Source organism: Streptococcus infantis (assembly GCF_047464155.1).
GTDB lineage: Bacteria > Bacillota > Bacilli > Lactobacillales > Streptococcaceae > Streptococcus > Streptococcus infantis_U.
Map to the genome: position 1 here is coordinate 115,344 of NZ_JASHCL010000004.1, position 55,084 is coordinate 170,427.

Consider the following 55,084-nt stretch of genomic DNA (forward strand, 5'->3'; position numbering starts at 1 on the left):
TATTGCAGTCGATGTCAACCATGTCAATCCAACCATTGTAGGGAAAGATTGGTTTGATGGAACACCATGTGAACGATATGTCAACTGTGGAAATCCATTCTGTAACCGCCGTATCTTGGCATCAGAAGACAACGAAGATAAATATCTCCGTGGCTGCTCGCACGAGTGCCGTGTTCACCCACGTAATCGCTATGTTTTAGAACATGAATTGACGCAAGACCAAGTCATCGAGCGTTTAGCAGCGATTGGTGAGAACTTGGATCATTCTGAAGTTGTATAAAAGTCAGACAGTCCTTAGGGACTGTTTTTCTATGCTTTTGACCAAAAAATCTTAAATTTGTTTCTGCATCTTTCAGGAAAATGGTGTATACTATATGTAAACGATTTCAAAGGAGACCATTATGGTGAAGACATTTTTTATTCCAAATAAACAAAGTATTTTAGGACAACAGGAGATTCTTACGGCCAAATCAATTTTAGGCTTAGTAGAAGGCCTAGAGTCGCATAGTTATGATGCTGTCTACCTCCGTCAACCTCTCAATCGCCTTGAGTATATCGAGTGTGGAATCGTAGGTAAGTCTCAATTTCTCTTTAAAGTTCGATATCTAGATGCTCAAAAAGGCTATCAAGTCATCATTCCTGACTTGATTACAAGAGCTGATTGGGAGATTGTAGAAGGGCTCTTGCGGGCTTTGTCTAGCAAGGTTGGTGAAGCAGTTGAAGGCTTGGCAGACTTTGACTTGGAAAACTATTTCCAAGAAACTGTCAAGAGCTATCTAGCGGATAAGGCTGCTCGTATGGCCTTCTGCCAAGGGATTCTTTCACCTGTTTACTTTGATAAGAAGGATTTAGAGAGTTTCCTAGAAGAAGATGGATTGACACGTTTTGAAGAGTTAGTCAAGAAGGTTCAAGGTTCAGATGCTTACCCTGCCAGCGCAAAATTTTATCCAGATGGAGAAGGTAAGGTTCATGGTATCTACCACCTAGCTCAGGGAGTAAAAACTATCTTACCAAAAGAACCTGTGATTCCAGCACCTTACGTTGAACAGTTAGTAGGCAAGGAGCTTGTATGGGAGATTGACCTAGTGAAAATCTCTGGAGATGGTTCAAAACCAGAAGACTATGAAGCAGTAGCTAGACTGGATTATCAAGCGTTTTTAGAAGCTTTGCCAAAAGAACTTTATCAGGACTTAGATGCTAACCAAGTAGAAGTAGGCCCTGTTTTAGGGAAAGATTTTGAGAACTTAGTAAAAGGTAACTAGAGGCATAAATGAAAGATATTGGTTTTAAATAATGTGAAAAGGCAGATCGTTTGGTCTGCTTTTTGTGTACAAAAAATCCTGTCAAGAGCTGACAGGATTTTATATTACATAAAGGCTAGAATTCGGAGATAATCAAAAACCAGTGCCATTTCTGCTAGGAAAAAGAGAAATAGGATGCTTCCGTTGACTAGGAAGGCCAAGAGAAGGCGATAGAAGGGGTCGCTTTGACTATCTTTACTAGATTTTGAGATGATGTAGAGGTTGGCAAGAAGTACCAGACCAATGCTAATGAGGCAAAGTAGAGCTGCAAAACGTAGACTATTAAAGAAGGCAAAGAAACTCGCAATACCCGTGAGCAGGATAGGAAGGGCGAAGAGTCTGCTATACTCTTGCAAGGCTTTTTCCAGTGTCCAGTTACGGTCTTGGTCGACAAAGCGTTTGACTACGAATCCGCCCATGAGGATAGAAAAGAAGAAGAGACTTGTAGCTACCAAAATTGAGAAGATAGAAAAGAGATTTAGTGAAGGGAAATGTTGGAGAGCTTTAGAGTCGATGGCTGCCATATGGCCGTAGTAGGCTTGCTTGGCGTGATAAACTGTAAAGAGGAAACTTGTGGCAGAAAAGATAGTTAGGAGCGCAAAGGCGTTATAACTATGTTTTTTATCTGTATCAATGCTTGCTGTTGGCTCTTTAAGAGCACCTAGTAGCCAAGTCCAAAAATCAGCCAATTCTTCTTTGAAGATTGCAGTTTTTGTAGGTGTAGGGTCTGGTAAAAATGGGCTTTCCAAAGATTTGCTGGTTAAAGGTTTGCTTGTCTGAGAAACTTCTTTAACAGGTTCTTCTGACTTGTCTGTCTTTGTTACCAGTTCTTCTTCAGCTTCTTCAGTTTCTTCTTCTTCTTCAGCCTCTACTTTTTCTAGGTCAGTTTCCTGATTTTCAGGATTGGCTTGAGGATTTTCCTCAACTACTGGCGCCTCTTCTCCTGCCTCTGAATCTTCTTCAAGGAGAACTGAGTCGGATGGGCTATCTTTTTTATCATTGTTGGCTGTTTTTTCGAAATCAGCACTTTCAAACCATTCTTGAGTCATAATAGACCTCCCTTTTTTGATTAATTTTTGAGTAGTAACTACTAGTTGTTTTTATTCATGATTTCTATAAGAAAGCAAGCGATCTCATTTTGGGAAATAGATACGTTGATTCGCTTTTGCGACGAGGAGATCTTGCGTATCTTTTTTTTCTGTTTTGTATGGGTTAGCTAAAGTTTCACCTTTACTACCTCCCCTAGGACTGTCATGTCCGTCTCGGTGCCAACGATAGATTTCACCATGTTCAGTAGAAAAATCTACATTGATTCGGTCAAGTTCCTTTTGGGATAACTCGAGCGAGATAGTTGTTTTGGCCTCAAATTCCACCCTACCATGTACTTGGATATCGTCTGCCATGATATGTTCATGCTCTGCTTTGATGAGACTATCTGTTAGATTTGTTTCAAATACATTGACGATTCCAGCTGTGGTTAATTGGCTATTTTTGATGTCGCTACTAGTGATACGAAGATAGCCATTTGACTGAATCTTGGCATTACTAAGTTTTGCATTAGTGATCGAAAGATCTCCATGTTCGATCTGGGTGGTTAGATTTTTTAATTCTTTTCCTCTTGGTAATGAGAGCACGACTTCATCATTGCGGCTTGAGACTCTGCTTGCGATAAATAGGATACCCTCAATACTAGAACCTATAGAGCGACGCTTAGTTGACTCGGTGTCTGAAATATCAAGAGTTTTTTCTTTGATAGAATTTTGAAGATTTTCTTTTTCAGAGAAGGTTGGATGATACTGGATGTGAATCTTGTCATCGCTTGATTCAGTGATAACGAGCGAATGTTCTTTTAGAGAGATGTTTAGATTTTCAATGTCTTGGTCAAATACAAGTTCTTCCTTACGGCTTTCAAATACTGGTTTTTGAGACATTGCAAGGAGGCTTCTGACACCATCTGTTTGGATGCCGATGATCATCATGGAAAAACCAATGATACTAGTAACAACACCAAAGATAAGAAATCCTTTTGTCCATTTACGCATGTCTTTCACCTCTCTTTCCTCTATTAAGAATCCATTGGATAAGTCGAAGGACTAGTAATCCAAAGAAACGGGTCACATAAGAAGTTGCTAGTAAGACTAGAGACGAAGCCCCAATCGCTAATAAACCTCCTCCAAAAATCAGCACAAAAGCAGATGTCGATTCAGCCAGAACGTAGAAGCTTTCAAATAGGAGAACGCCTCCTAGGATTAGTCCAGCCACTGATACAGCAAAGAAGGCCATAAGTACGCTGACAGCAGCGATAAAAATCCCGATGATAGCCATGAGAAGACCAATCCCGACTGGAATCCCGATAGGTGCAGCCAGAAGTGCGATGATTGCGATTTGTAAAACCTGACGGTTGTTCTTATTGGAATTTTCTTCGTTGATTTTTTTATCAAGAAGTGTAGTCAGGACATCATGGGCAGCTTCTTTTGGACTTCCCAGGCTAGCGATAAGGTCCTCCTCACCTTCTGGACCAGCATCATCAAAGAGTTCTTTGAAGTAATCCATGGCTTCGATGCGATCAGCTTGAGGAAGCTTCATCAGATAGGCTTCAAGCTGATTCAAATATTCAGTTCTTGTCATGGCGAATGCTCCCTTCTATGATGCCGTTGATAGTGTCAGTGTAGAGTGTCCATTCTTCTCGAAGGACAAATAGTTGCTCCTCTCCAATTTCTGTCAAGGAGTAGTATTTGCGCATCCGACCTTGGTATTCGCGAGAGTATGTAGTCAGATAGCGGTTGGTCTCCAGTTTTTTCAAGATGGGGTAGAGAGTAGATTCCTTGATTTTGGCGATGAGTTTAATGGTTTGGCTAATTTCATAACCATAGGAATCCCCTTGTTCTAGAATGGCCAAGATGAGAAATTCAATCAAGGCCGATGATGTTGGAAAATACATGGGGCACCTCCTTTTTTAGTATGTAAAAATTTTATATATAATTATTCTACACATACATCATACATCTAAATGAAAGCCCTGTCAAGTAATATGTGTAAAATTTTTATATATAAAAATCTCCTAGTAAAAACTAGAAGATTGGAGGCTGTTTTGCATTACTTTGAGGCAATGCTTATCTGTAATCCTCATCATAAATGGGCGGAAGATAAAAATACTTGTCTTCAATCTTGATTCTAGCACAGAGGATGCCGTTTTGATAGACATATCCGTTAAATGGAGGATAGCTATCCAAGTTTTTTAGGATATTCTCAGGCAAAGAACTAAAATTGTAATCCCTCAGAGCCCCAGAACCAATCAATCTTTCAGTCCGATAAGCCTTGATTTCTTTTTCATATTTTTTGAGAAATGCTTCTCGTTTGCTTTCAAAGAGAGCCAAATCTCCATCATCTAACTGGTAATAGCGTTCATAACCAGCAATCCAAGAAATATAAACACACAGTAAAGATTTTTCTATCTCAGGAGAGTAGCCAATTGTAAAGTAATTTTCTTTGTCGACCTGCCGATTTTCGACTGTGATAGTTTGTATAAAGTTAGTCATGATAATCTCCGTTTCAGGAATGAACTAGAAAGGCTTCTCATTTAAAAATCCTTTAGCTCATCAAAGATTTCTATAAATTTTTCTTTGTCCATTCCTAAATCTTCAGGTAGTAAATCTAAGATCTCGACCAGGGCATCATAGATATCCTCTCTCTCGATTGTTTCAATAAAACAGTTACGCTTGTCCATTTTATTGAAACCTTGAGTATATTCTCTTATGAGAACTTCTACGTTTGTCATAGTGTTCTCATTGGGGTTTTCTAGAAGCTTTATAAGGCTTGCTCTAGTCTTTCTATATAGAGAGGCTGCTTTTTTTGCGTTTGCGGTTGAAATATTTTCTTGTCCATCCCATGAGCGAAATGGATTATCTAGGTTTTGGGCTAGCCATTCAGCTTTCCTCGGTTTTGTTATCCAAAGATTCAGTCCCTTGTCCTGCAGTTTTTTATAATATTTTTTGGCTACTTTAGCTGCATCTTCTGGTAAGCTACTCATCCAAAACATGCTTAATTGAGGTAAATCTTCTGGTTTTGGGATATCCTCTGCAGTAAAGCCAAACAAATCAACAGTTGAAAAATTGACTAACTCTTTGAACTCTGATAATTTATGGAAATTGAGAATATGACCAGGTTTCCCCCACAATCTTAATTCCCTAAGCCTTGGATAGTTATTCAAGATTTGTGCAAAGTCTATTTCAAGGATGTTCGAACAATGGATGGCTCCTAAATCTTTTAATCCCAGTACCTTAGGTAGAGAACGATCAAGTTGTAATCGTAAGCTGGCTCCATGGTCCTTTACAAGTATCTGACAATTGTCGCTCATGTCTCCTAATAAGACTAGCTCCTCCAAATCATCATTCAATCTAAGTTCCTCTACGCCTGTCAAATCAATGGAAAGTCGATGTATGGATGTCTTAGAAAAATCCAGTTTTGTTTGTCCATGATTTTCAAGAACTAGTTCAGTAATAAAAGGAGTCGACTGCAAATACTCATATATATTTTTGTGCCATTTAGTTAATGCTAACTTAGATAAGCAAGGAAAGACTTTTAATTCTAATGCGTCTTCAAAAGGCGTCCACTCGTCATTGATATTGTGTTTAGAAATACGATACTCATTTCCTGCAAATGAAACCTTTTCCTTGCTTTTATCTGCTTTCTTAAATAAATCTCTTTTTTCTTTTGGGATTTCTTGCCATTTCAGTTGCCTATAAATATCGTAACCATTCCCCCAAAACATAGCATATGTGTTTGTGCTTTCTGTGGTTAATGGTCTTGTATTCCCAATAAAAATATAATTTGATGGTACATGAATATCAACATTACACAGATGAAAGCCTCTATCCCAGTACATAAAATCAATGTACAGTGGCTTTAAGAAAGATAGTTCTTCTTCTGTAAGAGGTTGTTCTCCTGACCAGTCTAATGACAGTAGGACAGCCTGAGGCTTTTTCTCCCCCTCTTCGATCTTGGTTATCTGACAAGCGATGTATTTTTTTAGATGGGTATTGTAAACACAATAGACGTCCCCTGCTTTTGCTAGCATAAAAATTTCTCCTTAAATGTTACTACATTTTCAATAGTCTTTTTAGACTTTTAAACAAATACTTGTTTGTAATTGAGTTAAAACAAGTAAAGCTCTTTAAGATTTTATTTTAGATAGATTTCTGGTTTCTCAATGACTGAGCCATCCTTCAATTTTGGGAATTGAAGGATTTTATGATGCAAAAGGTTAACCTCCTTGGAAGGTTTGATTGTTAGATATTCTAGCTTTATCAGATTAATGATTGAAGTTGCGTCCTTACTTTTTAGGATACCAGTAAAAAAGTTGAAATAGCGTAACTATGGTATATCATTTAAAAAGATAGAGGAATCTACATGGATGTTTTTAGGGGCAAAACAATCCCCTTCAATTGAGAGAGTTTCGACTTCTTTGAGAGATAAATTGTATAGTTATTTCCATCATGGTCTTCTTTATCAAATTTAAACGATAAATCTTCCTAGGTATATTATAGCATGTTTTAGCTTAACGAAAGTCTTGTGAGGAGGCCTTTCAAACCTTTTTAAAAGAAAAAAACCAGACTCAGTCTGGCTTGAAAAGTGTATTTATTTGTGGCCAATTCTAAAATTTTTTAAAGGATTTTATCCGCTCGATCCACCATAAAGAGGGCGATTGTCATGATAATATCAATTACTAGAAGAATCAGTACCGCTGGAACCCAAGACTGGAACATGTTAAAACTGTAACCAAAGAGAGTTGGTCCAAAGGCCGCTAGAATGTAACCACCGGTCTGGGCAAGTCCAGATAATTGAGCCGTTTTTTCAGGCGAGCTTGTTTTAATAGAAAAGCAAACCATGAGATAGGGGAAAAGTGCGCTACAGGCCGTGCCAATTAAGAGGTGAGCCATCAGCCAATAAAAGAAATTACTACTTGGGTATAAAAGCATAGCAATTCCTAACATACCAGCCAGAGAGATGACTGATAACATGATTTGACGGTAGCGATTTGATAAACGCGTCGTTAAACTTGGAATGGTCATGGAGAAGGGAATGCTAATTAGTGAAAAGATAGAAGCCAGAAGTCCGGCATCTGTATGAGCTAGCCCTGCACTGATGGCCATGGTTGGTAACCAGGTCATGCTGGTATAGAAGAGTAGGGACTGAAGTCCACCGAAGACAATAATAGCCCAAACTTGCTTGCTTTTTAGGATATTCTCTTTTTCTTTTTTCTCTTCATGCCCTTCTAGAAAATGATTGTGGCCATGGTTGGGGAACCAGACCAATAAGGTTAGCAGGCAGACCATGGACAGGCAGAGAATCAGCCCCTTCCAAGATGTTGCCTGAGTAATGGGTACAGAGAGGTAGGAAGCTAGTGCTGTCGCGATTCCCATAGTCGTCACATAAACCGTTGTTAGGAAGCTAATCTTTTGTGGGTAGTTTGCCTGAATCATACTAGGAAGAAGTACGTTAAAAATAGCGACACTTGCTCCGATGAGTAAGGTTCCTAGATAGAGAAGGGGAAGATTGAAGATACGAATCACTGAACCGACAGTTAAGACGAGGAGACTATAGGTGAAAAGATGCTCAAGTCCAATCTTTTGAGCCAAATGGGTCGCAAAAGAGGAGAAGAGGGCGAACATCAAGAGAGGGAGACTGGTCAAAACACCAAGTGAGCTAACTTCCACTCCTAAACCTTGGGCAATATCTCCCAAAACAGTTGGCAAAGCTGTGAAAGGAGCTCTTAAGACCGCTCCAATTAAGATAATTCCTAGAATAAAAAAGAGTGATCGTTTTTTCATGTGGACCTCAATAAGCTGATTTTGATAACAGCTTATTTTAAGGCTTTTTCCAATAGATGTCAAGATAGGGTGAGGGAATCCGCTAACTAGCTGATTGAAATCATGGGTAAAAAAGTTTGATAGATTTACTAGTTTTTTTCTTGTATTCAAATAAAAATAGGAAAGTCAGGAAATTTGTGATAAAATAGTGAAAGAAAATCTATAAATTGGAGAAGTACTGTGTCTGAAAATCGTAAATTTAGCGTATTGATGTCAGTCTATGTTAAAGAAAATCCAGCCTTTCTAGAAGAGGCAGTAGAGAGTATCTTACATCAAACGCTCAAACCTAGCGAAGTGGTAATCGTCGAAGATGGTCCACTGACACCTGAACTGTATCAAGTTTTGGAAAAATTGGAAGCACAGTCAAGTATTCCAATCAAACGTTGTCCGCTTGTTCAAAATCGTGGTCTAGGGTTGGCGCTTCAGTTTGGTGTCTTACAGTGCCAATATGACGTTATTGCCCGTATGGATACAGATGACATTGCTGTCGAAGACCGTTTCGAACAACAGTTTGAATTGATGGAAAAAGAAAACTTGGACCTGCTAGGTGGTCATATCGCAGAGTTTATCGACCAACCAGATGAGATTGTGTCTTACCGTCGTGTGCCGATTAAGCATGAGGATATCGTTGCCTACCAACGTATGAGAAGTGCCTTTAATCATATGACTGTTATGTTCAAAAGAAATATGGTTCTAAAGGCTGGCAACTACGAAGACGGTCTCTATATGGAAGATGATCTCCTTTGGCTCAATATGATTAGTGCAGGAGCTCGAACTGGGAATGTGGATCAGATTCTATGTAAGGTTCGAGTGGGAGCAGGGATGTTTGAACGTCGTGGCGGCCTTCGCTATCTCAAATTCTATCGCCAAGCACGAAAGAGAATGCACGAGCGTGGACAGATTTCTTATGGTGAATATCTGAAAAGTGTCTTAATCCAAGTTGTTGTTGCACTCTGCCCAGGCTTTATACGACAGTTTATATTTTTAAAACTTCTAAGAAAAAGCAAGTAATTGTAGCCAATTGGATTTTAAAAATTTATCTGAAGATTACTAGAAAATGTGATTTTGTGTAGGAGGATACCATTCACATGAATAAAAAATTAACAGATTACGTAATTGATCTGGTTGAAGTATTAAATAAACAACAGAAACAAATATTTTGGGGATTTTTTGATATTGCCAGTATGGTCTTATCAATTATTGTTTCCTATATTCTATTTTATGGCTTGATTAATCCAGCCCCGGTAGACTATGTCATTTACACAGGCCTAACCTTCCTTTTCTACCAGCTTATGATTGGATTTTGGGGGCTGAATGCTAGTATTAGTAGATATAGCAAAATCACAGATTTTATGAAGATTTTCTTCGGAGTGACTATCAGTAGTATCTTCTCTTATGTGATCTGCTATGCTTTCTTGCCACTCTTTTCTGTCCGCTTTATCGTACTCTTTATCCTATTAACAACTTTCTTGATTCTACTTCCTCGTATCACTTGGCAGTTGATTTACTCAAGACGTAGAAAGGGAAATGGCGAAGGAGAACACCGTCGTACCTTCTTGATTGGTGCAGGCGATGGTGGTGCGCTCTTTATGGACAGCTACCAACATCCTACTAGTGACCTTGAACTGGTTGGGATTTTGGATAATGATGAAAAGAAAAAAGGACAAAAGCTTGGGAAAATCCCAGTTTTGGGTTCTTATGATGATCTACCAGAATTGGCTAAACGCTATAGAGTTGAAAAAGTTATCGTTGCGATTCCGTCACTAGATCCATCTGAATATGAGCGAATCCTGCAAATGTGTAACCATATCGGTGTAAAATGCTATAAGATGCCGATGATTGAGTCAGTTGTGCAAGGCATCCAACCTCAAGCAGGTAGTTTCCAGAAGATTGATATCACAGACCTTTTAGGACGTAAGGAGATTCAGCTTGATGAATCACGTCTGGGTTCTGAAATCACTGGCAAAACCATCTTGGTGACCGGTGCCGGAGGATCAATCGGTTCAGAAATCTGTCGTCAGGTTAGTCGTTTCAATCCTGAACGTGTCATTCTGCTCGGTCATGGAGAAAACTCTATTTATCTTATTTACCATGAATTGATTCGCAAGTTCCAGGAAATTGATTTTGTTCCTGTCATTGCTGATATTCAAGATTACGATCGTTTGCTTCAAGTTTTTGAGCAGTACGAACCAGCTATTGTTTACCATGCTGCAGCCCATAAACATGTTCCGATGATGGAGCGTAATCCAAAAGAAGCCTTCAAGAATAACATCCTTGGAACTTATAATGTTGCTAAGGCAGTTGACGCTGCTCGAGTTCCAAAAATGGTCATGATTTCGACAGATAAGGCCGTTAATCCACCAAACGTAATGGGAGCAACTAAACGTGTGGCTGAGTTGATTGTTACAGGTTTTAACCAACGTAGCCAATCAACCTATTGTGCGGTGCGTTTCGGTAACGTACTCGGTAGTCGTGGTAGTGTGATTCCTGTTTTTGAACGTCAGATTGCTGAAGGTGGGCCTGTAACGGTGACGGACTTCCGGATGACTCGTTACTTTATGACTATTCCAGAAGCTAGTCGTTTGGTGATTCATGCAGGAGCTTATGCCAAGGATGGAGAAGTCTTTATCCTTGATATGGGTAAACCAGTACGCATTTACGACTTGGCTAAGAAAATGGTTCTACTCAGTGGCCATACTGAAAATGAAATTCCAATCGTAGAAGTAGGTATTCGCCCAGGTGAAAAACTATATGAAGAGTTACTTGTATCAACTGAATTAGTTGACAATCAAGTAATGGACAAAATCTTTGTTGGTAAGGTAAATGTGATGCCTCTTGAAATAATCAATCAGAAGATTGAAGAGTTCCGTACTATGCAGGGTTCTGAGTTGAAGAGAGCTATTATTAGCTTTGCTAACGAAACAACACATGTTGACTAAATATAGATGAGATATTATCCGCGACTTCTTTTATAGAAGGAGCAGATAATATCTTTTTTCTAGATTTCGAGAGACTTTCAGAGTTTTTTTGAACAAACTTGTTATTATTGAACAGATATGGTAAACTATAGTAAATAAAAAATTAGGGAGTAACTTATGATTAACGCTTATAAGAATTTTTTTAAAGGATATGTAGATTTTGCAGGTCGTTCAACACGTTCCGACTATTGGTGGGTTTGGCTTGGAAATATTATTCTTTATATTCCTTTCTTCTTAACATACGGAAATGCTCTGGCTAATTCGCGAAACGAGGGTGCTCTTATATCTTTGGGCTTTATCGCTATTATCTATTTTATTTTTGGCCTAGCACTTTTATTGCCGTCACTTGCTTTGATGGTCCGTCGCCTTCGTGATGCTGGTTTCCACTGGGCATTGATCTTTATTTTATTCGTTCCACTAGGTAGTATTGTTCTTCTAGTACTTTTCGCTATGCCAACAAAGGAAACACTATAAGATTAACTATCTGAAGAATGCTACAAGGACTAAGAAGTTTCAATCTTGCATAGGACTTCTTGAATATTATTGAACAATTTGCTAACACTCCCAGGTCTTTTACTAGATTTGGGAGTGTTCTATAACTGTACAGTATCTACTAGTAAAATAAAAAATGGGAGTATCCTATGATTAACGCGTATAAAAAATTTTTTAAGAATTATGCAGAGTTCACTGGGCGTTCGACGCGTCCAGATTTCTGGTGGGTTTGGTTAGGAAACTTCATCCTTTCTATTCCTTTCTGGATAATATATTTCTACGTTCTATATTTTAGTACTGTGATGGTTTCAGTGAGCGATTCAGCCAGTGAAGCTGCTTTCATGGTTTTAGGTTTAGTTGTCATTATTTATGCAGTTTTCTACCTGGCAATTTTAGTGCCAACAATAGCTTTGTCAGTTCGCCGTTTGCGTGATGCTGGTTTTCACTGGGCATTTATTTTCCTTCGCTTCGTCCCAATGGGGGGTCTTGCTTTGTTGATTCTACTCGCTATGCCAACAAAAGAGATTGAAGTGGTAAACTACAGTGAACCTCAGGCAGTTAATGTCGAAGAAGTCATCGAGGTGACACCATTCGAAGAATCAGATAAGAACTAAGAGATTCTTGTTTTACGATTGAGTCTTGTTTGGTAGTACTTTTCCTTGTTTAAGATCTAATACGGAGTATCCTATGATTAACGCTTATAAAAATTTTTTTAAAGGATTTGCAGATTTTTCAGGGCGTTCAACACGTCCAGATTTTTGGTGGGTTTGGTTAATGAACAGTATCTTATCCATTCCTCTTTACATTACCTATTTTCAGGCTGTTTTCACTGAAGAAGAAGTAGCAGACCCTGTCGCAAGTATTGGACTTCTGAGTTTTTATATCATTTTTTATTTAGTGATATTCATACCGAGTATCGCTCTAAGAGTTCGTCGTTTACGCGACGCTGGCTTTCATTGGGCCTTCATTTTTCTCGCTTTCGCTCCAATGGGAGGCTTTATTCTTTTAGCCCTGTTTGCAATGCCAACTAAGGAAGTGTCTGGCTAATAAATGACGGGCCGAAGTAATCACAAGTTAAAAACACTCCAATAAAATTGGAGTGTTTTTTTAAAATCTTCTATTGTAGTTGACGTAAAATATCTCTTGGTTGATGAGCAACCCATTCAGGTTGATAGGTCATGAGCTCCTTTTCGTCGCCAAATCCCCAAGTAACCGCTAGTTTTTTAATACCAGTTTCTTGGGCACCAATCATATCAAACTTAGTATCGCCGATAAGGACCACTTTTTCTGGATCCAGGTTATGAGTTGCCAAAGCTTGACGAATGACATCTGCCTTGTGCATTGCTTGAGGGCTTGAACCATAGATGCCATCAAAGAAATGATCGATTTCAAAGTTTCTTGTCATATGGACTGCTGTCGGGGTATTTTTTGTGGTCGTGATATAGAGAGGATATTGTTGAGCTAGTTCAGCGAGTAGGTCCTTGATTTGTGGAAAGAGCTGGGCTTCATAAACTCCTTTTTCCTTATAGTAAGAACGATAAAGCTGGATAGCTGACTCAATCTGATCTTCTGGGAGGCAACTAGCGAAACTAGTTTCCAAAGGAGGTCCCATAAAACCACGGATGGTTTTTGCGTCTGGACTAGGGACTCCCAGCTGTTCAAAAGTATAGGTGAAGCCATTGTGAATACCGATATAGCTGTCCACAAGGGTTCCATCTAAGTCGAAAAAGATGGCTGATAGGGATGACATTGATTCTCCTAGTAATCTTGAAATTATTCGCCGAAGATTTCTTTTTGAAGGCGACGGCCTGTCGGTGTGGCAGCGAGACCACCTTCGGCAGTTTCACGAAAGGCAGTTGGGAGGCTAGAGCCTACTTGGTACATGGCATCAATGACTTCATCAACTGGGATTTTTGATTCGATACCAGCTAAAGCCATATCAGCTGCGATGAAGGCGAAGCTTGCTCCCATAGCATTACGCTTAACACAAGGAACTTCAACCAAGCCTGCAACGGGGTCACAGATAAGACCGAGCATGTTTTTGATAACGAAGGCGATAGCCTGACTCGCTTGATAAGGAGTTCCACCTGCAGCTAGAGTTAGGGCGGCGGCACTCATGGCAGAAGCTGACCCCACTTCCGCTTGGCAACCTCCTTCGGCTCCCGAGATAGAAGCGTTATTAGCAATGACGAGCCCAAAAGCACCAGCAGCAAAGAGAAAATCTAGTTGTTGTTCATGCGTTAAATCTAACTTTTGAATAGCAGATGTGAGAACTGCAGGAAGACAGCCTGCGCTACCTGCGGTTGGTGTCGCACACACAAGGCCCATTTTGGCATTGTGCTCATTAACGGCAATGGCGTTACGGGCAGCAGATAAGACAGTGAAGTCTGACAGCGTCTTTCCTTTTTTGATGTAGTGGTCGAGCTTGGCAGCATCACCACCTGTCAAACCGCTACGAGATTTATTCTCATTAAGCCCGAGCTCGACAGAAGCCTTCATGACTTCAAGATTGCGTTCCATGAGGAGGAGAACTTCTTCGCGCTCGCGACCAGTTAGCTCATATTCAGTAGTAATCATGAGCTCAGCAACATTACCTTGAAAATCTAGTTCAGCTTGTTCAACTAATTCTTTGATAGAGTAAAACATATTTTCTCCTATTGAAAGAAATTGACATTGTGTAAATGAGGAATTTTACGAATCTCTTCGATAGATTCTTCACAGTTTCGACTATCAACTTCTATAATCATGATGGCTTTCTCCCCGGCCTTTTCTCGGGTCACATTCATTTGGGCGATGTTAATGTCAAAGCGAGAAAGTGCTTCTGTCACATGAGCAATCATACCTGGGACATCTTGATGAACGATGATAATAGTAGGGGTGTTCATGTTGAGAGATACGGCAAAACCATTGAGTTCTGTCACCTGGATATTTCCACCACCGATTGAAATTCCTGTTACGCTGATAGTCTTACGATTGTTCTTAACAGTGATTTTCGTAGTATTTGGGTGGGGAGCATTACTATCCTTTTGGATGGTCCATACGATTTTAATGCCACGCTTATGAGCAATTTCCAGACTGTTAGGAATTTCTGGATCATCTGTATCCATGCCCAAAATCCCAGCGACGAGGGCAAGGTCTGTCCCGTGTCCACGATAGGTTTTTGCAAAAGAATTAAAAAGCTGGAATTCTACTTCGGTTGGAGTATCATCAAAGATAGATGAAACGATTTTACCGATACGAACAGCTCCTGCCGTGTGACTACTAGATGGCCCAATCATAACTGGTCCAATGATATCAAAGACAGATTGAAAACGAAGTGATTGCATCTGTTTCCCCTTAAAAAGATTCTTACTTCTATTATAGCAAAGATTAGATGTAAGTGCTTAATTACTTTCTGAAATATACAAAAAGATTAAAATGCTTTTATAACAAGGGTTTTGTAACAAAAAAAGCTGTTTTTAAGTAAATAAATCACAGTTTTGTAACATTTCTACACAAATTCGTTAACAAATAGTAACATTAGAAAGGTATCATGGTAGTATAAGAAAAAAGGAGAACTTTTTTAAATGAAATTAAACATTAAGACTAAACTTGCAGGATTTGCAGTTGTACTTGCTTTCCTTGCACCATCACTTACTTTTGCACAAGAAACAAAAACTTATACAGTTAAACCTGGAGATACTCTTTCAGAAATTGCTGAAACTTACAACACAACAGTTGAAAAACTAGCTAAATTGAACAACATTAAAAATGTTGACCTTATCTTTATTGACCAAGTATTGGTTATCGATGGGGCAGCTCCAGTTGCTGAAACTACAACAACAGAAGCTCCTGTAGCAGAAGTTGAAGAAACTCCAGCAGTTGCTGAAACTGTTGTAGAAGAAACTACATATGAAGCTACTTACGAAGCTCCAGCACCTGCAGCGACAGAAAGCTACTCAGCCCCAGCTGCTACTGTGAGCGGATCAGAAGCAGAAGCTAAAGAGTGGATTGCTCAAAAAGAATCAGGCGGTAGCTACACAGCTACAAACGGACGTTACATCGGTCGTTACCAATTGACAGATTCTTACTTGAACGGTGACTACTCAGCTGAAAACCAAGAACGTGTGGCGGACGCTTATGTTGCAGGACGTTACGGTTCATGGACAGCTGCTAAGAACTTCTGGCTTAACAACGGTTGGTATTAAGAACTAACTAGCAGAATAAAAGATAAAAACCGAGGTTATCCTCGGTTTTTTGTATGTCCATTCAAATACTTCCTGTCGTCTTCCTTGTCTTCTCTAACCAAGCATGTTATAATGAAAACTGCTCAAGCGACCTTCAATCGTTGAAGCACACACGACCTTCAATCGTGAATAAACGAATAGATGGGAGACTTACCATGAGTGATAACTCTAAAACACGTGTTGTCGTGGGGATGAGTGGTGGTGTTGATTCGTCGGTGACGGCTCTCTTGCTCAAGGAGCAGGGCTACGATGTGATCGGCATCTTCATGAAGAACTGGGATGACACAGATGAAAACGGCGTCTGTACAGCGACCGAGGATTACAAGGATGTGGCTGCGGTGGCAGATCAACTTGGCATTCCTTACTACTCTGTCAATTTTGAAAAAGAGTACTGGGACCGCGTTTTTGAGTATTTCCTAGCGGAATACCGTGCAGGACGCACGCCAAATCCAGACGTTATGTGTAACAAGGAAATTAAGTTCAAGGCCTTTTTGGACTATGCCATGACCTTGGGTGCAGACTATGTAGCGACGGGGCATTATGCTCGAGTAGCGCGTGATGAGGATGGCACTGTTCACATGCTTCGTGGCGTGGACAATGGCAAGGACCAGACCTATTTCCTCAGCCAACTTTCGCAAGAACAACTCCAAAAAACCATGTTCCCACTGGGACATTTGGAAAAATCTGAAGTACGAAAAATAGCTGAAGAAGCAGGACTTGCGACTGCTAAGAAGAAAGACTCGACAGGGATTTGCTTTATCGGAGAAAAGAACTTTAAAGAATTTCTCAGCAACTACCTACCAGCCCAGCCTGGTCGCATGATGACTGTAGATGGTCGCGATATGGGCGAGCATGCAGGACTGATGTATTATACGATCGGTCAGCGTGGAGGACTTGGTATCGGTGGTCAACACGGTGGGGATAATGCCCCTTGGTTCGTTGTTGGAAAGGACTTGAGCCAAAATATCCTCTATGTAGGACAAGGTTTCTATCATGAAGCGCTCATGTCAACCAGTTTAGAGGCTAGTCAAGTCCACTTTACTCGTGACATGCCAGAGGAATTTACGCTCGAATGTACGGCTAAATTCCGCTACCGTCAGCCAGACTCGAAGGTGACTGTACATGTCAAAGGAGACAAGGCAGAGGTCATTTTTGCAGAACCACAACGCGCCATTACACCAGGACAGGCAGTTGTCTTTTACGATGGTGAAGAATGTCTCGGTGGTGGTTTGATTGACAATGCCTACCGTGATGGCAAGGTTTGTCAGTACATTTAGATTGACAAATTTTCTCAATTTGCTACAATAATAAAAGCAATAGAAATGATGGTCAAAGCTCATGGATGTTGCAGGCTTTTTTGTCCTGCACTTCTTACGAGTTTTGACTGTTTTTGTGTCGTTTAAAGGAAAGGACAAAAATGACTCAACAAGACTTTCGGACAAAGGTGGGAAACACTGTTTTTGGTGTTCGGGCAACAGCCTTGATTCTCCAAAATCATAAGCTCCTAGTCACCAAAGATAAGGACCAGTATTACACCATCGGCGGTGCTATTCAAGTCAACGAAAGAACGGAAGATGCGGTAGTCCGTGAGGTGAGGGAAGAACTGGGTGTCAAAGCTCAAGCTGGACAACTAGCTTTCGTGGTTGAAAATCGTTTTGAGGAAGACGGTGTTCACTATCACAATATCGAGTTTCATTATTTAGTAGACTTGCTTGAAGATGCTCCATTGACTATGCAGGAAGACGAAAAAACGCAGCCTTGTGAGTGGATTGACTTGGACAAGCTTGAGGATATTCGGCTGGTTCCAGCCTTTTTAAAGACAGCCCTGCCTGATTGGAACGGACAACTAAGACACATTCATCTTGAGGAATAGGAGAGAAAATGACTTATAATTTTACAGAAGAATACGATATTATTGTAATTGGTGCGGGACATGCTGGGGTAGAAGCCTCTCTAGCTGCTAGCCGTATGGGTTGTAAGGTCTTGCTTGCGACTATCAACATCGAAATGTTGGCTTTCATGCCTTGTAATCCTTCTATCGGTGGCTCTGCCAAGGGAATTGTTGTGCGTGAGGTAGATGCCCTGGGCGGCGAAATGGCCAAGACTATTGATAAAAGCTATATCCAGATGAAGATGCTCAACACTGGGAAAGGACCTGCTGTTCGTGCTCTTCGTGCGCAGGCTGACAAGGAACTTTACTCTAAGGAAATGCGCAAAACGGTTGAAAATCAAGAAAATCTCACCCTTCGTCAAACCATGATTGATGAGATTTTGGTGGAAGATGGTAAGGTTGTCGGTGTTCGTACAGCGACCCATCAAGAGTATGCTGCAAAGGCTGTTATTGTGACTACAGGGACAGCCCTCCGTGGGGAAATCATCATCGGAGACCTCAAGTACTCGTCAGGTCCAAACCACAGCTTAGCTTCGATTAACCTAGCTGACAATCTCAAGGAATTGGGCCTCGAGATCGGTCGTTTCAAGACAGGAACACCTCCACGTGTCAAGGCTTCCTCTATCAACTATGATGTGACAGAAATCCAGCCAGGAGATGAAACACCAAATCACTTTTCTTATACTTCACGTGATGAGGATTATGTTAAAGACCAAGTACCGTGCTGGTTGACCTATACCAATGGTACCAGTCATGAGATTATCCAAAACAATCTCCATCGTGCGCCTATGTTTACAGGTGTGGTTAAGGGAGTGGGGCCTCGTTACTGTCCGTCGATTGAGGATAAAATTGTACGTTTTGCGGACAAGGAACGTCACCAGCTTTTCCTTGAACCAGAAGGACGCAATACAGAAGAAGTCTATGTTCAAGGGCTTTCAACCAGCCTTCCTGAGGATGTGCAACGTGACTTGGTACATTCCATCAAAGGTTTGGAAAATGCAGAGATGATGCGAACGGGTTATGCTATCGAGTATGATATGGTCTTGCCTCACCAATTGCGTGCAACTCTTGAAACCAAGAAAATATCAGGTCTCTTCACTGCTGGTCAGACAAATGGAACGTCAGGTTACGAAGAAGCTGCTGGACAAGGGATCATAGCGGGTATCAATGCGGCTCTGAAAATCCAAGGCAAGCCTGAGTTGATTTTGAAGCGCAGTGACGGTTATATCGGTGTGATGATTGACGACTTGGTAACTAAGGGAACTGTTGAACCCTACCGTCTCTTGACCAGTCGTGCGGAATATCGTCTCATTCTTCGCCATGACAATGCTGATATGCGTTTGACTGAGATGGGGCGTGAGGTTGGTCTAGTTGATGATGAACGTTGGGCTCGCTTTGAGATCAAGAAAAATCAATTTGAAAATGAAATGAAGCGTTTAGACAGCATCAAACTCAAGCCAGTCAAGGAAACAAACGCTAAGGTTGAAGCAATGGGCTTCAAACCATTGACTGATGCAGTCACTGCCAAGGAGTTTCTCCGTCGTCCAGAAGTCTCTTACCAAGACGTGGTGGCCTTTATTGGACCTGCTGCCGAAGAATTGGATGACAAGATTATCGAATTGATTGAAACAGAAATCAAGTACGAAGGTTACATCTCAAAAGCTATGGATCAGGTTGCCAAGATGAAACGCATGGAAGAAAAACGTATTCCAGCCAATATTGATTGGGATGATATTGATTCTATCGCGACAGAAGCCCGTCAGAAGTTTAAACTCATCAATCCAGAAACCATCGGCCAAGCCAGCCGTATTTCTGGAGTAAACCCAGCAGATATTTCTATTTTGATGGTGTATCTGGAAGGTAAAAATCGAAGCATTTCAAAAAATTTAGAAAAAAAAGTTGATTAAAAACAAAATGCTGAATCCTCTATTTGGGGATTCAGCATTTTTAGATTTTTCCTCTTTTTTCGAATTAAGAGAAAAGGAGGAGAGATGATAACAGTAGAAGAAAAAATTTTTTTAGAAGCCTATAAAAAAGCGTCTTATCATCGTTTTTATGAGATTGAATACTTCGCTAATCTCTGTAAAAAGCTGAACAAATGCCCTCGGCAGGCTGACAAGAATTAGACTTTTTGATATACTAGAACAAATTGAAATATAGGAGAGAGCGAATGAACGTATATGGCAGATTAGAAGACGAACCAATCCCAACTTGGACTGGAAATCAAGATAATTCAGGTGGGGGAGAGGTGCGAGAAGAGTTTGAAACACGACAATCTGCTCGCTTACCATTATTCAAAATCCTAATTTGGAGCACTTTAGCGGTACTTGTGTCTGTAGTTCTTCCTTTTGTGCTAGGATTGACTAGTCCAGAGCAGGCTCAAGATTTCTATATTGGATGGGCTATGCATCAGAGTGGGGATGTCTACGCAGATTATTTTGGGACTAGTGGCCTCCTCTATTACTTTTTACAGTATTTAACCAAGGGCAGTATTTTGTTTGCCGTCTTTAATTGGTTAGCCTTAGTAGGTGCCGGATTCTTTCTTTTCCGTTCTGCTTTCAATCTGACTGGACAAGATAAGCAATCGCAACAAGTATTGACAGTCTTTTATGTCCTGGCTAGTGCTCTTAGTTTTGGTGGAGGCTATGCAACTATTCTTGCACTCCCATTCTTGTTTTATGCCTTAAGTTTAGTAACATCTTATTTGGCAGAACCAAGCCTTGACAAAGGATTTATCCGTATTGGAGCTAGCTTAGCTCTAGCATTTTTCTTTGCACCTTTGGTCACAACTTTGTACGCCTTTGTCTTGTTTTTTGCTGTAACAGCTTTTAATGTTGGTCGCAATAATTTAGCTCATGGTGTTTATCATTTTTTTGCAGCGGGCCTTGGTTTTTCAATCTTCTTTTATCCAATCGGATATTATACAGCTTATAAAGGCAGTTTCGGAAATGCCATTAGTCAAATCCTCTATCCATTAGATAGTTTAAACTTTACGTCTAACTCAGGATTATTCGACAATATCCTCTTCTATGGATTGTTGTCGATAGGTCTCGGAGTATTGACATTGGCATTGACAGGTCTCTTCAAATATAAACCATTGAAGCAATCGGTCTTATCAATCTCTGCTGCAATAGCTGTCATTTTAGTATTAGTTTTAGAAATTTTTTCTACAGATCTTATCAATGGTAGTCGTATGGTTGAGTTCCTTCCTTTCTTGTCGCTTCTTTTGCTGACACGAATTTCAACAGAGAAGCCAGAAGGAGCGAATCGCCGTAGACGATCTAGAGAAGAAACTTCGGTATGGGGAGCTTTTCTAAAAGGAAATGCCTATCTGCCAATTTTAGCTCTGGCTTACCTATTTTTAGCACCTGTAGTATCACGATATTTGCTCCATGCGGAACAATATCAAGAACGTACAAGCATTGAATCTAAGGTCAAAGGGGAAACTCAAGCTACAGATCGTATCTATGTTTGGGATAATCTGACAAGTAGCTATAAAGCTAGCGAACGCTTGTCAGCTAGTCAGTTGCTATCGCCTAGATTGCATACAGGACTTGATGCAAATCGTACTAAGCTTGTAAATGATCTACGAGATAATCAACCAAAGATGATTGTAGTAAATACAAAAACAACTCTTTGGACAGAAGTTGAGCAGCTTTTAGCTGAAAATTATCAAGCGGTTCAAAGTGAATTCAAAGATTTTAAACTCTATAAATTAAAATAAAAACTATCAATATCTTGTGTAATTTTAAAAAAATTTTATTTTTTGACACAAGATATTGATTTTTATTTTTTTAGTGATATAATACTTTTTAGAATCAATATTATATTTAAGAAAAGGGTATGGATATGATTGTATTGGAAGAGAAGGCTGTCCCTGATCCGACTTTATTCGTCGAAAAGCGTGACGGCAGACGTGTAATTTTTGATGTAGACAAGATTGACAAAGCGCTTCATAAGGCTGCTGAAAAGGTTATGGATGTAACCCCTTTGGTTGAAAAACGACTTAGTACTCTAGTTGAACGTATCGTCGAAGAGATTCATAGCCGTTTCCCACAAGGTGTAAAAATCTATGAAATCCAAAATATCGTAGAACACGAGTTGTTGGAAGCAAAAGAATACGCCTTGGCTGAGGAGTATATCACCTATCGGACTCAAAGGGATTTTGAGCGCTCAAAAGCGACAGATATCAACTTTAGTATTCATAAACTTCTCAGTAAAGATCAGGCAGTTGTCAATGAAAATGCCAATAAGGATAGCGATGTTTTTAATACCCAGCGTGATTTGACTGCAGGGATTGTTGGAAAATCCATCGGACTTCAAATGCTTCCTAAACATGTGGCTAATGCCCATCAAAAAGGTGAGATTCATTATCATGATTTGGATTATAGCCCCTACACACCAATGACCAACTGTTGTTTGATTGATTTCAAGGGCATGTTGGAAAATGGTTTTAAGATTGGAAATGCGGAGGTAGAGAGCCCCAAATCTATCCAAACTGCGACAGCACAGATTTCACAAATCATCGCAAACGTTGCTTCTAGCCAGTATGGAGGCTGTTCAGCTGACCGTATCGATGAAGTCTTGGCTCCTTATGCAGAGAAAAATTACCAAAAGCACCTCAAGGATGCGGAGGAATGGGTTCTGCCTGACAAGCGCCAAGAATATGCCTGGAAGAAAACCCAAAAAGACATCTACGATGCCATGCAATCTCTAGAGTACGAGATTAATACCCTCTTTACATCAAATGGGCAAACGCCATTTACCTCTCTTGGTTTCGGTTTAGGGACCAGTCGTTTTGAACGTGAAATTCAAAAGGCAATCCTGAACATTCGTATCAAGGGGCTTGGTTCAGAACATCGTACAGCCATCTTCCCTAAACTCATCTTTACTCTTAAAAGAGGTCTTAACTTAGAGGAAGGCTCACCTAACTACGACATCAAGCAGTTGGCTCTTGAGTGTGCAACTAAGCGCATGTACCCAGATGTCTTGTCTTATGATAAGATTGTCGAGTTGACAGGTTCTTTCAAGGTTCCGATGGGATGCCGTTCTTTCCTCCAAGGTTGGAAGGATGAAAATGGAGTAGAAGTCAATTCTGGTCGTATGAACCTAGGTGTGGTAACAGTCAATCTTCCTCGTATCGCCCTCGAGTCTGAAGGCGACATGAACAAGTTCTGGGAAATCTTTAATGAGCGGATGAATATCGCAGAAGATGCACTGGTCTATCGTGTAGAGCGGACCAAGGAAGCCACTCCAGCTAATGCACCAATTCTTTATCAATACGGAGCCTTCGGACGCCGCCTTGGTAAGGAAGAAAGTGTTGACGAACTCTTTAAGAATCGCCGTGCTACTGTTTCGCTTGGCTATATCGGGCTCTATGAAGTGGCGACAGTCTTCTTTGGCAACAATTGGGAAACCAATCCAGAAGCTAAAGAATTCACCCTTGATATCATTCGAGACATGAAACATCGAGTAGAAGAGTGGTCAGACCAATATGGCTATCACTTCTCTATCTACTCTACACCGTCTGAAAGTTTGACGGACCGATTCTGTCGTTTGGATACAGAGAAATTTGGCTCTATTCCAGACATTACTGATAAAGAATACTACACAAATTCCTTCCATTATGATGTCCGCAAAAATCCAACACCTTTTGAAAAATTGGACTTTGAGAAAGTCTACCCAGAAGCGGGTGCATCTGGTGGCTTTATCCACTACTGCGAGTACCCAGTTCTCCAACAAAATCCAAAGGCCTTGGAAGCTGTGTGGGACTATGCATATGACCGTGTAGGTTATCTCGGAACTAATACTCCGATCGACCGCTGTTACAAGTGTGATTTTGAAGGAGATTTTGAACCAACTGAGAGAGGATTTGCTTGTCCTAACTGTGGCAATAGTGACCCTAAAACAGTAGATGTTGTTAAACGAACTTGTGGTTATTTAGGGAATCCTCAAGCACGTCCGATGGTGAATGGTCGTCACAAGGAAATTGCTGCGCGTGTCAAACACATGAACGGTTCTACTATCAAAACAGCAGGGCATGAAGTAAGAAATTAGAAAGAGATAGCATGGGAAAATATCAATTAGACGATAAGGGTAAGGCCTTGGTTCAACGATTCCACGAAAAGCATTCAAAGGGTGGAGTCAATAAAAAAGATCGAGTAGCCAGCCTTAGAGAACAATTTTTGAATAAGAACAAGAAAAAGTGAGAGTCCCCTCTCACTTTTCTCATAGCGGGAGGAATACATGGAATTACGCAGACCAACATTAGCAGATAAAGAAACCATTCTAAACATGATGGCAGAGTTTGAACAGACTCAATCAGCCCACGATGGTGGATTTTGGGATGCTGAGAACTTTGATTATGAGGAGTGGCTAGAAACTAACCTTAATAAAGAAATGGGAATAAAATTGCCTAAAAATCGTGTTCCATCAATTCAGTTCGTATTGTTTGATAAATCAGATCATGCTTTAGGTTTTTTAAATTTACGGCTGAGACTAAATGAGGGATTGCTGAATCATGCTGGCCATATTGGCTACTCCATCCGTCCCTCTGAAAGGGGCAAAGGCTACGCCAAAGAATCCCTCCGACAAGGTCTACAAATTGCCAAGGAAAAGAATATCAAACGAGCGCTTGTGACATGTAGCACGGAAAATCAGGCCAGCAGAGCTGTTATCTTAGCCAATGGAGGCCAATTGGAGGATGTTCGAAATGGAACGGAGCGCTATTGGATAGACTTGGAGTAGAAAGTATGACATGGAATACACCAAAACCAGGCGAGTGGAAGAGTGAGGAGCTGAGCCAAGGTCGAATCATCGATTATAAGGCTTTTAACTTTGTGGATGGCGAGGGGGTGCGCAATTCGCTTTATGTAGCAGGATGTATGTTTCACTGTGAAGGTTGCTACAATGTAGCGACCTGGTCATTTAATGCCGGGATTCCTTATACACTAGAGTTGGAAGAACAGATTATGGCAGATCTTGCCCAGCCTTATGTTCAAGGTTTGACCCTACTCGGTGGAGAGCCATTCCTGAATACTGGAATTCTTTTGCCTCTCATTAAACGCATTCGGAAAGAGTTACCAGAAAAAGATATCTGGTCTTGGACGGGCTACACTTGGGAAGAGATGATGTTGGAGACACCTGATAAACGGGAGCTCTTGTCAATGATTGATATCTTGGTTGATGGACGGTATGATAAAAGCAAGCGTAATCTCATGCTTCAATTCCGTGGCTCTTCCAATCAACGAATTATCGATGTACAAAAATCCCTCAAAAGTGGGCAAGTGGTGATTTGGGACAAGCTTAACGATGGAAAAGAAAGCTATGAACAGGTGAAGAGAGAATGAAGAAAAAAGACTTAATAGAACAACTGGTCTCAGAGATAGAAACTGGAAAAGTAAGAACACTGGGTATCTACGGCCACGGCGCTTCAGGAAAATCAACTTTTGCTCAAGAATTGTACCAATCATTGGATGCTGAAAAGGTAAATTTACTAGAGACAGATCCCTATATTACTTCGGGACGACATTTGGTAGTGCCTAAAGAGACACCGAACCAAAAGGTGACAGCATGTTTACCAGTGGCACATGAATTGGCGAGTTTACAGAGAGATATTCTAGCCTTGCAAGCGGGTATGGATGTCTTGACTATCGAAGAACCTTGGAAGGCTAGTGAGGTCTTATCGGGAGCAAAACCAATTCTGATAGTCGAAGGGATGTCTGTGGGATTTCTACCAAAGGAACTCTTTGACAAAACCATTTGTTTCTACACGGATGAAGAGACAGAATTAAAGAGGCGTCTAGCTCGAGATATGGCTGTGAGAAATGGCGACGCATCCTTTATATTGGCTAGTCAGCAAATGAGACGAGAACAGTATCTGCAATATTATAAAGAAACCGAGTCAAAAACAGATATCTTGATAAATCAATCGAATGATAAATTTCAGATCGAAACGAATATTATGAATATTATATAGAAGAAAAAATAAAAATTTGCTCTTCATTTATGCCTTTTTGAGATAAGGGACAATAAGAAAACAGTTTCATCTAAAAAATTTAAAAAATCCTGTCAAATCCCTTGCAATCGCAGGGGCTTTGTGTTATTCTATTATGGTGCTGTAAATTACAGCCTTAGCTTTGATGCAAGAGGTTGCGACACGCTCGGTTGCATTGCCACGCAACGCGCGTCGGTTTTCTTGTGGAGCTAGCCTATTATCTTAAATAGACGAAAAGGAGAAAAAGATGGCAAACAAAAAAATCCGTATCCGTTTGAAAGCTTACGAACACCGTACGCTTGACACAGCGGCTGCAAAAATCGTAGAATCAGCTACTCGTACAGGTGCACAAGTTGCGGGTCCAATCCCACTTCCAACTGAGCGTAGCCTCTACACAATCATTCGTGCGACTCACAAATATAAAGATTCTCGCGAACAATTCGAAATGCGTACACACAAACGTTTGATCGATATCATCAACCCAACTCAAAAAACAGTTGACGCTTTGATGAAATTGGATCTTCCAAGTGGTGTAAACGTAGAAATCAAACTTTAATTTAAAGCTTGATACCTTGAGCATAAAAAACGCTCGTTAAAAACTTTTTGAATAAAAAATATAGAAAAGGAACTATTTTCTCATGACAAAAGGAATCTTAGGGAAAAAAGTGGGAATGACTCAAATCTTCACTGAAGCTGGCGAATTGATCCCTGTAACAGTTATCGAAGCAACTCCAAACGTTGTTCTTCAAGTTAAAACTGTTGAAACAGATGGTTACAACGCTATCCAAGTTGGTTTCGATGACAAACGCGAAGTATTGAGCAACAAACCTGCTAAAGGACATGTAGCAAAAGCTAACACGGCTCCTAAGCGCTTCATTCGTGAATTCAAAAACGTTGAAGGCTTGGAAGTTGGTGCTGAAATCACAGTTGAAACTTTCGCAGCTGGAGACATTGTTGATGTAACTGGTACATCTAAAGGTAAAGGTTTCCAAGGTGTTATCAAACGCCACGGGCAATCACGTGGACCTATGGCTCACGGTTCTCGTTACCACCGTCGTCCAGGTTCTATGGGACCTGTTGCACCTAACCGCGTATTCAAAGGTAAAAACCTTGCAGGACGTATGGGTGGCGACCGCGTAACAATTCAAAACCTTGAAGTTGTACAAGTTGTTCCAGAAAAGAACGTTATCCTTATCAAAGGTAACGTACCAGGTGCTAAGAAATCTCTTATCACTATCAAGTCAGCAGTTAAAGCTGGTAAATAATAAGGAAAGGGGAATACAGTCAAAATGGCAAATGTAACATTATTCGACCAAACTGGTAAACAAGCGGGCGAAGTTGTTCTTAACGATGCAATCTTTGGTATCGAACCAAACCAATCTGTTGTGTTTGATGTGATCATCAGCCAACGTGCTAGCCTTCGTCAAGGGACTCACGCAGTTAAAAACCGCTCAGCTGTTTCAGGTGGCGGACGCAAACCATGGCGTCAAAAAGGAACTGGACGTGCTCGTCAAGGTTCTATCCGCTCTCCACAATGGCGTGGTGGTGGAATCGTCTTCGGACCAACTCCACGTAGCTATGCGTACAAACTTCCTCAAAAAGTTCGTCGCCTTGCGCTTAAATCTGTTTACTCAGAAAAAGTTGCTGAAAACAAATTTGTAGCCGTTGATTCTCTTGAATTTACAGCTCCAAAAACTGCTGAATTTGCAAAAGTTCTTGCAGCTTTGAGCATCGATTCTAAAGTCCTTGTTATTCTTGAAGAAGGAAACGAATTCGCAGCTCTCTCAGCTCGTAACCTTCCAAACGTGAAAGTTGCGACTGCTACAACTGCAAGTGTTCTTGACATCGCAAATAGTGACAAACTTCTTGTTACTCAAGCAGCTATCTCTAAAATCGAGGAGGTTCTTGCATAATGAATTTGTATGATGTTATCAAAAAACCTGTAATCACTGAAAGCTCAATGGCTCAACTTGAAGCAGGGAAATATGTATTTGAAGTTGACACTCGCGCACACAAACTTTTGATTAAGCAAGCTGTTGAAGCTGCTTTCGAAGGTGTTAAAGTTGCAAATGTTAACACAATCAACGTAAAACCAAAAGCTAAACGCGTTGGACGTTACACTGGTTTTACAAACAAAACTAAAAAAGCTATCATCACTCTTACAGCTGATTCAAAAGCAATCGAGTTGTTTGCAGCTGAAGCTGAATAATCTAAGGAGGAAATATCGTGGGAATTCGTGTTTATAAACCAACAACAAACGGTCGCCGTAATATGACTTCTTTGGATTTCGCTGAAATCACAACAAGCACACCAGAAAAAACTTTGCTTGTTGCTTTGAAGAACAAGGCTGGTCGTAACAACAACGGTCGTATCACTGTTCGTCACCAAGGTGGTGGACACAAACGTTTCTACCGTTTGGTTGACTTCAAACGTAACAAAGACAACGTTGAAGCAGTTGTTAAAACTATCGAGTACGATCCAAACCGTTCTGCAAACATCGCTTTGGTACACTACACTGACGGTGTGAAAGCTTACATCATTGCTCCAAAAGGTCTTGAAGTTGGTCAACGTATCGTTTCAGGTCCTGAAGCAGATATCAAAGTCGGAAACGCACTTCCGCTTGCTAACATCCCAGTTGGTACTTTGATTCACAACATCGAATTGAAACCAGGTCGTGGTGGAGAATTGGTACGTGCTGCTGGAGCTTCTGCTCAAGTTTTGGGTCAAGAAGGTAAATACGTTCTTGTTCGTCTTCAATCAGGTGAAGTTCGTATGATTCTTGGAACTTGTCGTGCAACAGTTGGTGTTGTCGGAAACGAACAACATGGACTTGTAAACCTTGGTAAAGCAGGACGTAGCCGTTGGAAAGGTATCCGCCCAACAGTTCGTGGTTCTGTAATGAACCCTAACGATCACCCACACGGTGGTGGTGAAGGTAAAGCACCAGTTGGTCGTAAAGCGCCATCTACTCCATGGGGCAAACCTGCTCTTGGTCTTAAAACTCGTAACAAAAAAGCGAAATCTGACAAACTTATCGTTCGTCGTCGCAACGAGAAATAATTTTAAACTAGTCGCTTAAGTGCTAGATAATCCGCCAGCTCGGTAGCGCTCCTCGTGAGCGCAAGCCGCTGTGGTACTATATTTAAAGGAGAAAATATTAAAATGGGACGCAGTCTTAAAAAAGGACCTTTCGTCGATGAGCATTTGATGAAAAAAGTTGAAGCTCAAGCTAACGACGAAAAGAAAAAAGTTATCAAAACTTGGTCACGTCGTTCAACGATTTTCCCAAGTTTCATTGGTTACACTATCGCAGTTTATGATGGACGTAAACACGTACCTGTTTACATCCAAGAAGACATGGTAGGTCACAAGCTTGGTGAATTTGCACCAACTCGTACTTACAAAGGTCACGCCGCAGACGACAAGAAGACACGTAGAAAATAAGGAGAACATAAATGGCAGAAATTACTTCAGCTAAAGCAATGGCTCGCACAGTACGTGTTTCACCTCGTAAATCACGTCTTGTTCTTGACAACATCCGTGGTAAAAGCGTAGCCGATGCAATCGCAATTTTGACATTCACTCCAAACAAAGCTGCTGAAATCATCTTGAAAGTTTTGAACTCAGCTGTAGCTAACGCTGAAAACAACTTTGGTTTGGATAAAGCTAACTTGGTAGTATCTGAAGCATTCGCAAACGAAGGACCAACTATGAAACGTTTCCGTCCACGTGCGAAAGGTTCAGCTTCACCAATCAACAAACGTACAGCTCACATCACTGTAGCTGTTGCAGAAAAATAAGGAGGTAAAATCGTGGGTCAAAAAGTACATCCAATTGGTATGCGTGTCGGCATCATCCGTGATTGGGATGCCAAATGGTATGCTGAAAAAGAATACGCGGATTACCTTCATGAAGATCTTGCAATCCGTAAATTCGTTCAAAAAGAACTTGCTGACGCAGCGGTTTCAACTATCGAAATCGAACGCGCAGTAAACAAAGTTAACGTTTCACTTCACACTGCTAAACCAGGTATGGTTATCGGTAAAGGTGGTGCTAACGTTGATGCACTCCGTGCAAAACTTAACAAATTGACTGGTAAACAAGTACACATCAACATCATCGAAATCAAACAACCTGATTTGGATGCTCACCTTGTTGGTGAAGGAATTGCTCGTCAATTGGAGCAACGTGTTGCTTTCCGTCGTGCACAAAAACAAGCAATCCAACGTGCAATGCGTGCTGGAGCTAAAGGAATTAAAACTCAAGTATCAGGTCGTTTGAACGGTGCAGATATTGCCCGTGCTGAAGGATACTCTGAAGGAACAGTTCCGCTTCACACACTTCGCGCAGATATCGATTACGCTTGGGAAGAAGCAGATACTACATACGGTAAACTTGGTGTTAAAGTATGGATCTACCGTGGTGAAGTTCTTCCAGCTCGTAAAAACACTAAAGGAGGTAAATAACCAATGTTAGTACCTAAACGTGTTAAACACCGTCGTGAATTCCGTGGTAAAATGCGCGGTGAAGCTAAAGGTGGGAAAGAAGTAGCATTCGGTGAATACGGTCTTCAAGCTACAACTAGCCACTGGATCACTAACCGCCAAATCGAAGCTGCTCGTATCGCCATGACTCGTTACATGAAACGTGGTGGTAAAGTTTGGATTAAAATCTTCCCACACAAATCTTACACAGCTAAAGCTATCGGGGTTCGTATGGGATCTGGTAAAGGGGCACCTGAAGGTTGGGTAGCACCAGTTAAACGTGGTAAAGTAATGTTTGAAGTTGCTGGTGTATCTGAAGAGGTCGCTCGCGAAGCGCTTCGTCTTGCAAGCCACAAATTGCCAGTTAAATGTAAATTCGTAAAACGTGAAGCAGAATAAGGAGAAGGCATGAAACTTAATGAAGTAAAAGAATTTGTTAAAGAACTTCGTGGTCTTTCTCAAGAAGAACTCGCGAAGCGCGAAAACGAATTGAAAAAAGAATTGTTTGAACTTCGCTTCCAAGCTGCTACTGGTCAATTAGAACAAACAGCTCGCTTGAAAGAAGTTAAAAAACAAATCGCTCGTATCAAAACAGTTCAATCTGAAGCGAAATAATAGACTAGGGAAGGAGAAATTTCAATGGAACGCAATAATCGTAAAGTTCTTGTTGGACGTGTTGTATCTGACAAAATGGACAAGACAATCACAGTTGTAGTTGAAACAAAACGTAACCACCCAGTCTATGGTAAACGTATTAACTACTCTAAAAAATACAAAGCACATGATGAAAACAATGTTGCCAAAGAAGGCGATATCGTACGTATCATGGAAACTCGCCCGCTTTCAGCTACAAAACGTTTCCGTCTTGTAGAAGTTGTTGAAGAAGCGGTTATCATCTAATCAAGCCTGAAAGGAGAAAACTGAAATGATTCAAACAGAAACTCGTTTGAAAGTCGCAGACAACAGCGGTGCACGCGAAATCTTGACTATCAAAGTTCTTGGTGGTTCTAAACGTAAATTTGCAAACATCGGTGATGTTATTGTGGCATCTGTAAAACAAGCTACTCCTGGTGGTGCGGTTAAAAAAGGTGACGTTGTTAAAGCAGTTATCGTTCGTACTAAATCAGGTGCTCGTCGTGCTGATGGTTCATACATCAAATTTGACGAAAACGCAGCAGTTATCATCCGTGACGACAAAACTCCTCGCGGAACACGTATCTTTGGCCCAGTTGCACGTGAATTGCGTGAAGGTGGCTTCATGAAGATCGTGTCACTTGCTCCAGAAGTACTTTAATCAATAAAAACAAACACAGTCCCCTGGCTTAGCCAGGGTGCCCGTTGGGCGTAAGAATAAAAGGAGAAAAAAATGTTTGTAAAAAAAGGCGACAAAGTTCGCGTAATCGCTGGTAAAGATAAGGGAACAGAAGCTGTTGTCCTTACTGCCCTTCCAAAAGTAAACAAAGTTATCGTTGAAGGTGTTAACATCGTTAAGAAACACCAACGTCCAACTAACGAACTTCCTCAAGGTGGTATCATCGAGAAGGAAGCAGCTATCCACGTATCAAACGTTCAAGTTTTGGACAAAAATGGTGTAGCTGGTCGTGTTGGTTACAAATTTGTAGACGGTAAAAAAGTTCGTTACAACAAAAAATCAGGCGAAGTGCTTGATTAATCACGAAGGAAAGGAGAAGTATAATGGCAAATCGTTTAAAAGAAAAATATCTTAATGAAGTAGTTCCTGCTTTGACAGAACAATTTAACTACTCATCAGTGATGGCTGTTCCTAAAGTGGATAAGATCGTTTTGAACATGGGTGTTGGTGAAGCTGTATCAAACGCTAAAAGCCTTGAAAAAGCTGCTGAAGAATTAGCACTTATCTCAGGTCAAAAACCACTTATCACTAAAGCTAAAAAATCTATCGCCGGCTTCCGTCTTCGTGAAGGTGTTGCGATCGGTGCAAAAGTTACCCTTCGTGGTGAACGTATGTACGAATTCTTGGATAAATTGGTTTCAGTATCACTTCCACGTGTACGTGACTTCCACGGTGTTCCAACAAAATCATTTGACGGACGCGGAAACTACACACTTGGTGTGAAAGAGCAATTGATCTTCCCAGAAATCAACTTTGATGACGTTGACAAAACTCGTGGTCTTGACATCGTTATCGTAACTACTGCTAACACAGACGAAGAGTCACGTGCATTGCTTACAGGCCTTGGAATGCCTTTTGCAAAATAATATAGGAGGTATAACTAATGGCTAAAAAATCTATGATTGCTAAGAACAAACGCCCAGCGAAGTTCTCTACTCAAGCATACACTCGCTGTGAACGTTGTGGACGTCCACACTCAGTTTACCGCAAGTTTAAACTTTGCCGTGTTTGCTTCCGTGAATTGGCATATAAAGGTCAAATCCCTGGTGTAACAAAAGCATCTTGGTAATAACATGATACAAAGAGCGTAACAACCCCAGCAAAAATAGGAGATTTGGTGCAGGAGCAATGCTCCAAGACAAATCTATCTTTTTTGCCCAGGTTGTAGCTCGTGTTCAAATGAGATTATCTTGTTTGAATGTGTCAATACTATCTGAGCACAGCTCAATCATTAACTAGCAAGTGCAACTTGCAAACTACTAGTAAGAGGAGAAAAATAAAATGGTTATGACTGACCCAATCGCAGACTTCCTAACTCGTATTCGTAACGCTAACCAAGCAAAACACGAAGTACTTGAAGTACCTGCATCAAACATCAAAAAAGGGATTGCTGAAATCCTTAAACGCGAAGGTTTTGTTAAGAACGTAGAAATCATCGAAGATGACAAACAAGGCATCATCCGTGTATTCCTTAAATACGGAGCAAACGGTGAACGAGTTATCACTAACTTGAAACGTGTTTCTAAACCAGGACTTCGTGTCTACAAAAAACGTGAAGATCTTCCAAAAGTACTTAACGGTCTTGGAATTGCTATCCTTTCAACTTCTGAAGGTTTGCTTACTGATAAAGAAGCTCGCCAAAAGAATGTTGGTGGAGAAGTTATCGCTTACGTTTGGTAAAATCAAGATACAAAGCTCGTAAAGAACAAAGCAAAATTAGGAAGTTGGAGCAGGTTGTTTACAAACAAGCCAACTTATCTATTTTGCACAGTTCTTAGAGTGTGTTCAGTTCAGATCTTGAACTAAATAAGTATCTTTAACCCCGTGAAAACTGGCCGTCATGGCCTGACAATTTAACAGGAGAATAAAAACATGTCACGTATTGGTAATAAAGTTATCGTGTTGCCTGCTGGTGTTGAACTCACTAACAATGACAACGTTGTAACTGTAAAAGGACCTAAAGGAGAACTTACTCGTGAGTTCTCAAAAGATATTGAAATCCGTGTGGAAGGTACTGAAGTAACTCTTCACCGTCCAAACGATTCAAAAGAAATGAAAACTATCCACGGAACTACTCGTGCACTTTTGAACAACATGGTTATTGGTGTTTCAGAAGGATTCAAGAAAGAACTTGAAATGCGTGGGGTTGGTTACCGTGCACAACTTCAAGGAAACAAACTTGTTTTGGCTGTTGGTAAATCACATCCAGACGAAGTTGAAGCTCCAGAAGGAATTACTTTTGAACTTCCAAACCCAACAACAATCGTTGTTAGCGGAATTTCAAAAGAAGTAGTTGGTCAAACAGCTGCTTACGTACGTAGCCTTCGTTCACCAGAACCATACAAAGGTAAAGGTATCCGTTACGTTGGCGAATATGTTCGTCTTAAAGAAGGTAAAACTGGTAAATAATGTTGAGTGGTTGATTTTCAACCACCAACCCCATTACCAACTTTGTGCATAGCACACGATTTAAAATTAAAGAGGTGAAAACTGTGATTTCTAAACCAGATAAAAACAAACTCCGCCAAAAACGCCACCGTCGCGTACGCGGAAAACTCTCTGGAACTGCTGATCGCCCACGTTTGAACGTATTCCGTTCTAATACAGGCATCTACGCTCAAGTGATTGATGACGTAGCGGGTGTAACGCTCGCAAGTGCTTCAACTCTTGACAAAGAAGTTTCAAAAGGAACTAAAACTGAACAAGCCGTTGCTGTCGGTAAACTCGTTGCAGAACGTGCAAGTGCTAAAGGTATTTCAGAAGTGGTGTTCGACCGCGGTGGATATCTATATCACGGACGTGTGAAAGCTTTGGCTGATGCAGCTCGTGAAAACGGATTGAAATTCTAATAGGAGGACACTAGAAAATGGCATTTAAAGACAATGCAGTAGAACTTGAAGAACGCGTAGTTGCTGTTAACCGTGTTACAAAAGTTGTTAAAGGTGGACGTCGTCTTCGTTTCGCAGCTCTTGTAGTTGTTGGTGACCGCAATGGTCGTGTAGGATTTGGTACTGGTAAAGCTCAAGAAGTTCCAGAAGCAATCCGCAAAGCAGTAGAAGATGCTAAGAAAAACTTGATTGAAGTTCCTATGGTCGGAACAACAATTCCACATGAAGTTCTTTCAGAATTCGGTGGAGCTAAAGTATTGTTGAAACCTGCTGTAGAAGGTTCTGGAGTTGCCGCAGGTGGTGCAGTTCGTGCCGTTGTGGAATTGGCAGGTGTGGCAGATATTACATCTAAATCACTTGGTTCTAACACTCCAATCAACATTGTTCGCGCAACTGTTGAAGGTTTGAAACAATTGAAACGCGCTGAAGAAGTTGCTGCCCTTCGTGGTATTTCAGTTTCTGATTTGGCATAAGAAAGGGGATAAAATGGCTCAAATTAAAATTACTTTGACTAAGTCTCCAATCGGACGCATTCCATCACAACGTAAAACTGTTGTAGCACTTGGACTTGGCAAATTGAACAGCTCTGTTATTAAAGAAGATAACGCTGCAATCCGTGGTATGATCACTGCAGTATCTCACTTGGTAACAGTTGAAGAAGTAAACTAATGATTATTTAGGGGATGTGCATATGACCATCCCCTAAAACTAGATATAGTCATCTTAGATGACACAGTATAGGCGAGTTGATAAAGGAGACAACCTTTTCTCCTTTATCGGCGCTAGCATTTTACAAAAGAGGAGAAAAATAAATGAAACTTCATGAATTGAAACCTGCAGAAGGTTCTCGTAAGTCACGTAACCGTGTTGGACGTGGTACTTCATCAGGTAACGGTAAGACATCAGGCCGTGGTCAAAAAGGTCAAAAAGCTCGTAGCGGAGGCGGTGTACGTCTTGGTTTTGAAGGTGGACAAACTCCATTGTTCCGTCGTCTTCCAAAACGTGGATTTACTAACATCAACGCTAAAGAATATGCTATTGTAAACCTTGATCAATTGAACGCCTTTGATGACGGTGCTGAAGTAACTCCAGTGGTACTTGTAGAATCAGGAATTGTTAAATCTGAAAAATCAGGTATCAAAGTTCTTGGTAACGGTGAGTTGACTAAGAAATTGACTGTTAAAGCAGCTAAATTCTCTAAATCAGCTGAAGAAGCTATCACTGCTAAAGGTGGTTCTGTTGAAGTCATCTAAGTGAGGTGACCTATGTTTTTTAAATTATTGAGAGAAGCATTCAAAGTTAAACAAGTTCGATCAAAAATTCTATTTACAATTTTTATCGTATTTGTATTCCGTATCGGTACAAGCATTACTGTACCATGGGTAAATGCAAATAGCTTGAACGCTTTGAGTGGACTATCCTTCTTGAATATGTTGAGCTTGGTGTCAGGGAATGCCATGAAAAACTTCTCAGTTTTTGCACTTGGTGTTAGTCCTTACATCACAGCCTCAATCGTCGTCCAACTCTTGCAAATGGATTTATTGCCAAAATTTGTAGAGTGGGGCAAACAAGGGGAAGTAGGTCGTAGAAAGTTAAATCAAGCGACTCGATACATTGCCCTTGTGCTTGCATTTGTTCAATCAGTCGGGATTACTGCTGGTTTTAACGCTCTGTCTGGAGCTAAACTTTTGACTGTACCACTTACACCACAAGTATTCCTTGTAATTGGTGGAATTTTAACCGCAGGAAGCATGATTGTAACCTGGTTGGGAGAGCAAATCACAGATAAGGGATATGGAAATGGTGTTTCAATGATTATCTTTGCAGGGATTGTTGCTTCAATTCCTGATATGATTAAGGGCATCTATGTAGATTACTTTGTCAATGTACCAAGCAGTCGTTTGACATCGTCTCTCATTTTCGTTGCCATCTTAATCATTGCTGTTTTGTTAATTGTTTACTTTACAACTTACGTTGAACAAGCTAAATACAAGATTCCAATTCAGTATACAAAGGTAGCTCAAGGTGCGCCGTCAAGCTCCTATCTTCCATTGAAGATTAACCCTGCTGGGGTTATCCCGGTTATCTTTGCTAGCTCTATTACAGCAGCACCGGCAGCAATTTTACAATTCGTAAGTGCGTCTGGTCTTAATTGGGAATGGGTAAAAACAGCTCAAGAGTTGGTATCTACTTCAACCCCAACAGGTGTTGCTTTGTATGCTCTGTTGATTATTCTCTTTACATTCTTCTATACATTTGTACAGATCAATCCAGAGAAAGCAGCAGAAAATTTACAAAAGAGTGGAGCTTATATCCATGGTGTCCGTCCTGGTAAAGGGACAGAAGAATATATGTCAAAACTTCTTCGTCGTCTCGCAACAGTCGGATCAATCTTCCTAGGTGTGATTTCTATCCTACCTATTGTAGCTAAAGATTTATTTGGTCTTTCAGAAGTTGTCGCTTTTGGGGGAACAAGTTTGCTAATCATTATCTCTACAGGTATCGAAGGAATTAAACAATTGGAAGGTTATCTATTGAAACGTAAGTATGTTGGTTTCTTAGATACAACAGAATAATTGTAATAGAAAATAAAATTCACTATTGCTCAGAGAGTGGAGTGTAAAAATCAAAGACATTGTCAGATTTTTATCTCCTCTCTTCTATTTTGTTTTTAAATAGGAGTTGAAATGAATTTTTGCTTCTATTTAAATACAAAAAAGGAGTTTGAATCATGAATCTTTTGATTATGGGTTTACCTGGTGCAGGTAAAGGGACACAAGCAGCGAAAATTGTTGAACAGTTTCACGTTGCCCACATCTCAACAGGTGACATGTTCCGTGCAGCAATGGCTAACCAAACTGAAATGGGTGTATTAGCTAAGTCTTATATTGATAAAGGCGAATTGGTTCCAGATGAAGTTACAAATGGAATTGTTAAAGAACGTCTTTCTCAAGATGATATTAAAGAAACTGGTTTCTTGTTGGATGGATATCCACGTACAATTGAGCAAGCTCATGCCTTAGACAAAACATTGGCTGAACTTGGAATTGAACTTGAAGGTGTTATTAACATCGAAGTAGATCCATCATGCCTACTTGAACGTTTGAGTGGTCGTATCATTCACCGTGAAACTGGTGAAACTTTCCATAAAGTATTCAACCCACCAGTTGATTACAAAGAGGAAGATTACTACCAACGTGAGGATGATAAACCTGAGACAGTTAAACGTCGTTTGGATGTCAATATTGCTCAAGGTGAGCCAATCATTGCTCACTATCGTGCTAAAGGTCTAGTACATGATATCGAAGGCAACCAAGATATCAATGATGTCTTTAAAGATATCGAAAAGGTATTGACAAATTTGAAATAAAAGCGTTTTTCAGGCTTGCAAAATGTCTTGACAAATGTTATACTGAGTTAGTCTGACTTATAATTGTTGTCTCTGTGTCTAGAGGCATCAAATCGAAATTTAGGGAGGTACTTTTGCGTGGCAAAAGACGATGTGATTGAAGTTGAAGGCAAAGTAGTCGATACGATGCCGAATGCAATGTTTACGGTTGAACTTGAAAATGGACATCAGATTTTAGCAACAGTTTCTGGTAAAATTCGTAAAAACTATATTCGTATTTTAGCGGGAGATCGTGTTACTGTTGAAATGAGTCCATATGACTTGACACGTGGACGTATCACTTACCGCTTTAAATAATCGAAAAACTTGGAGGGATAAGAAATGAAAGTAAGACCATCGGTCAAACCAATTTGCGAATACTGTAAAGTAATTCGTCGTAATGGTCGTGTTATGGTAATTTGCCCAGCAAATCCAAAACACAAACAACGTCAAGGATAAGATAGAAAGGAGAAAACATGGCTCGTATTGCTGGAGTTGATATTCCAAATGACAAACGCGTAGTTATCTCATTGACTTATGTCTACGGTATCGGACTTGCAACATCTCAAAAGATTTTGGCAGCTGCTGGAGTTTCAGAAGATATTCGTGTTCGTGACCTTACATCAGATCAAGAAGATGCTATCCGTCGTGAAGTGGATGCAATTAAAGTTGAAGGTGACCTTCGTCGTGAAGTGAACTTGAACATCAAACGTTTGATGGAAATCGGTTCATACCGTGGTATCCGTCACCGTCGTGGACTTCCTGTCCGTGGACAAAACACTAAAAACAACGCTCGCACTCGTAAAGGTAAAGCTGTTGCGATTGCTGGTAAGAAAAAATAATATAGGAGGTAAAAGTCTTGGCTAAACCAACACGTAAACGTCGTGTGAAAAAGAATATCGAATCTGGTATTGCTCATATTCACGCTACATTTAATAACACTATTGTTATGATTACTGATGTGCATGGTAATGCAATCGCTTGGTCATCAGCTGGTGCTCTTGGTTTCAAAGGTTCTCGTAAATCTACACCATTTGCTGCTCAAATGGCTTCAGAAGCTGCTGCTAAATCTGCACAAGAACACGGTCTTAAATCAGTTGAAGTTACTGTAAAAGGTCCAGGTTCTGGTCGTGAGTCAGCTATTCGTGCTCTTGCTGCCGCTGGTCTTGAAGTAACAGCAATTCGTGATGTGACTCCAGTGCCACACAATGGTGCTCGTCCTCCAAAACGTCGCCGTGTATAATCATTACCTTTACACTGCTTTTCGTTTAAGAGGGAGTAACTAAATGATCGAGTTTGAAAAACCAAATATAACAAAAATTGATGAAAATAAAGATTATGGCAAGTTTGTAATCGAACCACTAGAACGTGGATACGGTACAACACTTGGTAACTCTCTTCGTCGTGTACTTCTTGCTTCTCTTCCAGGAGCAGCTGTTACATCTATCGATATCGATGGAGTATTACATGAATTTGATACAATTCCTGGTGTTCGCGAAGACGTGATGCAAATCATTCTGAACATTAAAGGTATTGCAGTTAAATCATATGTAAAAGACGAAAAGACTATTGAACTTGATGTTGAAGGTCCTGCTGAAGTGACAGCCGGAGATATTTTAACTGATAGTGATATTGAAATCGTAAATCCAGATCATTATCTTTTCACAATCGGAGAAGGTGCTTCATTCAAAGCAACTATGACTGTAAACACTGGTCGCGGCTATGTACCTGCAGATGAAAATAAAAAAGATAATGCCCCAGTTGGAACACTTGCTGTAGATTCTATTTATACACCAGTTACAAAAGTTAACTATCAAGTTGAACCTGCTCGTGTAGGAAGCAATGATGGTTTCGACAAATTAACCCTTGAAATCTTGACAAATGGAACTATTATTCCAGAAGATGCTTTAGGGCTTTCAGCACGTATTTTGACAGAACATCTTGATTTGTTTACAAATCTTACAGAGATTGCAAAATCTGCAGAAGTGATGAAAGAAGCTGATACTGAATCGGACGACCGTATTTTGGAACGTACGATTGAGGAACTTGACTTGTCTGTACGCTCATATAACTGTTTGAAACGTGCTGGTATCAATACTGTGCATGATTTGACAGAAAAATCTGAAGCAGAGATGATGAAAGTAAGAAATCTTGGACGCAAGAGTTTGGAAGAAGTGAAACTCAAACTCATTGATTTGGGTCTTGGATTAAAAGATAAATAAAGGAGGAATACATGGCTTACCGTAAACTAGGACGCACTAGCTCACAACGTAAAGCAATGCTTCGCGATTTGACAACTGACCTTTTGATCAACGAATCAATCGTGACAACTGAAGCTCGTGCTAAAGAAATCCGTAAAACTGTTGAAAAAATGATTACTCTAGGTAAACGTGGTGATTTGCATGCACGTCGTCAAGCTGCTGCTTTCGTACGTAATGAAATCGCATCTGAAAACTATGATGAAGCAACTGATAAGTACACTTCTACTACAGCACTTCAAAAATTGTTCTCAGAAATCGCACCTCGTTACGCAGACCGTAACGGTGGATACACTCGTATCCTTAAAACTGAACCACGTCGTGGTGATGCAGCGCCAATGGCGATCATCGAATTAGTATAAAATCATCAATTTTGTTGAGTGTTATGATGATGGAGCCCTGTGCTCTTAGTCTAGCTCTGGTCTACCGCTAGGACTTTTGTCCTAGCGGGAACACTCATCATAAGATGGTAGGGTAGACGCTTGTTTACGAAATTGTTTTTCTTTTAAGAACAATTTCGTAAGCAGGCGTTTTTTAGTTTTTTTGAAATAAATGTGCTATACTGAGAAAAAAGAAAAATTTAGATATGGTTATTTTTCTATGATTTCAAAGATGGAGGACCGATATGAAAGCTATTATAACTGTGGTTGGAAAAGATAAGGGTGGTATTGTTGCAGGTGTTGCGACTAAGATTGCTGAATTAGGATTAAATATTGATGATATTTCACAAACTGTCTTGGATGAGTTCTTTACCATGATGGCTGTAGTATCCAGTGATGAAAAACAAGATTTTACTCAACTAAGAAATGAGTTTGAAGCTTTTGGACAGACTTTGAATGTCAAAATCAATATTCAGAGCGCGGCTATTTTCGATGCTATGTACAATATCTAGGAGGTGCTTATGGATATTAGACAAGTTACCGAAACTATTGCAATGATTGAAGAGCAGAATTTTGATATTCGTACCATTACCATGGGAATTTCTCTTCTTGATTGTATTGATCCAGATATTGATAAGGCTGCAGATAAAATATATGAAAAAGTTACGACCAAAGCGGCAAATTTAGTCGCTGTTGGTGATGAAATTGCTGCTGAGTTAGGTATACCTATTGTCAATAAACGTGTATCAGTAACACCGATTTCTCTAATTGGTGCTGCTACAGATTCAACGGACTATGTACCATTAGCCAAAGCTTTAGATAGAGCAGCAAAAGAAATCGGTGTAGATTTTATTGGGGGTTTTTCTGCCTTAGTTCAGAAAGGCTACCAAAAAGGAGACGAAATACTCATCAACTCGATTCCGCGTGCCTTAGCTGAAACTGATAAAGTTTGCTCTTCTGTCAATATCGGTTCAACCAAGTCAGGAATCAACATGACTGCTGTAGCTGATATGGGTCGAATTATCAAGGAAACTGCTAGTCTTTCTGATATGGGAGCTGCTAAATTAGTTGTATTTGCCAATGCAGTTGAAGACAATCCTTTTATGGCCGGAGCCTTTCATGGTGTTGGCGAAGCTGATGTTATTATTAATGTTGGTGTTTCAGGTCCTGGTGTAGTCAAACGTGCCTTAGAAAAAGTTCGCGGCCAAAGCTTTGATGTAGTTGCTGAAACTGTTAAAAAGACAGCCTTCAAGATTACTCGGATTGGTCAATTAGTTGGCCAGATGGCTAGTGAAAGACTAGGAGTTGATTTTGGGATTGTTGATTTGAGTTTAGCACCTACTCCTGCAGTGGGGGATTCTGTAGCTCGGGTTCTCGAGGAAATGGGTCTTGAAACAGTTGGGACTCATGGGACGACTGCCGCATTAGCTCTTTTAAATGACCAAGTAAAAAAAGGTGGTGTAATGGCTTGCAACCAAGTCGGTGGATTGTCAGGTGCTTTCATCCCAGTCTCAGAAGATGAGGGTATGATAGCAGCAGTGCAAAATGGCTCCCTAAATCTTGAGAAATTAGAAGCAATGACAGCTATCTGTTCAGTTGGTTTGGATATGATTGCCATTCCAGAAGATACTCCTGCAGAGACGATTGCAGCTATGATTGCGGATGAGGCAGCAATTGGTGTCATTAACATGAAGACAACGGCTGTTCGTATTATTCCAAAGGGTAAAGAAGGCGATATGATTGAGTTTGGAGGCCTATTGGGGACGGCGCCAGTAATGAAGGTCAACGGTGCTTCTTCAGTTGATTTCATTGCTCGTGGAGGTCAAATTCCAGCTCCAATCCATAGTTTTAAAAATTAATAAAAAAATAAAATGGTTTAAGGTCAATTTAAGGATGAGTGTGTATACTATAATCATTAAATGAAGACCTCCTAACTTTATTTAATAGAAATCCTAAACTTTTTCATAATAATCTCCTACAAAAGTCGCTCGTAAGAGTGGCTTTTGTTTTGTATTCTCAAAAAAACTAGTAAAATATCATTGATTCTGGTCAAATTTTTTAAGAATGGCTACTTTTTTCGAAGCCAAACCAGCCTAAAACCTTGCCATGATTGGCTTTTTGAAATTTTATGGTATAATAGTAGTAGTTTTATTAGATGGAGTATGATTTTTGAGAAAAAGCTTTCGTGTAAAAAAAGAGAAAGATTTCGACGCCATATTTAAAAAGGGAGCAAGTGTAGCTAATCGAAAATTTGTTATTTATCGATTAGAAAACAATGAAACACATTTTCGAGTAGGTTTATCAGTCAGTAAGAAGTTAGGAAATGCTGTGACAAGAAACCAAATCAAGAGAAGAATCCGGCATGTTCTCATTCAAAATAGCAATCAAATTGTTGATAATGTCGATTTTGTTGTGATTGCTCGAAAAGGCGTTGAACTACTAGAATATGCAGAAATTGAAAAAAATTTACTTCATGTTTTGAGATTAGCAAAGATTTACCAGGAAGGAAATAAGAGTGAAGAAGAAATTACAATTGACTAGTTTGTTAGGTTTGTCCTTGTTGGTAATGACTGCTTGTGCAACTAGTGAAGTGTCTGCTGATTCGGCAGACTTTTGGAGTAAACTTGTTTATTTTTTTGCTGAAACCATTCGATTTTTGTCATTTGATGTCAGCATTGGTTTAGGGATTATTCTTTTCACGGTTTTGATTAGAACAATACTGTTACCAGTATTTCAAACACAAATGGTGGCTTCCAGAAAAATGCAAGAGGCGCAACCTCTTATCAAAGAATTGCGCGAACGTTATCCAGGTCGTGACATGGAAAGTCGTACTAAGCTAGATCAGGAAACACGTAAATTATTTAAAGAATTAGGCATTAAACAATCCGCATCCTTCTGGCCGCTTTTGATTCAAATGCCAATTCTATTGGCTCTTTTCCAAGCTTTATCAAACGTAGATTTTTTGAAGACAGGCCACTTCTTATGGTTCAATCTAGGTGGAGCTGATACCACTTTCGTACTACCTATTTTAGCTGCCCTATTCACCTTCCTCAGTAGCTGGCTTTCAAATAAAGCTTTGCCTGAGAAAAATGGTGCAATGACAGGTATGATGTATGGCATGCCTGTTGTAATCTTCTTTTTTGCAATATCTGCTCCAAGTGGTGTCGCTCTTTACTGGGCGGTTTCAAATGCTTATCAAGTATTGCAAACTTACCTTTTGAACAACCCCTTCAAAATTATTGCAGAGCGTGAAGCAGATGTGCAAGCTAAGAAGGATTTAGAAGTTAAGAAAAGAAAAGCTCAAAAGAAAGCACAGAAAAAGAAAAAGTAAGGAGAAATCTGATAATGGTATTATTTACAGGTTCAACAGTTGAAGAAGCAATCCAAAAGGGATTGAATGAATTAAATATTCCGAGAATGAAAGCTCATATCAAAGTTGTTTCGAGAGAGAAAAAAGGACTTTTTGGACTTTTTGGGAAAAAACCAGCTCAAGTTGATATCGAAGCAATCAGTGAGACAACCGTTGTAAAAGCAAATCAGCAGGCTATCAAAGGCGTTCCAAAAGAAATTAATGATCAAAATGACCCAGTTAAAACAGTCAGTGAAGCGACAGTTGATTTAGGGCATGTAGTTGCAGCTATCAAGAAAATTGAAGAAGAAGGTCAAGAAATTTCTGAAGAAGTCAAGGCTGAAATTCTTAAAAACGATAAAGAAGCAAGTACGATTTTAGAGGAAACAGGGCATATTGCTGTTTTAAAAGAATTGGAACCTGAAGAAACTCAAGATAATGATGACGAAGAGCAAAGTAGTGATTTAGAAAACCTTGGTTTGAAAGTCGAACCAACTTATGACACTGAAAAGGTTGTTGAAGAAGTAACCAATTATGTTCAAGCGATTATCGATGATATGGATGTTGAGGGAACTATTTCTAGCACCTCTAACCGTCGCTCTATCAACATGCAAATTGATACGAATGAGCCAGGCCGTATTATTGGTTATCATGGTAAAGTTTTGAAATCTCTTCAACTTTTGGCACAAAATTACCTTTATAACCGTTATTCAAAAACTTTCTACATCACTATTAACGTGAATGACTATGTGGAACATCGTGCAGAAGTGTTGCAGAGCTATGCGCAAAAATTGGCTACACGTGTCTTGGAAGAAGGACGTAGTCAGATGACAGATCCAATGTCAAGTAGCGAACGTAAAATTATTCATCGCATCATCTCACGAATGGAAGGTGTAACGAGTTACTCGGAAGGTGATGAACCAAACCGTTACGTTGTAGTTGATACAGAATAAGATAAATAAAAGATCAGGTTTTTCCTGATTTTTTTTCTAACTAAAGAAGGAATCAAATGAAAGAAATCAAGGACTATCTTGCTTATCAAGGAGAACAGTACCGGAATCCTGACAAAGCAGGAGCTGAAAAGGATAAAATGCTAGACTTGCGTCAAAAAGGGCAGGAGGCACGAAAGTCATTTACTCACCTAGCTGAATGTTTTCAAGCTAGGCACACCGGTTGGAATTTACACCCAACCAGTCAATGGATGAATCAAGCGCAGAGACTACGCCCCCATTTCTGGGCTTATTTACAGAGAGAGGGTCATGTAACAGAGCCCATGATGGCCCTTCGTTTGTATGGAAATCCGAATAATTGGGGAATCTCTATAGAGGTCAGCTTTGTAGAGAGAAAGAAAGATGAGACTACCTTGTCAAAACAGGCTAAAATCTTGGATATCCCAGTGGTTGATGGAATCTATTATTGGGTTCAGAAAAACGATGAAAGCTATAGAGTACAAGCTACTGAAGAGAACAGACAACTTTTAAGACAACAATTATTCAATCAGGAGATTCGTAAGGTTTTAGTAAAAGTTGATATTCCAGTAGCCAATGAAGATACCCTAGATAAGGTTCTAGATGGACTTGATAGAGCTTTTGAAAAATTATTGCCTTACTATCAAGCGACCAGAAATTAATCTAATCGGCTGAGTCATTTTATAGTAAATTGTTTTATTGCTATTCTAGGTATTTTTTCATATAATAGTAAAATAGTATGAGTGGTATACTTATCACCTCAAAGAGAAAGGAAATTCTATGTCAAATCTATCTGTTAATGCGATTCGTTTTCTAGGTATTGACGCTATCAATAAAGCGAACTCAGGTCACCCAGGGGTGGTTATGGGAGTTGCACCTATGGCTTACAGCCTTTTCACTAAAGAACTTCGTATCAACCCAGCTCAACCAAACTGGATCAACCGCGACCGTTTTATTCTTTCAGCAGGTCATGGTTCAATGCTACTTTACGCCCTTCTTCATCTCTCTGGGTTTGAAGATGTAAGTATGGATGAGGTGAAGAACTTCCGTCAATGGGGTTCTAAAACTCCAGGTCACCCAGAATTTGGTCATACAGTAGGGGTTGATGCAACAACAGGTCCTCTAGGACAAGGGATTGCAACTGCGACTGGTTTTGCACAAGCAGAACGTTTCCTTGCAGCTAAGTATAACCGCGAAGGTTATAACATCTTTGACCACTACACATATGTTATTTGTGGAGATGGTGACTTGATGGAAGGTGTCTCAAGTGAAGCTGCATCTTATGCAGGTTTGCAAAAACTTGACAAGTTGGTTGTTCTTTATGACTCAAATGATATCAACTTGGATGGTGAGACAAAAGATTCCTTCACAGAAAGTGTTCGTGACCGTTACAATGCCTACGGTTGGCATACAGCATTGGTAGAAGATGGGACAGACTTAGAAGCTATTCATGCTGCTATTGAAGAAGCTAAGGCTTCTGGTAAACCATCTTTGATCGAAGTGAAAACTGTTATTGGTTATGGTTCTCCAAACAAACAAGGGACTAATGCCGTACACGGTGCTCCTCTTGGTGCAGACGAAACTGCAGCAACTCGCCAAGCACTTGGTTGGAACTATAAACCATTTGAAATTCCAGCGGAAGTTTATGCTGATTTCAAAGAAAATGTTGCAGACCGTGGTGCATCAGCATACGAAGCATGGACAAAACTAGTCGCAGATTATAAAGAAGCTCACCCAGAACTTGCTGCAGAAGTGGAAGCAATCATCGAAGGGCGTGATCCAGTTGAGGTGACTCCAGAAGACTTCCCGGCTTTAGAGAATGGCTTCTCTCAAGCAACTCGTAACTCAAGTCAAGATGCTTTGAATGTAGTGGCTGCTAAATTGCCAACTTTCCTTGGTGGATCAGCAGACCTTGCTCATTCAAATATGACTTATATCAAAACAGATGGACTCCAAGATGATGCAAATCGCTTGAATCGTAATATCCAATTTGGTGTTCGTGAATTTGCAATGGGTACCGTTTTGAACGGAATGGCTCTTCACGGTGGACTTCGAGTTTACGGTGGAACTTTCTTCGTATTCTCAGACTATCTTAAGGCGGCGGTTCGATTGTCAGCTCTACAAGGTCTTCCTGTAACATATGTCTTTACCCACGATTCAATCGCAGTTGGTGAAGATGGACCAACTCATGAACCAGTTGAGCACTTGGCAGGTCTTCGTGCAATTCCAAACCTCAATGTTTTCCGTCCAGCAGATGCGCGTGAAACTCAAGCCGCTTGGTATCTTGCAGTGAAGAGTGAGAAAACACCAACTGCCCTTGTCTTGACTCGTCAAAACTTGACTGTTGAGGAAGGAACAGACTTTGAAAAGGTTGCGAAAGGTGCTTACGTTGTATATGAAAATGCAGCAGACTTTGACACTATCTTGATTGCGACTGGTTCAGAAGTGAACTTAGCAGTAGCAGCTGCTAAGGAATTGGCAAGCCAAGGTGGAAAAGTTCGCGTAGTCAGCATGCCATCTACAGATGTTTTTGACGCACAAGATGCAGCCTATAAAGAAGAAATCTTACCAAATGCAGTTCGTCGCCGTGTAGCAGTCGAAATGGGAGCAACTCAAAACTGGTACAAATACGTGGGTCTTGACGGTGCCGTTCTTGGCATTGATAGCTTCGGCGCTTCTGCACCAGCACCAAAAGTTTTAGAAGAATATGGCTTTACAGTAGAAAATCTTGTAAAAGTCGTTCAAAATTTGAAATAAGCTTAAAAATCAGAGTGTAAACTCTGGTTTTTTATTGACCTAAAATCAAGGTGCAATCTTGTAAAAACAAGTGAAATTTGATATAGTAGTTTTATCTGAATTACAAAGGAGTAAAAAATAATGGGTGGGAATTTAACATTCTTGATTATGCTTGTTTTGATGTTCGGCTTGATGTTCTTCATGCAACGTTCTCAAAAGAAACAAGCTGAAAAACGTATGGAGAGCCTCAACAAACTTCAAAAAGGCTACGAAGTAATCACTATCGGTGGTCTCTACGGTACAGTCGACGAAGTTGATACTGAAAACAAAACGATTGTACTTGATGTAGACGGAGTATACTTGACTTTCGAATTAGGTGCAATTAGAACAGTTTTGCCAGTCAAAGAAGCTGTCACACCTGAAGGTGCAGTTATCGATGAAGGCAGTGCTATTGAAGAATAAAACGGGGTGGATCTCATACCCCTTTTTCTATGAAGATGAGGAACAACAATGAAGAAAGTTGTTTTTGTATGTCTTGGTAATATTTGCCGTAGTCCTATGGCAGAATTTGTTATGAAATCTTTAACCGATAAATATGAGATTCAAAGTAGAGCAACTTCTTCTTGGGAACATGGTAACCCAATTCACAAAGGAACTCAGAAAATTTTTAAATCTCACGAGATTCCTTACGATTCATCAAAAACATCACAGCAAATTTCTAAGGATGATTTTGAATATTTTGATTATGTCATTGGAATGGACGAGTCCAATCTTCTAGATTTGACTCGGATGTGTCCTCAAGATCAACTACATAAGCTAGAGGCATTTGCTTCTGAGGATGTTCCTGATCCATGGTATACAGGTGATTTTGATGAAACTTATGATCGAGTTTTAACTGGTTGCCAAGCTTGGCTAACACGTTTAGAAAATGAGGCAAAAAATGGATAATTTAAAGAAATTCTATGATAAATACAGTGTCTATATAACGCGTCCTCGTTTGGAAATTGCAACGGTAGTAGTCATAGCTCTTTGTGCTATATTTGTATTTGTGGGGAATATGCCTAAGCAAGGAGTTTTAAAATTGGATGGCGATTCACTAGTATATGACGGAAGTATTGTTCGTGGGAAGATGAACGGCCAAGGAACAATGACCTTCTCTAATGGAGATACCTACACCGGACAGTTTAAAAATGGCGCATTTAATGGGAAAGGAACCTACCAAGCTAAGGATGGATGGGTTTATGAAGGTGATTTTGTGAATGGCCAAGCTGAAGGAAAAGGGAAACTAACTACCGAGCAAGAAGTTGTCTATGAAGGCGACTTTAAACAAGGGCTCTTCCAACAAGCACAATAACCTCCTGAACTAAGAGGTCTTTTCTCAAGATTTCAAGAAAACGCTTCCTTGGTTTAAGAGTGGAAAAATAAATTAAAAACAAGTTTGTGAAAATAAAAAAATATAATAAGATTTTCACAAACCTCGGGGAAAGAATGCATTATAACGCGAATTTGAGAAAAAAATCACAAAAATATGAAAATTCTTTGTGAAATATCTATGAAACTGTTTACAAAGTAAAAAAAAAGAGTTATAATATACTTGTGAAAAATTTAACAAAGGTTTAAACCTTTAAGGCTATGGAGGAAAATATGGCTGATAAAAAAACTTTGACACCTGAGCAAAAACAACTCGCTGCTGAAAAGCATGTAGATGGATTAGTACAAAAAGCTTTGGTTGCACTTGACGAAATGCGCAAGTTGAACCAAGAGCAAGTTGACTACATCGTAGCAAAAGCATCTGTTGCTGCTCTTGATGCACACGGAATTCTTGCACAACATGCAGTTGAAGAAACTGGGCGTGGTGTATTCGAAGACAAGGCAACAAAAAACCTTTTTGCCTGTGAACACGTAGTAAACAATATGCGTGGCGTTAAAACAGTTGGAGTTATTGAAGAGGACCCAATTACAGGTCTGACTAAAATTGCAGAACCTGTAGGTGTAATCTGCGGTGTCACTCCAACAACAAACCCAACTTCAACAGCTATTTTCAAATCATTGATTGCTTTGAAAACGCGTAATCCAATCGTTTTCGCTTTCCACCCATCAGCTCAAGAATCATCAGCTCACGCAGCACAAATCGTTCGTGATGCAGCAATCGCAGCTGGTGCTCCTGAAAACTGTGTTCAATGGATTACAGAACCATCAATGGAAGCAACTGGAGCACTTATGAACCACGAAGGCGTTGCGACTATCCTCGCAACTGGTGGTAATGCCATGGTTAAAGCTGCTTACTCATGCGGTAAGCCAGCACTTGGGGTAGGTGCCGGGAATGTTCCTGCTTATGTAGAAAAATCTGCTGACCTCCGTCAAGCTGCTCATGATATCGTTATGTCTAAATCATTTGATAATGGTATGGTCTGTGCGTCAGAACAAGCAGTTATCATTGATAAAGAAGTTTATGATGAATTTGTAGAAGAATTCAAGTCATATCACACTTACTTTGTAAACAAGAAAGAAAAAGCTCTTCTTGAAGAATTCTGTTTCGGTGTGAAAGCTAACAGCAAAAACTGTGCTGGTGCTAAACTAAACGCAAACATCGTTGGTAAGCCAGCTGCATGGATTGCTGAACAAGCTGGATTCTCTGTTCCAGAAGGAACAAATATCTTGGCTGCAGAATGTGCAGAAGTAGGACCAAAAGAACCATTAACTCGTGAAAAATTATCACCAGTTATTGCAGTTCTTAAAGCTGAAGATACTGAAGATGGTCTTAAAAAAGCTCGTCAAATGGTTGAGTTCAATGGACTTGGTCACTCAGCAGCTATCCATACAAAAGACGAAGAACTTGCTAAACGTTTTGGTACAGAAATCAAAGCAATGCGTATTATCTGGAACTCTCCATCTACTTTCGGTGGTATCGGTGACGTATACAATGCCTTCATTCCATCATTGACACTTGGATGTGGTTCTTATGGACACAACTCAGTCGGTGATAACGTGAGTGCAATCAACCTTCTAAACATCAAGAAAGTAGGGAAACGTAGAAATAATATGCAATGGTTTAAAGTTCCTTCAAAAATTTACTTCGAACGCAATTCTATCCAATACCTTCAAACATGTGAAGATATCGAACGCGTTTTGATCGTTACAGATAAATCTATCGAGCGCCTTGGATTTGTTCAACGTGTTATTGACCAATTGAACAAACGTAGCAACCGTGTAACTGTCCAAGTCTTCTCAGATGTTGAACCAGATCCAGATATCACAACTGTAGAACGTGGTGCTGAAGTGATGAAAGCTTTCGAACCAGATACAATCATCGCACTTGGTGGTGGTTCTCCAATGGATGCAGCTAAAGTAATGTGGCTCTTCTACGAACAACCACAAATCGACTTCCGTGACTTGGTTCAAAAATTCATGGATATCCGTAAACGTGCCTTCCGCTTCCCATCTCTTGGTAAGAAAGCGAAATACATCGGGATTCCAACAACTTCAGGTACAGGTTCAGAAGTAACACCATTTGCCGTTATCTCTGATAAGAAAAACAACCGTAAATATCCTTTGGCTGACTACTCATTGACACCAACTATTGCGATTGTTGACCCTGCTTTGGTTGAAACAGTTCCTGACTTCATCGCTGCAGACACTGGTATGGACGTCTTGACCCACGCGACTGAAGCATATACTTCAAACTTTGCCAACGATTATACAGACGGTATCGCCCTTCAAACAATCAAACTTGTCTTTGAATGGTTGGAAAAATCTGTTAAAACAGCTGACCCAGAAGCTCGTGAAAAAATGCATAATGCTTCTACAATGGCTGGTATGGCCTTCGCCAATGCCTTCCTTGGCATGAGCCACTCAATGGCTCACAAGATCGGTGGGGTTCACCACACTGTTCACGGACGTACAAACGCAATCTTGCTTCCATACGTTATCCGTTACAACGGTACTCGCCCATCTAAGACTACTACATGGCCTAAATACAACTACTGGAAAGCTGATGAGAAATTCCAAGACATTGCTAGAATGCTTGGCTTGCCTCACTCAACTCCAGAAGAAGCAGTTGAAGCATACGCTAAAGCTGTTTACGACCTTGGTGTTGCAGTAGGTATCAAGATGAACTTCAAGGATCAAGGAATTGATGAAAAAGCTTGGAAAGACAGCTTGCATGAAATTGCCTTGCTCGCATATGAAGACCAATGTTCACCTGCAAACCCACGCTTGCCAATGGTAGCTGACATGGAAGAAATCATGGCAGATGCTTACTATGGTTATGCAGAACGTCCAGGACGTCGTAAATAATAGATTATCAGCCTAGAGGCAGGAGTTATCCTGTCTCTTTTTTGATTTTTCATGAAACCAAAATTTTATAAGGAATCATGATGTGGTAGAGTGAAGGCTTTTACTAAGGTGTCTTAGTAAAATAAGAGGAATTGAAAAGTATAAAACTAAAGTGAAAATCAACGCCCGCACTTGCAATAAAACTAAAATAGTTATATAATAGGTTTGTTGAAAGGTGATTTGTAGTGATTCAAGTTACTCTTTTCACAATAAAATTTTCATGATTTTCATAAGGAGGAAATCACTAATGGTAGTTAAAGTTGGTATTAACGGTTTCGGTCGTATCGGTCGTCTTGCTTTCCGTCGTATCCAAAACGTAGAAGGTGTTGAAGTTACTCGCATCAACGACCTTACAGATCCAGTTATGCTTGCACACTTGTTGAAATATGACACAACTCAAGGTCGTTTCGACGGTACTGTGGAAGTTAAAGAAGGTGGATTCGAAGTTAACGGTAAATTCGTTAAAGTTTCTGCTGAACGCGATCCAGAACAAATCGACTGGGCTAACGACGGTGTAGAAATCGTTCTTGAAGCAACTGGTTTCTTTGCTACTAAAGCGGCTGCTGAAAAACACTTGCATGCTGGTGGTGCTAAGAAAGTTGTTATCACTGCTCCTGGTGGATCAGATGTTAAAACAGTCGTATTTAACACTAACCACGATATTCTTGATGGTACTGAAACAGTTATCTCAGGTGCTTCATGTACTACAAACTGCTTGGCTCCAATGGCTAAAGCTCTTCAAGATAACTTCGGTGTTGTTGAAGGATTGATGACTACTATCCACGCTTACACTGGTGACCAAATGATTCTTGACGGTCCACACCGTAAAGGTGACCTTCGTCGTGCTCGTGCTGGTGCTGCTAACATCGTTCCTAACTCAACTGGTGCTGCTAAAGCAATCGGTTTGGTTATCCCTGAATTGAACGGTAAATTGGACGGAGCTGCACAACGCGTTCCTACTCCAACTGGATCAGTTACTGAATTGGTAGTTGTTCTCGAAAAGAACGTTACTGTTGATGAAGTAAATGCAGCTATGAAAGCAGTAGCTAACGAATCATACGGTTACACTGAAGATCCAATCGTTTCTTCAGACGTTGTAGGTATGTCTTACGGATCATTGTTTGACGCAACTCAAACTAAAGTTCTTGACGTTGACGGTAAACAATTGGTTAAAGTTGTTTCATGGTATGACAACGAAATGTCTTATACTGCACAACTTGTTCGTACTCTTGAATACTTCGCAAAAATTGCTAAATAATTTCTGAGTCGAAAAAGCAAGACCTATTGGTCTTGCTTTTTTAGTATTAGTGAAGAAAAATGGATGATTTTATCATCCATTTTGTTTTAATTCTCTTTCAAATGTATCTGAAAGTGCAGTAAAGCTTAATTTGTTTAAAGTTAGAGGGTGGATAAAGGATAGTTTAAATGCGTGCAGCATCAGTCTGCTAACTTTTGAATGTGAGTTGTAGAGAGGGTCTCCAAGAATTGGATGTCCGTGGTGAGATAGGTGAACTCGGATCTGATGGGTTCGTCCCGTTTTTAATTTGCAACGAATAAGACTAGTTTTGTTCGTTGCAAATTGTTTCAAACGAGTTACTTGGGTTTCAGCGTATTGGCCATTTTTTTGATCCACTACCCGTTTCCTACGGTCGTGACGATTGCGACCAATTTTATCTCGGAAGACAAGCTCTTTAGCCTCTATTTTTCCGTCAACTAGAGCCCAGTATTCTCGGGAAATCTCTTTCTTTTCTAATAAGCGATTAAGGATAGGAAGAATGAATGGATTCTTAGCAAACAATACGAGACCACTTGTTTCCATATCTAGTCTATGGACAACATAGCAAGTTTGACCAACATAGGCGCTGACATGATTAAGAAGAGCAATCTCATCGGGCTGATTCCCATGTGTTTTCATGCCCTCGGGTTTATTTACGATAATTAAATGTTGGTCTTGATAGATTTCATTTACAAGTTTGGGGTTGCCCAAAGCAATTTCTTTTGTAGGATAATCTTCCTCATCGAAAATCAATTGACATTCATCCCCAGACTTGATCGTTTGATGCCAATGCACCTCTTCTTGATTAATGAGGATGTGTTTCTTGGTTCTCAAAAAGTGCCTTATTTTTCGAGGGATTAACAGCTGTTCTTCCAGAAAAAGTTTAACTGTCATTTCAGGTAGAGACTCAGGGATAGTAAAGGTAAATTTCATACTGATATTGTAACAAAAATCAGTTTATTTGGACAGGGGAACTAGCAAAATTCTTGTCTTCCTATGGGGAAGATGATAAAATATACGCATGAAATTAGATACCTTATTTGAAAAATTTCTTTCCTTATTTAAGAAAGAAGAATCTGAAATTGAAGAAACAGAAATGAATGAAGTCGAACAAGAAGAAAATGTGTCGAGCAACTTACGACGTTCAAGAGCAGGGCGAAAGAAATCTGGGACAGTTGGTCCTATTCGAAAATTCTGGCGTCGTTATCATTTGACAAAGATCTTTCTGATTATAGGACTAAGTGCTAGCCTTTTTGTTGGGGTCTATCTATTTGCGCTAGCAAAATCGACGAATGTTACAGACTTACAAAATGCTTTAAAAACACGTACTCTGATTTTTGACAGAGAAGAAAAAGAAGCAGGCGCCCTGTCAGGTCAAAAAGGCACCTATGTCGAACTTTCGGATATTAGTGAAGATTTGCAGAATGCTGTTATTGCGACAGAAGATAGAAGTTTCTATAAAAATAGTGGAATTAACTATGCTCGTTTTTTTCTAGCGATAGTGACGGCTGGACGCTCAGGTGGTGGTTCTACAATAACTCAGCAGTTGGCGAAAAATGCCTATCTTTCTCAAGACCAAACTGTACAGAGAAAGGCAAAAGAATTCTTTCTAGCTTTAGAGCTAACTAAAAAGTATAGTAAGAAAGAGATCCTGGCTATGTACTTGAACAATGCCTACTTCGGGAATGGGGTTTGGGGTGTTGAAGATGCAAGTAAAAAATACTTTGGGGTTTCAGCTTCTCAACTGACGCTTGATGAAGCTGCGACTTTAGCAGGAATGCTGAAAGGACCGGAATTATACAACCCTTTGAATTCTATTGAAGATTCTACTAACCGTAGAGACACCGTCTTACAAAACATGGTCGCTGCTGGCTATATTGATAAGGACAAAGAAGCG

Annotated in this window: 71 protein-coding genes (2 of these 71 only partly in view); 60 read left to right on the forward strand and 11 right to left on the reverse strand. The window is 40.2% G+C overall.

Going from position 1 to position 55,084, the window contains the following annotated elements:
• Positions 1-280, forward strand: partial view of a rhodanese-related sulfurtransferase gene (locus tag QM810_RS08650; protein WP_414254574.1) — the final stretch only. 707 nt of this gene lie to the left of the window's left edge; the window shows 280 of its 987 coding nt (coding positions 708-987); the start codon falls outside the window, past its left edge; it ends in the stop codon at positions 278-280.
• Between the two features lie 121 nt (positions 281-401).
• The gene (locus QM810_RS08655; RefSeq protein ID WP_414254575.1) at positions 402-1,262 is read left to right on the forward strand and encodes a DUF4299 family protein; all 861 of its coding nucleotides are present in this window, start codon (positions 402-404) and stop codon (positions 1,260-1,262) included.
• A gap of 104 nt (positions 1,263-1,366) precedes the next feature.
• Here QM810_RS08655 and QM810_RS08660 read toward each other — a convergent pair whose 3' ends face one another.
• From QM810_RS08660 to QM810_RS08690, 7 genes are all read right to left on the reverse strand, one after another.
• Entirely contained in the window at positions 1,367-2,350 is a 984-nt protein-coding gene (locus QM810_RS08660; protein WP_414254576.1) for a DUF6574 domain-containing protein, read from the reverse strand.
• A gap of 84 nt (positions 2,351-2,434) precedes the next feature.
• Positions 2,435-3,343, reverse strand: a complete 909-nt coding sequence (locus QM810_RS08665; RefSeq protein ID WP_414254577.1) for a DUF4097 family beta strand repeat-containing protein — start codon at positions 3,341-3,343, stop codon at positions 2,435-2,437.
• Positions 3,336-3,929, reverse strand: a complete 594-nt coding sequence (locus QM810_RS08670) for a DUF1700 domain-containing protein (RefSeq protein WP_301393385.1) — start codon at positions 3,927-3,929, stop codon at positions 3,336-3,338. The genes QM810_RS08665 and QM810_RS08670 overlap by 8 nt, the downstream gene beginning before the upstream one ends.
• On the reverse strand, positions 3,916-4,242 hold the full coding sequence (locus QM810_RS08675) for a PadR family transcriptional regulator (protein ID WP_049526196.1): 327 nt from the start codon (positions 4,240-4,242) through the stop codon (positions 3,916-3,918). The genes QM810_RS08670 and QM810_RS08675 overlap by 14 nt, the downstream gene beginning before the upstream one ends.
• A 172-nt stretch (positions 4,243-4,414) precedes the next feature.
• Positions 4,415-4,840, reverse strand: coding sequence for a hypothetical protein (locus tag QM810_RS08680; RefSeq protein ID WP_414254578.1), 426 nt, complete (start codon positions 4,838-4,840; stop codon positions 4,415-4,417).
• A 41-nt stretch (positions 4,841-4,881) separates the two neighbouring features.
• Entirely contained in the window at positions 4,882-6,378 is a 1,497-nt protein-coding gene (locus QM810_RS08685) for a gliding motility protein (RefSeq protein ID WP_414254579.1), read from the reverse strand.
• A gap of 586 nt (positions 6,379-6,964) precedes the next feature.
• On the reverse strand, positions 6,965-8,131 hold the full coding sequence (locus tag QM810_RS08690) for a CynX/NimT family MFS transporter (protein WP_414254580.1): 1,167 nt from the start codon (positions 8,129-8,131) through the stop codon (positions 6,965-6,967).
• 219 nt (positions 8,132-8,350) lie between these two features.
• On the opposite strand from QM810_RS08690, the gene QM810_RS08695 reads away from it, so the two are divergent.
• The 5 genes from QM810_RS08695 (at position 8,351) to QM810_RS08715 (ending at position 12,687) form a co-directional block, all read left to right on the forward strand.
• A complete protein-coding gene (locus tag QM810_RS08695; RefSeq protein ID WP_414254581.1) occupies positions 8,351-9,181 on the forward strand; it encodes a glycosyltransferase in 831 nt (276 codons plus the stop codon).
• Between the two features lie 77 nt (positions 9,182-9,258).
• Complete coding sequence (locus tag QM810_RS08700; protein ID WP_414254582.1) at positions 9,259-11,109, forward strand: polysaccharide biosynthesis protein; 1,851 nt, start codon at positions 9,259-9,261, stop codon at positions 11,107-11,109.
• A gap of 156 nt (positions 11,110-11,265) precedes the next feature.
• The gene (locus QM810_RS08705; protein ID WP_178895584.1) at positions 11,266-11,622 is read left to right on the forward strand and encodes a DUF805 domain-containing protein; all 357 of its coding nucleotides are present in this window, start codon (positions 11,266-11,268) and stop codon (positions 11,620-11,622) included.
• 167 nt (positions 11,623-11,789) lie between these two features.
• Positions 11,790-12,254, forward strand: coding sequence for a DUF805 domain-containing protein (locus QM810_RS08710; RefSeq protein WP_414254583.1), 465 nt, complete (start codon positions 11,790-11,792; stop codon positions 12,252-12,254).
• Positions 12,255-12,327: 73 nt separating this feature from the next.
• Positions 12,328-12,687 carry a DUF805 domain-containing protein gene (locus QM810_RS08715; protein ID WP_414254584.1) on the forward strand — a complete coding sequence of 120 codons (360 nt, stop codon included), beginning with the start codon at positions 12,328-12,330 and terminating at the stop codon, positions 12,685-12,687.
• Positions 12,688-12,757: 70 nt separating this feature from the next.
• Here QM810_RS08715 and QM810_RS08720 read toward each other — a convergent pair whose 3' ends face one another.
• The 3 genes from QM810_RS08720 to sdaAB are packed head-to-tail and all read right to left on the reverse strand — an operon-like array spanning position 12,758 to position 14,966.
• Positions 12,758-13,390: an HAD-IA family hydrolase gene (locus tag QM810_RS08720; RefSeq protein ID WP_414254585.1), complete on the reverse strand. Its 633-nt coding sequence runs from the start codon at positions 13,388-13,390 to the stop codon at positions 12,758-12,760.
• 23 nt (positions 13,391-13,413) lie between these two features.
• Positions 13,414-14,286, reverse strand: a complete 873-nt coding sequence (gene sdaAA / locus QM810_RS08725) for an L-serine ammonia-lyase, iron-sulfur-dependent, subunit alpha (RefSeq protein WP_414254586.1) — start codon at positions 14,284-14,286, stop codon at positions 13,414-13,416.
• Between the two features lie 8 nt (positions 14,287-14,294).
• Entirely contained in the window at positions 14,295-14,966 is a 672-nt protein-coding gene (gene sdaAB, locus QM810_RS08730; RefSeq protein ID WP_414254587.1) for an L-serine ammonia-lyase, iron-sulfur-dependent subunit beta, read from the reverse strand.
• Between the two features lie 240 nt (positions 14,967-15,206).
• Here sdaAB and QM810_RS08735 point away from each other — a divergent pair, with 240 nt between their 5' ends.
• The 52 genes from QM810_RS08735 (at position 15,207) to gap (ending at position 53,169) form a co-directional block, all read left to right on the forward strand.
• Positions 15,207-15,827, forward strand: a complete 621-nt coding sequence (locus QM810_RS08735) for a LysM peptidoglycan-binding domain-containing protein (RefSeq protein WP_414254588.1) — start codon at positions 15,207-15,209, stop codon at positions 15,825-15,827.
• A gap of 194 nt (positions 15,828-16,021) precedes the next feature.
• Complete coding sequence (gene mnmA, locus QM810_RS08740; RefSeq protein WP_178895579.1) at positions 16,022-17,143, forward strand: tRNA 2-thiouridine(34) synthase MnmA; 1,122 nt, start codon at positions 16,022-16,024, stop codon at positions 17,141-17,143.
• Between the two features lie 140 nt (positions 17,144-17,283).
• Positions 17,284-17,739 carry an NUDIX hydrolase gene (locus QM810_RS08745; protein ID WP_178895578.1) on the forward strand — a complete coding sequence of 152 codons (456 nt, stop codon included), beginning with the start codon at positions 17,284-17,286 and terminating at the stop codon, positions 17,737-17,739.
• Between the two features lie 8 nt (positions 17,740-17,747).
• The gene (mnmG, locus tag QM810_RS08750; protein WP_414254589.1) at positions 17,748-19,664 is read left to right on the forward strand and encodes a tRNA uridine-5-carboxymethylaminomethyl(34) synthesis enzyme MnmG; all 1,917 of its coding nucleotides are present in this window, start codon (positions 17,748-17,750) and stop codon (positions 19,662-19,664) included.
• A gap of 84 nt (positions 19,665-19,748) precedes the next feature.
• Positions 19,749-19,883 (forward strand): hypothetical protein, encoded by a 135-nt coding sequence (locus QM810_RS08755; protein WP_414254590.1) that lies wholly within the window; start codon positions 19,749-19,751, stop codon positions 19,881-19,883.
• Between the two features lie 44 nt (positions 19,884-19,927).
• Positions 19,928-21,481 (forward strand): damage-inducible protein CinA, encoded by a 1,554-nt coding sequence (locus QM810_RS08760; RefSeq protein ID WP_414254591.1) that lies wholly within the window; start codon positions 19,928-19,930, stop codon positions 21,479-21,481.
• Positions 21,482-21,606: 125 nt separating this feature from the next.
• Complete coding sequence (gene nrdD, locus QM810_RS08765; protein ID WP_414254606.1) at positions 21,607-23,814, forward strand: anaerobic ribonucleoside-triphosphate reductase; 2,208 nt, start codon at positions 21,607-21,609, stop codon at positions 23,812-23,814.
• 11 nt (positions 23,815-23,825) lie between these two features.
• Positions 23,826-23,966 (forward strand): hypothetical protein, encoded by a 141-nt coding sequence (locus QM810_RS08770; protein ID WP_000521611.1) that lies wholly within the window; start codon positions 23,826-23,828, stop codon positions 23,964-23,966.
• 37 nt (positions 23,967-24,003) lie between these two features.
• Positions 24,004-24,504, forward strand: a complete 501-nt coding sequence (locus QM810_RS08775) for a GNAT family N-acetyltransferase (protein ID WP_414254592.1) — start codon at positions 24,004-24,006, stop codon at positions 24,502-24,504.
• Between the two features lie 5 nt (positions 24,505-24,509).
• Positions 24,510-25,106, forward strand: coding sequence for an anaerobic ribonucleoside-triphosphate reductase activating protein (nrdG, locus tag QM810_RS08780; RefSeq protein WP_263394147.1), 597 nt, complete (start codon positions 24,510-24,512; stop codon positions 25,104-25,106).
• Positions 25,103-25,735 carry a uridine kinase family protein gene (locus QM810_RS08785; RefSeq protein ID WP_414254593.1) on the forward strand — a complete coding sequence of 211 codons (633 nt, stop codon included), beginning with the start codon at positions 25,103-25,105 and terminating at the stop codon, positions 25,733-25,735. The genes nrdG and QM810_RS08785 overlap by 4 nt, the downstream gene beginning before the upstream one ends.
• A gap of 265 nt (positions 25,736-26,000) precedes the next feature.
• Complete coding sequence (rpsJ, locus tag QM810_RS08790) at positions 26,001-26,309, forward strand: 30S ribosomal protein S10 (RefSeq protein ID WP_003009585.1); 309 nt, start codon at positions 26,001-26,003, stop codon at positions 26,307-26,309.
• Between the two features lie 82 nt (positions 26,310-26,391).
• Positions 26,392-27,018 carry a 50S ribosomal protein L3 gene (rplC, locus tag QM810_RS08795; RefSeq protein ID WP_004251088.1) on the forward strand — a complete coding sequence of 209 codons (627 nt, stop codon included), beginning with the start codon at positions 26,392-26,394 and terminating at the stop codon, positions 27,016-27,018.
• Positions 27,019-27,042: 24 nt separating this feature from the next.
• Complete coding sequence (gene rplD, locus QM810_RS08800; protein WP_000024549.1) at positions 27,043-27,666, forward strand: 50S ribosomal protein L4; 624 nt, start codon at positions 27,043-27,045, stop codon at positions 27,664-27,666.
• Positions 27,666-27,962: a 50S ribosomal protein L23 gene (locus tag QM810_RS08805; RefSeq protein ID WP_001055347.1), complete on the forward strand. Its 297-nt coding sequence runs from the start codon at positions 27,666-27,668 to the stop codon at positions 27,960-27,962. The genes rplD and QM810_RS08805 overlap by 1 nt, the downstream gene beginning before the upstream one ends.
• Positions 27,963-27,979: 17 nt before the next feature.
• Positions 27,980-28,813, forward strand: coding sequence for a 50S ribosomal protein L2 (gene rplB / locus QM810_RS08810; protein ID WP_006144707.1), 834 nt, complete (start codon positions 27,980-27,982; stop codon positions 28,811-28,813).
• Between the two features lie 102 nt (positions 28,814-28,915).
• Entirely contained in the window at positions 28,916-29,197 is a 282-nt protein-coding gene (gene rpsS / locus QM810_RS08815) for a 30S ribosomal protein S19 (protein ID WP_000533766.1), read from the forward strand.
• Positions 29,198-29,208: 11 nt separating this feature from the next.
• Positions 29,209-29,553, forward strand: coding sequence for a 50S ribosomal protein L22 (gene rplV / locus QM810_RS08820; protein WP_000818137.1), 345 nt, complete (start codon positions 29,209-29,211; stop codon positions 29,551-29,553).
• A gap of 12 nt (positions 29,554-29,565) precedes the next feature.
• The gene (gene rpsC, locus QM810_RS08825; RefSeq protein WP_000529936.1) at positions 29,566-30,219 is read left to right on the forward strand and encodes a 30S ribosomal protein S3; all 654 of its coding nucleotides are present in this window, start codon (positions 29,566-29,568) and stop codon (positions 30,217-30,219) included.
• Positions 30,220-30,222: 3 nt separating this feature from the next.
• On the forward strand, positions 30,223-30,636 hold the full coding sequence (rplP, locus tag QM810_RS08830; RefSeq protein ID WP_002928793.1) for a 50S ribosomal protein L16: 414 nt from the start codon (positions 30,223-30,225) through the stop codon (positions 30,634-30,636).
• 9 nt (positions 30,637-30,645) lie between these two features.
• Positions 30,646-30,852, forward strand: coding sequence for a 50S ribosomal protein L29 (rpmC, locus tag QM810_RS08835; protein ID WP_000772918.1), 207 nt, complete (start codon positions 30,646-30,648; stop codon positions 30,850-30,852).
• A gap of 24 nt (positions 30,853-30,876) precedes the next feature.
• Complete coding sequence (gene rpsQ / locus QM810_RS08840) at positions 30,877-31,137, forward strand: 30S ribosomal protein S17 (protein WP_000440801.1); 261 nt, start codon at positions 30,877-30,879, stop codon at positions 31,135-31,137.
• A 25-nt stretch (positions 31,138-31,162) separates the two neighbouring features.
• Positions 31,163-31,531: a 50S ribosomal protein L14 gene (gene rplN, locus QM810_RS08845; RefSeq protein WP_000616547.1), complete on the forward strand. Its 369-nt coding sequence runs from the start codon at positions 31,163-31,165 to the stop codon at positions 31,529-31,531.
• Positions 31,532-31,603: 72 nt separating this feature from the next.
• A complete protein-coding gene (gene rplX, locus QM810_RS08850) occupies positions 31,604-31,909 on the forward strand; it encodes a 50S ribosomal protein L24 (protein WP_000497691.1) in 306 nt (101 codons plus the stop codon).
• A gap of 23 nt (positions 31,910-31,932) precedes the next feature.
• Positions 31,933-32,475 carry a 50S ribosomal protein L5 gene (gene rplE / locus QM810_RS08855; RefSeq protein WP_000013542.1) on the forward strand — a complete coding sequence of 181 codons (543 nt, stop codon included), beginning with the start codon at positions 31,933-31,935 and terminating at the stop codon, positions 32,473-32,475.
• Between the two features lie 17 nt (positions 32,476-32,492).
• The gene (locus QM810_RS08860; RefSeq protein WP_001085699.1) at positions 32,493-32,678 is read left to right on the forward strand and encodes a type Z 30S ribosomal protein S14; all 186 of its coding nucleotides are present in this window, start codon (positions 32,493-32,495) and stop codon (positions 32,676-32,678) included.
• 212 nt (positions 32,679-32,890) lie between these two features.
• Positions 32,891-33,289 (forward strand): 30S ribosomal protein S8, encoded by a 399-nt coding sequence (gene rpsH / locus QM810_RS08865; protein WP_004251095.1) that lies wholly within the window; start codon positions 32,891-32,893, stop codon positions 33,287-33,289.
• A gap of 192 nt (positions 33,290-33,481) precedes the next feature.
• On the forward strand, positions 33,482-34,018 hold the full coding sequence (gene rplF / locus QM810_RS08870) for a 50S ribosomal protein L6 (protein ID WP_045613177.1): 537 nt from the start codon (positions 33,482-33,484) through the stop codon (positions 34,016-34,018).
• An 83-nt stretch (positions 34,019-34,101) separates the two neighbouring features.
• A complete protein-coding gene (gene rplR, locus QM810_RS08875) occupies positions 34,102-34,458 on the forward strand; it encodes a 50S ribosomal protein L18 (protein WP_004251098.1) in 357 nt (118 codons plus the stop codon).
• Between the two features lie 17 nt (positions 34,459-34,475).
• The gene (gene rpsE / locus QM810_RS08880) at positions 34,476-34,970 is read left to right on the forward strand and encodes a 30S ribosomal protein S5 (protein WP_004251100.1); all 495 of its coding nucleotides are present in this window, start codon (positions 34,476-34,478) and stop codon (positions 34,968-34,970) included.
• 13 nt (positions 34,971-34,983) lie between these two features.
• On the forward strand, positions 34,984-35,166 hold the full coding sequence (gene rpmD / locus QM810_RS08885) for a 50S ribosomal protein L30 (protein ID WP_000057241.1): 183 nt from the start codon (positions 34,984-34,986) through the stop codon (positions 35,164-35,166).
• A 143-nt stretch (positions 35,167-35,309) separates the two neighbouring features.
• A complete protein-coding gene (rplO, locus tag QM810_RS08890) occupies positions 35,310-35,750 on the forward strand; it encodes a 50S ribosomal protein L15 (RefSeq protein ID WP_006151070.1) in 441 nt (146 codons plus the stop codon).
• A gap of 12 nt (positions 35,751-35,762) precedes the next feature.
• The gene (gene secY, locus QM810_RS08895; protein WP_178895571.1) at positions 35,763-37,073 is read left to right on the forward strand and encodes a preprotein translocase subunit SecY; all 1,311 of its coding nucleotides are present in this window, start codon (positions 35,763-35,765) and stop codon (positions 37,071-37,073) included.
• A 155-nt stretch (positions 37,074-37,228) separates the two neighbouring features.
• On the forward strand, positions 37,229-37,867 hold the full coding sequence (locus QM810_RS08900; RefSeq protein WP_178895570.1) for an adenylate kinase: 639 nt from the start codon (positions 37,229-37,231) through the stop codon (positions 37,865-37,867).
• Between the two features lie 117 nt (positions 37,868-37,984).
• On the forward strand, positions 37,985-38,203 hold the full coding sequence (gene infA / locus QM810_RS08905; protein ID WP_001029883.1) for a translation initiation factor IF-1: 219 nt from the start codon (positions 37,985-37,987) through the stop codon (positions 38,201-38,203).
• 24 nt (positions 38,204-38,227) lie between these two features.
• Positions 38,228-38,344: a 50S ribosomal protein L36 gene (gene rpmJ, locus QM810_RS08910; protein ID WP_001808836.1), complete on the forward strand. Its 117-nt coding sequence runs from the start codon at positions 38,228-38,230 to the stop codon at positions 38,342-38,344.
• A 17-nt stretch (positions 38,345-38,361) separates the two neighbouring features.
• Positions 38,362-38,727, forward strand: coding sequence for a 30S ribosomal protein S13 (gene rpsM / locus QM810_RS08915; RefSeq protein ID WP_004251117.1), 366 nt, complete (start codon positions 38,362-38,364; stop codon positions 38,725-38,727).
• Positions 38,728-38,744: 17 nt separating this feature from the next.
• Complete coding sequence (gene rpsK / locus QM810_RS08920) at positions 38,745-39,128, forward strand: 30S ribosomal protein S11 (protein WP_001118385.1); 384 nt, start codon at positions 38,745-38,747, stop codon at positions 39,126-39,128.
• 43 nt (positions 39,129-39,171) lie between these two features.
• On the forward strand, positions 39,172-40,107 hold the full coding sequence (locus QM810_RS08925) for a DNA-directed RNA polymerase subunit alpha (protein WP_004251121.1): 936 nt from the start codon (positions 39,172-39,174) through the stop codon (positions 40,105-40,107).
• 11 nt (positions 40,108-40,118) lie between these two features.
• Positions 40,119-40,505, forward strand: a complete 387-nt coding sequence (rplQ, locus tag QM810_RS08930; RefSeq protein WP_004251124.1) for a 50S ribosomal protein L17 — start codon at positions 40,119-40,121, stop codon at positions 40,503-40,505.
• 263 nt (positions 40,506-40,768) lie between these two features.
• Positions 40,769-41,035 carry an ACT domain-containing protein gene (locus QM810_RS08935; RefSeq protein ID WP_024054117.1) on the forward strand — a complete coding sequence of 89 codons (267 nt, stop codon included), beginning with the start codon at positions 40,769-40,771 and terminating at the stop codon, positions 41,033-41,035.
• A 9-nt stretch (positions 41,036-41,044) separates the two neighbouring features.
• The gene (locus tag QM810_RS08940) at positions 41,045-42,382 is read left to right on the forward strand and encodes a PFL family protein (RefSeq protein ID WP_414254594.1); all 1,338 of its coding nucleotides are present in this window, start codon (positions 41,045-41,047) and stop codon (positions 42,380-42,382) included.
• Between the two features lie 310 nt (positions 42,383-42,692).
• On the forward strand, positions 42,693-43,064 hold the full coding sequence (gene rnpA / locus QM810_RS08945; protein WP_178895568.1) for a ribonuclease P protein component: 372 nt from the start codon (positions 42,693-42,695) through the stop codon (positions 43,062-43,064).
• Entirely contained in the window at positions 43,039-43,854 is an 816-nt protein-coding gene (locus QM810_RS08950; protein ID WP_414254595.1) for a YidC/Oxa1 family membrane protein insertase, read from the forward strand. The genes rnpA and QM810_RS08950 overlap by 26 nt, the downstream gene beginning before the upstream one ends.
• Positions 43,855-43,868: 14 nt before the next feature.
• Entirely contained in the window at positions 43,869-44,825 is a 957-nt protein-coding gene (jag, locus tag QM810_RS08955) for an RNA-binding cell elongation regulator Jag/EloR (RefSeq protein WP_414254596.1), read from the forward strand.
• A 56-nt stretch (positions 44,826-44,881) separates the two neighbouring features.
• Complete coding sequence (locus tag QM810_RS08960; protein ID WP_414254597.1) at positions 44,882-45,502, forward strand: ribonuclease P; 621 nt, start codon at positions 44,882-44,884, stop codon at positions 45,500-45,502.
• Positions 45,503-45,620: 118 nt separating this feature from the next.
• Positions 45,621-47,597: a transketolase gene (tkt, locus tag QM810_RS08965; protein WP_414254598.1), complete on the forward strand. Its 1,977-nt coding sequence runs from the start codon at positions 45,621-45,623 to the stop codon at positions 47,595-47,597.
• A gap of 120 nt (positions 47,598-47,717) precedes the next feature.
• Positions 47,718-48,038: a preprotein translocase subunit YajC gene (gene yajC / locus QM810_RS08970; protein ID WP_414254599.1), complete on the forward strand. Its 321-nt coding sequence runs from the start codon at positions 47,718-47,720 to the stop codon at positions 48,036-48,038.
• 48 nt (positions 48,039-48,086) lie between these two features.
• Entirely contained in the window at positions 48,087-48,524 is a 438-nt protein-coding gene (locus tag QM810_RS08975) for a low molecular weight protein-tyrosine-phosphatase (RefSeq protein ID WP_414254600.1), read from the forward strand.
• A complete protein-coding gene (locus QM810_RS08980) occupies positions 48,517-48,930 on the forward strand; it encodes a hypothetical protein (protein ID WP_414254601.1) in 414 nt (137 codons plus the stop codon). Before QM810_RS08975 ends, QM810_RS08980 begins: the two co-directional genes overlap by 8 nt.
• A gap of 290 nt (positions 48,931-49,220) precedes the next feature.
• A complete protein-coding gene (gene adhE / locus QM810_RS08985) occupies positions 49,221-51,872 on the forward strand; it encodes a bifunctional acetaldehyde-CoA/alcohol dehydrogenase (protein WP_414254602.1) in 2,652 nt (883 codons plus the stop codon).
• Between the two features lie 286 nt (positions 51,873-52,158).
• Positions 52,159-53,169, forward strand: a complete 1,011-nt coding sequence (gene gap / locus QM810_RS08990) for a type I glyceraldehyde-3-phosphate dehydrogenase (protein WP_006154814.1) — start codon at positions 52,159-52,161, stop codon at positions 53,167-53,169.
• 72 nt (positions 53,170-53,241) lie between these two features.
• Here gap and QM810_RS08995 read toward each other — a convergent pair whose 3' ends face one another.
• A complete protein-coding gene (locus QM810_RS08995; protein ID WP_302851393.1) occupies positions 53,242-54,120 on the reverse strand; it encodes an RluA family pseudouridine synthase in 879 nt (292 codons plus the stop codon).
• Between the two features lie 88 nt (positions 54,121-54,208).
• Between QM810_RS08995 and pbp2a the strand changes: the two genes are divergently transcribed.
• Positions 54,209-55,084 carry the start of a penicillin-binding protein PBP2A gene (gene pbp2a, locus QM810_RS09000; protein WP_414254603.1) on the forward strand. Its footprint extends 1,350 nt past the window's final position, so 876 of the gene's 2,226 nt are visible here — the first part of the coding sequence; the start codon lies at positions 54,209-54,211; its stop codon lies off the right edge, out of view.

Excerpts from the sequence above, each read along its gene's own strand:
- QM810_RS08655 (WP_414254575.1), top strand. The coding sequence starts at position 402 with ATGGTGAAGACATTTTTTATTCCAAATAAACAAAGTATTTTAGGACAA.
- QM810_RS08660 (WP_414254576.1), bottom strand. The coding sequence starts at position 2,350 with ATGACTCAAGAATGGTTTGAAAGTGCTGATTTCGAAAAAACAGCCAAC.
- QM810_RS08665 (WP_414254577.1), bottom strand. The coding sequence starts at position 3,343 with ATGCGTAAATGGACAAAAGGATTTCTTATCTTTGGTGTTGTTACTAGT.
- QM810_RS08670 (WP_301393385.1), bottom strand. The coding sequence starts at position 3,929 with ATGACAAGAACTGAATATTTGAATCAGCTTGAAGCCTATCTGATGAAG.
- QM810_RS08675 (WP_049526196.1), bottom strand. The coding sequence starts at position 4,242 with ATGTATTTTCCAACATCATCGGCCTTGATTGAATTTCTCATCTTGGCC.
- QM810_RS08680 (WP_414254578.1), bottom strand. The coding sequence starts at position 4,840 with ATGACTAACTTTATACAAACTATCACAGTCGAAAATCGGCAGGTCGAC.
- QM810_RS08685 (WP_414254579.1), bottom strand. The coding sequence starts at position 6,378 with ATGCTAGCAAAAGCAGGGGACGTCTATTGTGTTTACAATACCCATCTA.
- QM810_RS08690 (WP_414254580.1), bottom strand. The coding sequence starts at position 8,131 with ATGAAAAAACGATCACTCTTTTTTATTCTAGGAATTATCTTAATTGGA.
- QM810_RS08700 (WP_414254582.1), top strand. The coding sequence starts at position 9,259 with ATGAATAAAAAATTAACAGATTACGTAATTGATCTGGTTGAAGTATTA.
- QM810_RS08705 (WP_178895584.1), top strand. The coding sequence starts at position 11,266 with ATGATTAACGCTTATAAGAATTTTTTTAAAGGATATGTAGATTTTGCA.
- QM810_RS08710 (WP_414254583.1), top strand. The coding sequence starts at position 11,790 with ATGATTAACGCGTATAAAAAATTTTTTAAGAATTATGCAGAGTTCACT.
- QM810_RS08715 (WP_414254584.1), top strand. The coding sequence starts at position 12,328 with ATGATTAACGCTTATAAAAATTTTTTTAAAGGATTTGCAGATTTTTCA.
- QM810_RS08720 (WP_414254585.1), bottom strand. The coding sequence starts at position 13,390 with ATGTCATCCCTATCAGCCATCTTTTTCGACTTAGATGGAACCCTTGTG.
- sdaAA (WP_414254586.1), bottom strand. The coding sequence starts at position 14,286 with ATGTTTTACTCTATCAAAGAATTAGTTGAACAAGCTGAACTAGATTTT.
- sdaAB (WP_414254587.1), bottom strand. The coding sequence starts at position 14,966 with ATGCAATCACTTCGTTTTCAATCTGTCTTTGATATCATTGGACCAGTT.
- QM810_RS08735 (WP_414254588.1), top strand. The coding sequence starts at position 15,207 with ATGAAATTAAACATTAAGACTAAACTTGCAGGATTTGCAGTTGTACTT.
- mnmA (WP_178895579.1), top strand. The coding sequence starts at position 16,022 with ATGAGTGATAACTCTAAAACACGTGTTGTCGTGGGGATGAGTGGTGGT.
- QM810_RS08745 (WP_178895578.1), top strand. The coding sequence starts at position 17,284 with ATGACTCAACAAGACTTTCGGACAAAGGTGGGAAACACTGTTTTTGGT.
- mnmG (WP_414254589.1), top strand. The coding sequence starts at position 17,748 with ATGACTTATAATTTTACAGAAGAATACGATATTATTGTAATTGGTGCG.
- QM810_RS08755 (WP_414254590.1), top strand. The coding sequence starts at position 19,749 with ATGATAACAGTAGAAGAAAAAATTTTTTTAGAAGCCTATAAAAAAGCG.
- QM810_RS08760 (WP_414254591.1), top strand. The coding sequence starts at position 19,928 with ATGAACGTATATGGCAGATTAGAAGACGAACCAATCCCAACTTGGACT.
- nrdD (WP_414254606.1), top strand. The coding sequence starts at position 21,607 with ATGATTGTATTGGAAGAGAAGGCTGTCCCTGATCCGACTTTATTCGTC.
- QM810_RS08770 (WP_000521611.1), top strand. The coding sequence starts at position 23,826 with ATGGGAAAATATCAATTAGACGATAAGGGTAAGGCCTTGGTTCAACGA.
- QM810_RS08775 (WP_414254592.1), top strand. The coding sequence starts at position 24,004 with ATGGAATTACGCAGACCAACATTAGCAGATAAAGAAACCATTCTAAAC.
- nrdG (WP_263394147.1), top strand. The coding sequence starts at position 24,510 with ATGACATGGAATACACCAAAACCAGGCGAGTGGAAGAGTGAGGAGCTG.
- QM810_RS08785 (WP_414254593.1), top strand. The coding sequence starts at position 25,103 with ATGAAGAAAAAAGACTTAATAGAACAACTGGTCTCAGAGATAGAAACT.
- rpsJ (WP_003009585.1), top strand. The coding sequence starts at position 26,001 with ATGGCAAACAAAAAAATCCGTATCCGTTTGAAAGCTTACGAACACCGT.
- rplC (WP_004251088.1), top strand. The coding sequence starts at position 26,392 with ATGACAAAAGGAATCTTAGGGAAAAAAGTGGGAATGACTCAAATCTTC.
- rplD (WP_000024549.1), top strand. The coding sequence starts at position 27,043 with ATGGCAAATGTAACATTATTCGACCAAACTGGTAAACAAGCGGGCGAA.
- QM810_RS08805 (WP_001055347.1), top strand. The coding sequence starts at position 27,666 with ATGAATTTGTATGATGTTATCAAAAAACCTGTAATCACTGAAAGCTCA.
- rpsS (WP_000533766.1), top strand. The coding sequence starts at position 28,916 with ATGGGACGCAGTCTTAAAAAAGGACCTTTCGTCGATGAGCATTTGATG.
- rplV (WP_000818137.1), top strand. The coding sequence starts at position 29,209 with ATGGCAGAAATTACTTCAGCTAAAGCAATGGCTCGCACAGTACGTGTT.
- rplP (WP_002928793.1), top strand. The coding sequence starts at position 30,223 with ATGTTAGTACCTAAACGTGTTAAACACCGTCGTGAATTCCGTGGTAAA.
- rpmC (WP_000772918.1), top strand. The coding sequence starts at position 30,646 with ATGAAACTTAATGAAGTAAAAGAATTTGTTAAAGAACTTCGTGGTCTT.
- rpsQ (WP_000440801.1), top strand. The coding sequence starts at position 30,877 with ATGGAACGCAATAATCGTAAAGTTCTTGTTGGACGTGTTGTATCTGAC.
- rplN (WP_000616547.1), top strand. The coding sequence starts at position 31,163 with ATGATTCAAACAGAAACTCGTTTGAAAGTCGCAGACAACAGCGGTGCA.
- rplX (WP_000497691.1), top strand. The coding sequence starts at position 31,604 with ATGTTTGTAAAAAAAGGCGACAAAGTTCGCGTAATCGCTGGTAAAGAT.
- rplE (WP_000013542.1), top strand. The coding sequence starts at position 31,933 with ATGGCAAATCGTTTAAAAGAAAAATATCTTAATGAAGTAGTTCCTGCT.
- QM810_RS08860 (WP_001085699.1), top strand. The coding sequence starts at position 32,493 with ATGGCTAAAAAATCTATGATTGCTAAGAACAAACGCCCAGCGAAGTTC.
- rpsH (WP_004251095.1), top strand. The coding sequence starts at position 32,891 with ATGGTTATGACTGACCCAATCGCAGACTTCCTAACTCGTATTCGTAAC.
- rplF (WP_045613177.1), top strand. The coding sequence starts at position 33,482 with ATGTCACGTATTGGTAATAAAGTTATCGTGTTGCCTGCTGGTGTTGAA.
- rpsE (WP_004251100.1), top strand. The coding sequence starts at position 34,476 with ATGGCATTTAAAGACAATGCAGTAGAACTTGAAGAACGCGTAGTTGCT.
- rpmD (WP_000057241.1), top strand. The coding sequence starts at position 34,984 with ATGGCTCAAATTAAAATTACTTTGACTAAGTCTCCAATCGGACGCATT.
- rplO (WP_006151070.1), top strand. The coding sequence starts at position 35,310 with ATGAAACTTCATGAATTGAAACCTGCAGAAGGTTCTCGTAAGTCACGT.
- secY (WP_178895571.1), top strand. The coding sequence starts at position 35,763 with ATGTTTTTTAAATTATTGAGAGAAGCATTCAAAGTTAAACAAGTTCGA.
- QM810_RS08900 (WP_178895570.1), top strand. The coding sequence starts at position 37,229 with ATGAATCTTTTGATTATGGGTTTACCTGGTGCAGGTAAAGGGACACAA.
- rpmJ (WP_001808836.1), top strand. The coding sequence starts at position 38,228 with ATGAAAGTAAGACCATCGGTCAAACCAATTTGCGAATACTGTAAAGTA.
- rpsM (WP_004251117.1), top strand. The coding sequence starts at position 38,362 with ATGGCTCGTATTGCTGGAGTTGATATTCCAAATGACAAACGCGTAGTT.
- QM810_RS08925 (WP_004251121.1), top strand. The coding sequence starts at position 39,172 with ATGATCGAGTTTGAAAAACCAAATATAACAAAAATTGATGAAAATAAA.
- rplQ (WP_004251124.1), top strand. The coding sequence starts at position 40,119 with ATGGCTTACCGTAAACTAGGACGCACTAGCTCACAACGTAAAGCAATG.
- QM810_RS08935 (WP_024054117.1), top strand. The coding sequence starts at position 40,769 with ATGAAAGCTATTATAACTGTGGTTGGAAAAGATAAGGGTGGTATTGTT.
- QM810_RS08940 (WP_414254594.1), top strand. The coding sequence starts at position 41,045 with ATGGATATTAGACAAGTTACCGAAACTATTGCAATGATTGAAGAGCAG.
- jag (WP_414254596.1), top strand. The coding sequence starts at position 43,869 with ATGGTATTATTTACAGGTTCAACAGTTGAAGAAGCAATCCAAAAGGGA.
- QM810_RS08960 (WP_414254597.1), top strand. The coding sequence starts at position 44,882 with ATGAAAGAAATCAAGGACTATCTTGCTTATCAAGGAGAACAGTACCGG.
- tkt (WP_414254598.1), top strand. The coding sequence starts at position 45,621 with ATGTCAAATCTATCTGTTAATGCGATTCGTTTTCTAGGTATTGACGCT.
- yajC (WP_414254599.1), top strand. The coding sequence starts at position 47,718 with ATGGGTGGGAATTTAACATTCTTGATTATGCTTGTTTTGATGTTCGGC.
- QM810_RS08975 (WP_414254600.1), top strand. The coding sequence starts at position 48,087 with ATGAAGAAAGTTGTTTTTGTATGTCTTGGTAATATTTGCCGTAGTCCT.
- QM810_RS08980 (WP_414254601.1), top strand. The coding sequence starts at position 48,517 with ATGGATAATTTAAAGAAATTCTATGATAAATACAGTGTCTATATAACG.
- adhE (WP_414254602.1), top strand. The coding sequence starts at position 49,221 with ATGGCTGATAAAAAAACTTTGACACCTGAGCAAAAACAACTCGCTGCT.
- gap (WP_006154814.1), top strand. The coding sequence starts at position 52,159 with ATGGTAGTTAAAGTTGGTATTAACGGTTTCGGTCGTATCGGTCGTCTT.
- QM810_RS08995 (WP_302851393.1), bottom strand. The coding sequence starts at position 54,120 with ATGAAATTTACCTTTACTATCCCTGAGTCTCTACCTGAAATGACAGTT.